General features: G+C 46.7%; 32 protein-coding genes and 1 pseudogene (1 of these 33 cut by a window edge). 3 read left to right on the top strand and 30 right to left on the bottom strand.

Annotation, left to right across the window (positions count from 1 at the left end; genetic code table 11):
- Window positions 1–643, bottom strand: the beginning of a protein-coding gene (locus tag HPY31_RS21630; protein ID WP_172142404.1) for a hypothetical protein. It extends 659 nt beyond the left edge of the window; only the first 643 of its 1,302 coding nucleotides appear in the window; its start codon is at window positions 641–643; its stop codon lies off the left edge, out of view.
- 165 nt (window positions 644–808) lie between these two features.
- Window positions 809–1,390 carry an LOG family protein gene (locus HPY31_RS21625; RefSeq protein ID WP_172142403.1) on the bottom strand — a complete coding sequence of 194 codons (582 nt, stop codon included), beginning with the start codon at window positions 1,388–1,390 and terminating at the stop codon, window positions 809–811.
- A 95-nt stretch (window positions 1,391–1,485) separates the two neighbouring features.
- Here HPY31_RS21625 and HPY31_RS21620 point away from each other — a divergent pair, with 95 nt between their 5' ends.
- Window positions 1,486–1,809 carry a MazG nucleotide pyrophosphohydrolase domain-containing protein gene (locus HPY31_RS21620; protein ID WP_172142402.1) on the top strand — a complete coding sequence of 108 codons (324 nt, stop codon included), beginning with the start codon at window positions 1,486–1,488 and terminating at the stop codon, window positions 1,807–1,809.
- A gap of 83 nt (window positions 1,810–1,892) precedes the next feature.
- On the opposite strand, the gene HPY31_RS21615 is transcribed toward HPY31_RS21620, so the two are convergent.
- Both HPY31_RS21615 and HPY31_RS21610 read right to left on the bottom strand, forming a co-directional pair.
- Window positions 1,893–3,257, bottom strand: coding sequence for an aspartate aminotransferase family protein (locus HPY31_RS21615; RefSeq protein WP_172142401.1), 1,365 nt, complete (start codon window positions 3,255–3,257; stop codon window positions 1,893–1,895).
- A 30-nt stretch (window positions 3,258–3,287) separates the two neighbouring features.
- Window positions 3,288–4,796: a CoA-acylating methylmalonate-semialdehyde dehydrogenase gene (locus tag HPY31_RS21610; protein WP_172142400.1), complete on the bottom strand. Its 1,509-nt coding sequence runs from the start codon at window positions 4,794–4,796 to the stop codon at window positions 3,288–3,290.
- A 131-nt stretch (window positions 4,797–4,927) separates the two neighbouring features.
- Between HPY31_RS21610 and HPY31_RS21605 the strand changes: the two genes are divergently transcribed.
- Window positions 4,928–6,562 (top strand): PucR family transcriptional regulator, encoded by a 1,635-nt coding sequence (locus tag HPY31_RS21605; RefSeq protein WP_172142399.1) that lies wholly within the window; start codon window positions 4,928–4,930, stop codon window positions 6,560–6,562.
- Window positions 6,563–6,611: 49 nt separating this feature from the next.
- Here HPY31_RS21605 and HPY31_RS21600 read toward each other — a convergent pair whose 3' ends face one another.
- The 15 genes from HPY31_RS21600 to HPY31_RS21530 all read right to left on the bottom strand — a co-directional run bounded on the left by HPY31_RS21600 (window position 6,612) and on the right by HPY31_RS21530 (window position 47,103).
- Window positions 6,612–8,882 (bottom strand): S8 family serine peptidase, encoded by a 2,271-nt coding sequence (locus HPY31_RS21600; RefSeq protein WP_172142398.1) that lies wholly within the window; start codon window positions 8,880–8,882, stop codon window positions 6,612–6,614.
- A gap of 94 nt (window positions 8,883–8,976) precedes the next feature.
- Complete coding sequence (locus HPY31_RS21595) at window positions 8,977–11,379, bottom strand: AAA family ATPase (protein ID WP_172142397.1); 2,403 nt, start codon at window positions 11,377–11,379, stop codon at window positions 8,977–8,979.
- A 79-nt stretch (window positions 11,380–11,458) separates the two neighbouring features.
- Window positions 11,459–12,643, bottom strand: coding sequence for an MFS transporter (locus tag HPY31_RS21590; protein ID WP_172142396.1), 1,185 nt, complete (start codon window positions 12,641–12,643; stop codon window positions 11,459–11,461).
- Between the two features lie 86 nt (window positions 12,644–12,729).
- A complete protein-coding gene (locus HPY31_RS21585) occupies window positions 12,730–13,197 on the bottom strand; it encodes a MarR family transcriptional regulator (RefSeq protein WP_172142395.1) in 468 nt (155 codons plus the stop codon).
- A gap of 128 nt (window positions 13,198–13,325) precedes the next feature.
- Entirely contained in the window at window positions 13,326–13,529 is a 204-nt protein-coding gene (locus HPY31_RS21580; RefSeq protein WP_253901894.1) for a hypothetical protein, read from the bottom strand.
- Between the two features lie 176 nt (window positions 13,530–13,705).
- Window positions 13,706–16,747, bottom strand: coding sequence for an efflux RND transporter permease subunit (locus tag HPY31_RS21575; protein WP_172142393.1), 3,042 nt, complete (start codon window positions 16,745–16,747; stop codon window positions 13,706–13,708).
- Window positions 16,748–16,750: 3 nt separating this feature from the next.
- Window positions 16,751–17,956 carry an efflux RND transporter periplasmic adaptor subunit gene (locus HPY31_RS21570; RefSeq protein ID WP_216675757.1) on the bottom strand — a complete coding sequence of 402 codons (1,206 nt, stop codon included), beginning with the start codon at window positions 17,954–17,956 and terminating at the stop codon, window positions 16,751–16,753.
- Window positions 17,957–18,044: 88 nt separating this feature from the next.
- Entirely contained in the window at window positions 18,045–19,322 is a 1,278-nt protein-coding gene (locus HPY31_RS21565; protein ID WP_172142391.1) for an MFS transporter, read from the bottom strand.
- A gap of 135 nt (window positions 19,323–19,457) precedes the next feature.
- Window positions 19,458–24,182, bottom strand: coding sequence for a non-ribosomal peptide synthetase (locus HPY31_RS21560; RefSeq protein WP_172142390.1), 4,725 nt, complete (start codon window positions 24,180–24,182; stop codon window positions 19,458–19,460).
- A 16-nt stretch (window positions 24,183–24,198) separates the two neighbouring features.
- Window positions 24,199–39,771 carry a non-ribosomal peptide synthetase/type I polyketide synthase gene (locus tag HPY31_RS21555; protein ID WP_172142389.1) on the bottom strand — a complete coding sequence of 5,191 codons (15,573 nt, stop codon included), beginning with the start codon at window positions 39,769–39,771 and terminating at the stop codon, window positions 24,199–24,201.
- A gap of 811 nt (window positions 39,772–40,582) precedes the next feature.
- Window positions 40,583–41,260: a metallophosphoesterase family protein gene (locus HPY31_RS21550; protein WP_172142388.1), complete on the bottom strand. Its 678-nt coding sequence runs from the start codon at window positions 41,258–41,260 to the stop codon at window positions 40,583–40,585.
- 149 nt (window positions 41,261–41,409) lie between these two features.
- Window positions 41,410–42,057, bottom strand: coding sequence for a nitroreductase family protein (locus HPY31_RS21545; protein ID WP_015891551.1), 648 nt, complete (start codon window positions 42,055–42,057; stop codon window positions 41,410–41,412).
- A gap of 192 nt (window positions 42,058–42,249) precedes the next feature.
- Entirely contained in the window at window positions 42,250–42,570 is a 321-nt protein-coding gene (locus HPY31_RS21540; RefSeq protein WP_016743487.1) for a hypothetical protein, read from the bottom strand.
- A gap of 16 nt (window positions 42,571–42,586) precedes the next feature.
- Window positions 42,587–45,130 carry a DNA topoisomerase IV subunit A gene (gene parC / locus HPY31_RS21535; RefSeq protein ID WP_172142387.1) on the bottom strand — a complete coding sequence of 848 codons (2,544 nt, stop codon included), beginning with the start codon at window positions 45,128–45,130 and terminating at the stop codon, window positions 42,587–42,589.
- A 2-nt stretch (window positions 45,131–45,132) separates the two neighbouring features.
- The gene (locus HPY31_RS21530) at window positions 45,133–47,103 is read right to left on the bottom strand and encodes a DNA gyrase/topoisomerase IV subunit B (protein ID WP_015891554.1); all 1,971 of its coding nucleotides are present in this window, start codon (window positions 47,101–47,103) and stop codon (window positions 45,133–45,135) included.
- A gap of 498 nt (window positions 47,104–47,601) precedes the next feature.
- On the opposite strand from HPY31_RS21530, the gene HPY31_RS21525 reads away from it, so the two are divergent.
- On the top strand, window positions 47,602–47,979 hold the full coding sequence (locus tag HPY31_RS21525; protein WP_016743484.1) for a YflT domain-containing protein: 378 nt from the start codon (window positions 47,602–47,604) through the stop codon (window positions 47,977–47,979).
- Window positions 47,980–48,047: 68 nt separating this feature from the next.
- Here the strand turns inward: HPY31_RS21525 and HPY31_RS21520 are convergent, their stop codons facing one another.
- The 11 genes and pseudogenes from HPY31_RS21520 to HPY31_RS21470 all read right to left on the bottom strand — a co-directional run bounded on the left by HPY31_RS21520 (window position 48,048) and on the right by HPY31_RS21470 (window position 57,540).
- Window positions 48,048–48,347: a DUF1292 domain-containing protein gene (locus tag HPY31_RS21520; RefSeq protein ID WP_007718819.1), complete on the bottom strand. Its 300-nt coding sequence runs from the start codon at window positions 48,345–48,347 to the stop codon at window positions 48,048–48,050.
- Window positions 48,348–48,486: 139 nt separating this feature from the next.
- Window positions 48,487–48,699, bottom strand: a complete 213-nt coding sequence (locus HPY31_RS21515; protein WP_016743483.1) for a hypothetical protein — start codon at window positions 48,697–48,699, stop codon at window positions 48,487–48,489.
- Entirely contained in the window at window positions 48,689–49,555 is an 867-nt protein-coding gene (locus HPY31_RS21510; RefSeq protein WP_172142386.1) for an ABC transporter permease, read from the bottom strand. Before HPY31_RS21510 ends, HPY31_RS21515 begins: the two co-directional genes overlap by 11 nt.
- Entirely contained in the window at window positions 49,552–50,484 is a 933-nt protein-coding gene (locus tag HPY31_RS21505; RefSeq protein WP_172142385.1) for an ABC transporter ATP-binding protein, read from the bottom strand. Before HPY31_RS21505 ends, HPY31_RS21510 begins: the two co-directional genes overlap by 4 nt.
- Entirely contained in the window at window positions 50,478–52,706 is a 2,229-nt protein-coding gene (locus HPY31_RS21500) for a hypothetical protein (RefSeq protein WP_172142384.1), read from the bottom strand. Before HPY31_RS21500 ends, HPY31_RS21505 begins: the two co-directional genes overlap by 7 nt.
- A 14-nt stretch (window positions 52,707–52,720) precedes the next feature.
- Window positions 52,721–53,797 carry a TolB family protein gene (locus tag HPY31_RS21495; protein ID WP_172142383.1) on the bottom strand — a complete coding sequence of 359 codons (1,077 nt, stop codon included), beginning with the start codon at window positions 53,795–53,797 and terminating at the stop codon, window positions 52,721–52,723.
- On the bottom strand, window positions 53,794–54,348 hold the full coding sequence (locus tag HPY31_RS21490) for an RNA polymerase sigma factor (protein WP_015891561.1): 555 nt from the start codon (window positions 54,346–54,348) through the stop codon (window positions 53,794–53,796). The genes HPY31_RS21495 and HPY31_RS21490 overlap by 4 nt, the downstream gene beginning before the upstream one ends.
- 137 nt (window positions 54,349–54,485) lie before the next feature.
- Window positions 54,486–55,642: pseudogene (locus tag HPY31_RS21485) on the bottom strand (trans-sulfuration enzyme family protein).
- A 153-nt stretch (window positions 55,643–55,795) separates the two neighbouring features.
- A complete protein-coding gene (locus HPY31_RS21480) occupies window positions 55,796–56,401 on the bottom strand; it encodes a hypothetical protein (RefSeq protein ID WP_172142382.1) in 606 nt (201 codons plus the stop codon).
- A 12-nt stretch (window positions 56,402–56,413) separates the two neighbouring features.
- On the bottom strand, window positions 56,414–56,998 hold the full coding sequence (locus HPY31_RS21475) for a hypothetical protein (RefSeq protein ID WP_172142381.1): 585 nt from the start codon (window positions 56,996–56,998) through the stop codon (window positions 56,414–56,416).
- A 92-nt stretch (window positions 56,999–57,090) separates the two neighbouring features.
- Entirely contained in the window at window positions 57,091–57,540 is a 450-nt protein-coding gene (locus HPY31_RS21470) for a hypothetical protein (RefSeq protein WP_172142380.1), read from the bottom strand.
- Between the last annotated feature and the right edge of the window lie 131 nt (window positions 57,541–57,671).

Raw genomic sequence — 57,671 nt, 5'->3', positions numbered from 1 at the left:
TTTGCGATTCATTCCATGCTTGAGCGAGCTTGCCAAAAATCTCTTCATCGGCGATTGTTCCCAAATAGTTTTTCGCTGAGCCATGGAATTCTGCTACTTTTGCTAGCAATTGACTCGCAAGCTCTGCGGATGCTGCCCCTTCTACCGAAGCTGACTTCAAGGCACTGGCGGACACAAGCCCCATGTCAACGGCCACAGCCAGCTCTTGTGCCGCCTGCAAGGTAAGCGTGCCGCCTTTTTTATACGAAATCCCTGCTTTTTTCAAGGCACTCGCTACTTTTTCCTCGCTATATGTATACCCGAGCTCCTTTAACTCTGCCGCTTTTGCAGCAGCACTGACCGCTTCCCATACAAGCAGCTTGGAGGAATCTTTGGATACAGGCAAGAAAGTTTTGGCTGACAAGTCTTTTTCCGATATACTTGTGGTAGCAGATACGATCTTGAGCAACGCTTTCTCAAATTGCTCGCGAGTCACTGTCTTGTCAAAAGTCACACCGTATTGTTGCTGCAAAAAGCTGTTCCACTCTGCGTGTGCTTCAACGGTTGTTTTCGTTGCAGCACCGACTGCCGTTGGAAAAACGAGCGCCGCTGAGAGTACGGCTGCTGAAGTGGAGAGTTGTAGCCATTTCGCTGATCTGTTCATGAAGAATCCTCCTGACGTATGAAGACGAATCATATTAATATTATTCCTATGCGTTTACTAGGGATATAATCAACTACATTAACACTCCTGCATTCATCCTGTCAATAACTAGCACAACCCGAAATCCTCCCACAATCGGAGGGCTTCGGGTTATTTTTTACGTTCTTATTTTTCCAATTCCGACCACTTGTTCACTTTCACTGGTGGTGTGTAATCTCTCATTCGATCTAGCAAAACAGCGGGATCACTCTCGCACAGAATCAATTCGCCCTGCATAGCAGGAATAAATCCGGCTTCAGTCGCATGCGCTACCATTTGCATCAACGGGGTATAGTATCCATCCACGTTCAGCAGTCCAATTGGCTTTTGGTGAATGCCAATTTGCCCCCAGCTCACCACTTCAAAAATTTCTTCAAAGGTACCCAATCCGCCTGGCAAAGCAATGAAGCCATCAGACAAATCGATCATTTTCGCTTTGCGCTCGTGCATCGTCAGGACCTCATGCAATTCTGTCAGCCCTTTATGTACGATTTCTCCGCGGAACAGTCCTGTAGGCATGACGCCGATCGCTTTTCCATCGCCTTCCAGCACTGCATTTGCAACGCGCCCCATCAGTCCCATGCTGGAACCACCATAGACCAATTCAAGACCACGAGCGACCAGTTCTTTTCCCAACTCCTGGGCGTACCGCTCAAAAAGTGGATTCACACCAGGATTGGAACCTGCATAAACACAAATACGTTTCATGTCATCCTCCCAAAACTTGTTGAAGTAGAATGGCTTTTCCTAAATTTCTTTGCGTGTCATATAATTATACTAAAATCAGGAAGGGACAGATATATATGAATATAACTGAGTTCCAAAAATGGGTTGGGGATTTTTATCAAGAACGAGGTTGGACAGGGTACGGGCCATTTATTCGTGTAGGTTTCCTGATGGAAGAGACTGGCGAGCTGGCAAGAGCTGTACGCGCCATTGAAATCGGTCGAGATCGTCCTGATGAAGGGGAAAGGCCCGCAGCGGAAGCACGGCAGGAGCTGGTGGAAGAGCTAGGCGATGTACTTGGGAATTTAATCTTGCTGGCAAACCAATACGAGGTTCCTTTTGAGGAAATTTTGGACGCACATCGAGCGAAGCTGCAAAAGCGCTATCAGCAACATCGTTAAATAAATACAGCGGTAGACTAGAATTTTCGCATCTCCTAGTCTCCCGCTGCTTTCATCTATTCATTTTTTCGTCCAAGCTATTCTTATTCCAATGTATCAAAGGCTTCCTTCATCACCTGCGAAATAAAATCGATATCATCGCTCGTCGTAGTAAACGGTGGCGAGAGTGTCAGCACATTGTTGAAGCCAGGAATCGTGTCGCCATTGCGCCCGATGATTAACCCCCGCTTCTTGCACTCGGTAATCACCTGCGTCAATTTCGCTGGCGCCGCGGGCTCCTTCGTATTACGATCCTCTACCATCTCGATCCCCATCAGGAAGCCGAAGCTGCGAATGTCTCCAACGTATGGATGATCTGCGAGAAAAGCCAGCTTGGCACGCAATTCTGCACCGAGTTCCTCGGCTCTCTCCACCAGTTTTTCCTCTTCTAAAATTTCGAGATTTTTCAGGGCAAGTGCACATGCTGCCGGATTACCGCCGAATGTATTGACATGACGGAAATGCAGATTATTCCCCTGCTCATTGAATTTGTCTGCGATTTCTGCCCGTACAGCCGTTGCAGAAAGTGGCAAGTAGGCGCTCGTAATACCTTTGGCCATGGTCACGATATCTGGCTTGATTCCGAAATTTTGGTGCCCGAATTTTTGACCGGAGCGACCAAATCCGCAGATGACCTCATCCACGATCATCAACACACCGTACTTATCGCAGATTTCCCGAACTTTTGGCATGTATTCCGGCGATGGAACGAGGACGCCTCCCCCGGTAATGGTCGGCTCCATGATGACGGCAGCCACTGTCTTCTCGCCTTCCCAATTGATCACTTGATCGTAATATTGGGCGCACTCCAGATTGCATTTGCCATACGATTTTCCAGCCGGACAGCGATAACAGTAAGGCGGCGGCACATGAAGGAAGCCAGGCGCTAATGGCTCGTATTTTTCCTTACGTATGGATTGACCAGTTGCAGCGAGAGCGCCCATCGTATTCCCGTGGTAAGCACGATGGCGCGAAATGAATTTGTAGCGGCCAGGCTCCCCGTTCTGGTGATGATATTGACGGGCAATCTTGAATGCGACCTCGTTCGCTTCCGAGCCGCTGTTGGAAAAAAATACGCGATACTCCTCCCCAAGCCATTCGCTGATCTTCTCGGATAGACGAATAGCAGGGACGTGGCTTTGTGTGAGTGGAAAATAGGCCAATTGCTTCAACTGCTCGTAAGCAGCGTCTGCGAGCTCCTGTCGGCCATAGCCAACGTTGACGCACCACAAGCCAGACATCCCATCCAGGTACCGATTCCCATCGATATCGGTGATCCACGATCCGTTCGCTTCGGTTACGATCATCGGATTAGGGTTGTAGGGGGACATATGGTGCCACATATGCGAACGGTCTGCATCCAGCAAGCTTTCTTTATCAAAATCTTTCGTCACCTGTCCTTGCTCCATCGCACAATCCTCCTTCTTTTTCGCAAGCAGTTATTTTACAAAAACTTTTTGCGAGCCTATGCTGGTATCACCATCTTCGAACCATCTGGATGTAACCGTTTTTTTCTTCGTGAAAAAGAGAACGCCATCTTTTCCATTTGCATGCAAATCACCGTAAAAGGACTGTTTCCAGCCCGAGAAAGCAAAGAAGCCCATCGGAGCAGGCACCCCTACATTGACACCGACCATCCCCGCTTCCACTTGTTGAACGAATTCTCTTCCCCATTTTCCGTTGTTTGTGTAAATGGTCGCCCCATTGCCAAAACGCGAGCGACTGATCGTCTCCAAGCCCTCTTCAAAGTCCTTCACACGCATGACACTCAGGACAGGCGCGAAAATCTCGTCGCGAACAATTACCATTTCGGCATCTGCCTTGTCAAAAATCGTTGGCCCGAGGAAGTAGCCATCCGGCAGCTTTTGCGCGTCCTCGCGACCATCACGAACCAGAGCGGCACCAGACGCAACACCTTTTTCGATATAGTCATGTACTTTGGACAGATGCGAATCACGGATGACAGGACCGAGGTCGATGCCCTCCTCCAAACCATTCCCCATCGCGAGAGCATTCGCTTCCTCGATCAGATGCGCGATCAGCTCATCGGCAATCTCCTCGACAGCTACTACAGCGCTGGCTGCCATACACCGCTCTCCTGCACAGCCGAATGCGGAGCTCGTAATTGTTTTTGCCGCGCGCTTCAAATCCGTGTCTGGCATGACCAAATGGTGATTTTTCGCTCCAGCCAATGCTTGCACGCGCTTCCCGTTCGTCGCTGCTGTTTTGTACACGTATTCTGCAACCGGTTGCGAGCCGACAAATGAGATCGCTTTTACGTCTGGATGCTCCAACAGACCATTGACGACATCATGCGCTCCGTTTACCACATTGAATACACCGTCTGGCAGCCCTGCTTCCTTTAGCAATTCAGCAATTCGAATCGAAGACAGCGGCGTTCGCTCCGACGGCTTCAGAATAAACGTATTTCCTGCGGTAATCGCAATCGGGTACATCCACATCGGGACCATCACAGGGAAGTTAAATGGTGTAATCCCGCCGACTACCCCCAATGGAAAGCGGATCACCTGACTGTCGATGCTGTTTGCGATATTGGGCAATGTTTCTCCCATCATCAGTGTCGGCATCCCACAAGCGAACTCTACCATTTCCAGCCCTCGCAATAGCTCTGCCTGTGCCTCAGGGAGATTTTTGCCGTTCTCCATGGTAATCATCCGGGCGAGTTCATCCTCGTGCTTGACGAGAAGACTATGAAAACGAAACATAATGCGCGCACGATCCACAACAGGGGTAGCACTCCAGCTCACAAACGCTTCCTTTGCAGCAGCAACAGCCTTGTCCACATCTTCTCTCGTCGACAGTGGTACGCGTGACAACAACTCTCCTGTTGCCGGATTAGGTACATCTTCAAAACGTGTCGTCAGTGAATCTACCCACTGGCCCCCAATGTAGTTTTTCAACGGATTTCCAACGATAGCTGTGTTCATCCCTTCAACTCCTCACAATCTATTAATTGACAATTCCATTTTATCCAAAAATAACGCCTGTCAGCACTAGACAAAACGCAACGCATTCCGTAGGGTTAATCATACAGAGTGTAAATGAAGAGGTGATCCTGATGAGCAACGATTTGCGCCTGACCATTGCAGAAATCATCAAGCGTCCGTTGTTTCAGCATGCCCAAGTGGTAGCGGGGCATCGTGGCTTGTCCCGTCCTGTTCGCTGGGTTCACGTCTTGGAGACTGCCGATACGGGTCAGTTTTTAAATGGCGGCGAGCTGATCCTATCAACCGGACTCGGATTTGGCGAAGAAAAGGAAAAGCGACTTGCCTATTTAACAGAGCTGATTCGGCGAAAAGCAGTCGGGCTATGCATCGAGCTGGGACGTTACATCCCCTCCATCCCTGAAGATATGCTCGAGCTGGCGAACCACCACCAGTTTCCATTGCTCGTCTTTCATCAGCCTGTCCGCTTTGTGGACATCACGCAAGATTTGCACGAGCATTTGATCCATGCACAGATGCAAGCACTCCGCAATCTCGAAGCCTACTCTCGCAGTTTGCAACAGCTCAGTCTGCAGGCAGCGGGCATACTCAAGCTATTGCAGCATTTTCAGGTGGCGGTTCAGACGCAGGTCTTCTATTACGCCCCAGATGGCTCCACACAATTTGCCCCAGTGGTACCGCATGATGTTGCAGTGGAAATGAGCGATTTAATGCGGTCCCATTTTTCCGAACTGGATAGTAGTGAAGCTGGTGTCCGCTTCCTTTCTCTATCGACGACCAGACAGCTTGCCTATCAACCCGTGATGGCAATGGGGTACGTGCTCGCTTATGTCGGCATTGTTTTGTATGAACGCAGTCCGGATGAGTATTTGCTCTTGACCTTAGACAATACGGTCAGCGCGATGGCCCAAATATTAATGCGGAAAATGTTTGTGGAGGAACAGGCACTTGCTACGGAAAACCGTCTGTTTGATGATTTGATTGCCAATCGCTCCATACCAGAGGAGCAAATGCGTTCCTTGCTCGGTATCACAGGCAGCAGTAAAGCAACTGGCTATCACATGATTATTTTATCGTTTGAGAAGCCGAAGAACTTGGCCGAGGATTCCCTTCCACCGCACGATCTGACGGCTATCTTCCGTTCACTATTGACTCGTCATCATTTTCGTCCTTTCATACGCTGCATGGGACATCGCTTTTATTTTTTGCTGATCGAACAACGACCGCTTGCAGATTCTCGTCGCACCCTTGAAAAAGCCTTTCGCGAGGTCAAAAGGATCATGTCGCAAATGCTGGGAGTCGATATTCCCATACGGATGGGCGTTAGTCGAGCCGGAAAACGGTTGTCAGACGCTGGGCGGCACCTCGCGGAGGCGGAACAGGCTCTAGCTTTTTGTCAGGAATCATCCAGTCCGTTTTTCGCTGATCTCGGATTGTTCCGACTCCTGTTCCACGTACCTAGTGAGCCTGTGCTAAAGTCCTTCATCAGCGATTACCTCGGCCCGCTGTTAGCCCACGACCAAGCACATGGCTCCTCGCTCGTTCATACGCTACGTGTCTATTTGGATAGTAACCTCTCCAAGCAGGAGGCGGCGGAAAAACTGTTCATTCATCGTCAAACGCTCTATCATCGCTTGGAAAAAATCGCAGAAATTCTCGGTGAGAATTACACGGCAACCCAAAACAGAATTTGCCTGGAAATCGCCATGCGTGCACGGGAGTGGTTAAGCAAAGAAGAGGAGCATTAAAATAGACACAACCTTTCATCTGTTCGGAGACGAAGGTTGTGTCTTTGATTTATTTTTCTGGCTTATTCATATACATGCGATAATTCGCTTCTTTGCCTTCCGTTAGCATGACCCGGATTTTATACAGACCAGTTTGTTCGATATTCACCGTTAGTTGCTCAGGACTGTTGGACGTTGTGGCAGAAGCAAGCTCTTTTGAACGACTGTTATACACGTACAAATCAACGTCTGCATCCTCTTTCCAGTCTACAGACAATTCCAAATCCCCAGGCTCATTGACGCGAATGGAATAATCCATGTATTTCTGCTTTTTCGTCAGCTTACCTGTTCGGAAAGGCTCCTGTTCAGCCGGTGGCTTTTCCTTTTCCTCGTCATCGGCCTTTTGCCATTTTCCCGTTGTCGCAAGCGCATACGGCTGAGGTCCTTTCGGGATGTTATAACCTTCGACTGTCACGGTGTAGGTTCCCTGTTCCGGCTCGGTAATCCATACTTGCTCGACGTTGTTGAGATTGTCCACTTCGTCGTTGTACGGTGCCTCAAAAAAGTCGTTGCCGTTCAGCTTTTCTCCACTCGGTGTCGTTACTTTCAGATTCAAATCATTGACGAGTGCACGCTTTGCGACAATGGCAGCAGGATAATCCGTCCACGCAAGCGTAATTGCCAACGGCTTGGAATCATCTGAGACCTTGACCTTATACGTAACTTTTTCACGCGTGCGAATGCCGTCCTTCTCGTCCTTGTAGTTCGTTTTAATCGCATTTGCCAAATTGGCTCGTCCGAAGCCTTGCTCTCGCATGTCTTCATCCAAGTTGTCTGCACTCGTCAACAGCATGGCTTTAACTAATGCACCACTCGGATTTTTTTCCCCTTCTTCCTGCAAAAATTCCCGGATTTGTGCCACACCGCCCGCTAAAATTGGCGTAGCCATGCTCGTGCCGTTCATATACGCGTACTGTTCGTTAAAACGCTTGTAGAAATTTTTGCTCGGTGCCAGTGAAGAACGCGTGGACAAGATCGCTGTACCAGGCGCGACAATATCCGGCTTCAAACGCCCGTCGCCTGTTAACCCACGACTACTCGATACCCACACGTCGTCCGCTTTATCGGAGTTCTTCCCCAAGTTGGGACGAACATTTTCCGTAGCGCCAACGGCAATGACGTTTTTAGCCGTGGCTGGGCTCCCAATCGTTTTATAGCCCTTATCGCCTTCGTTCCCAGCCGCAACAAGCACCGTCATATCTGGATGCTCCCATAAAAAGCGATCAAACAGTAGCGATGACAGGCTGTACTCTCCCTTATCATTCGCCCCCCATGAATTGGAGTGAATGCGGGCTCCCTCTTCATATGCCTCCTGCAAAATGGTCTCGACATCCGTGACGAGCTTTCCTTTCGCATTCTCTATGGAATGAAATACGAGCTTGGCACCCGGTGCCGTTCCTCTATACTGTCCATTTGATGCTGCTCCTGTGCCTACAATGGAGCCGGCTACATGCGTACCATGACCGTGGACATCACTCGCATCATTCGGTCGGCCAAGTGAAATGAGCTTTTCAATCTGGCCCTTAAAATCTGGATGCATCGCTTGGAGCTTCCCTGTATCAAGTCCGGTATCGGCGACTCCGACAATTTGTCCCTTGCCTGTGTACCCTGTCAAGGCCAGCTTGTCCGAATGAATGATGGTAGCTGCCACATCATTGTGCAGCTTGTTTTCTGGCACGGGGACAACCGCAATGACATCATCTGATTCGATCACTTGTTCAATCGTTTCCTGATCCATCTTAGCGATTGAAATATGTGGAGCATCCTCAGGTGTTTGAATATCTCGTATATCTTGATCCTCCGTCATTTTCGTCATCGTTCGATACATGTCCACCCGTTGGTTGAAACCGATGACAGCAACCTCGACCCGCTCTCTGTTGCCTCCTTCAAAGCGAAGCTCGGACGATACCTTTGACTTCGGTGTATAAGCCATAACCTCTTCGACAAAGGACAGCTCCTCGACTTCCTTTCTTACCTGTTCATTTTCCATTTTTGCGATGAATGCATAATCCGGTATGTAATCACCAAGCGTGACGCCGAGATTTTCCAGTTCTTCTTTCCACTCCTCACGAACAGGACCAGATAACTGAATAACGACGAGCTCAGACTCTCTCTTTTTCGACGAAAGCTTGTCCAATGCAAGACCCTTATCCGCTTCGATCTGAATATTGCCCCGACGCTCTCCCTCTTGCTTGGCATCCGCCGGAATGCCCTCCAGTGAAAGTGTCAGAACAAGTGTCGTGCATAAAGCTGCCTGCCATTTTTTTCGCAAATCAAACACCCTTCCCCCATGGCATAAGAAAACCATTTCTATCCATTATAAGAGAAAGGGTGAATTGTCAAAAGAGTAAGAAGGCATAGACATGGGACAAAAACTAATTTTTTGCCCCATTTTCTTCTACTGTCCACTGTAATAGCGGTTGAAAATCGGCCCATGCCAACTGCATCAGCATTTCCTGATTCCATTCCTGCTTCGGAATATCCATCAGTCGCACAGCCTGGTTTTGGATCGCCTCTTGCAACAGGTTATGGCTAAAACGACCGTTGCCATTCAATCGATGATCACTGACTGCTTTTTCCAAAGACTGTGAGATCTTTTCCAGCACGTTCTTCTCAATCGCATACCCCACCTCATATGCAGCCTGTTCAAGAATGTGCACGAGTTCCTTCACGGTGTAGTCGGGGAACGCAATGTATTTTTTAAAACGCGACAAAAGTCCAGGGTTGCTCATCATTAAAGTATTCATTTCGAGAGGGTAGCCTGCAAGTACCACGACCAGATTCTCTTCGTGTTTGGTCATCTCCTCTACGAGCGTATCAACCGCTTCCTGCCCAAAATCTCGCTCTCCTCCGCCCAGCAGCGAATACGCTTCATCGATAAACAAGACGCCACCCAACGCTTCGCGAACTTTTCGTCGTGTAAGCGCTGCGGTCTGTCCGACATACCCCGCTACCAAGTCGGCTCTACTCGCCGTAACAAGATGACCCCGTTTCAAATAACCGATTTCTTGCAAAATCTGCGCGTACAGCTGTGCCACTGTCGTCTTCCCTGTTCCTGGATTTCCAGTAAAGACGGCATGCAGTTCAATCGGACTTTTCGGCAAGCCTCTAGCTTCGCGTTCTTGCTGGACGGACACATACGCAGCGATTTTTTTGAGCTCCGTCTTCACTTGTGCAAGACCAATCAACGCTTGCAGTCGAGCTTCCGCATTTCTTTCTTTTTGCGGCGGATCGAAGCCACGTACATCCTCGGGTTTCAGAATCGTAAAGTCATCCCATTTCAGTTCCTTACCGTCTGTCTCGCGTCCCTTGGCAAAGATTGCATCGAGCACGATATTGGTGACTGCCCGTGCATTGCCAAACGTCTCGTCTACTTGCGCTTTTTCAATGCGCTGGCGCAGCGTAATTTTTGCCGCTTCTGTCAGAGTAAAATCGTTCCGTGCGGCTACTTCTTCTGCGATTTGCACCAGTTCGTCCGCCTGATAGTTCGGCAGCAAAAAGTGACCCGTCTCTGGAAAACGGCTATTCAGCCCAGGGTTGGCGTACAAAAAATGACGCATTTCTTCCGGATAGCCCGCCAGCATCACGACGAAGCGTCCTGCATACTCGCCACTTGTCATAGCGGATACAAGCGTGTCAATCGCCACCTGTCCGTAATCACTGCCAGAGCTATCTGGGCGCTTCAAGCTATATGCCTCATCGATAAACAGGACGCCGCCGTCTGCCTGCTTGATCGCATCCATGACGCGCTGCTCTGTCTGTCCCACGTAAGCCCCGACCAACTGAGAACGATCCACCTCGATAAGCTGTCCTTTTGCCAACAACCCGAGCTCTTGATACAGCTTGGCGATCAAGCGAGCCAAAGTCGTCTTCCCCGTTCCTGGGTTGCCCATCAGTACGAGATGTAGGGGGAGCTGGTCTTTCATATGCCAGCCCTTTTCTTCGCGCAGCTGGCGATATTGCAGAAATTGCGCCAACTGCCGAACCCGATGTTTGATCTCGTCCAAGCCGATCAACTGCTCCAATTGCTCTAACGCACTCAAATCTTGCTGAGGCGTTTTTTCGCGATCTTCCAACCTTTCGTTCCTTTGCGGCAGAAGCTTTTCTTTCTGGTCTTGCTGATTCGTTAAAGCACGAATCGTCTCTTGCAATTGGACAAGCATTTCACTGGAGTAAAAAACCCCGGATAAAGACGCTCCATAAGCTTGAATGCGTTCTTGCAATTGTACTAATAAATTTTGTCGTTCCGTGTATAACAGCACGAGGCCAGCAGCCGTCGCTTCCGCCTCCGAATCGTTCCACTGTTGCGCTGCCAGTAGCGTCTCCTCCGCAAGAGAGCGCCACTTCGTGATTTCCGCCAGCTCATTGGTTGCCTGCTCCTCCAGCACCTCAACTGTTCTCCTGCGCATGACGACGTTATCCGTTTCACGCACAGATTTGAATTCAGTGAGAAAGGCATGCGATCGTAACAAAGAAAAATACAACTCGAGCTTAATCTCTCTCGCGTAGCGATAATCAGGGGCTAGTTGAAGCGCACGATCGACCCATTCAGCTGCAAGTGTATGGCCTCCTGTTTTGTGCATTCGCAAAGCAGACATCCGTGTCAACACCATCGCCTCAGCCAAATCAAGCTCTTCGTCTGGATGTTCCAGGCGTTGCTGTTCGAGCATTTGCAGGAATGTAAGGCATTCGCCTTCGGTTAGTGACTGGATGCTAGACGGATTTTCGCTAATACCTGCAATCAGTACCCTCGGGTCCCGTTCTTCTTGATGCTGCATCTTTTGATTGCTCCTCCCGCTCCATTGTTTCATCCCTGTTGTAGCATATTTAGCCGAACATGAAAAGTCTGTCCGAACATTAGAGCTTTGCTTGCATGTTCACTGTGGTTCTTTTCACCTTTTGCCCTGCGAATAAGGTCGCCAAAGCAATGAGGATACCAGCTATTCCAAAATCAAGCCAGACTCCTCCCCATTCTAACAGCATCGCACCTACAACCGGACCAGCAGCCATCCCTGAATAGCGGATGAAATTGTACACACCAATGGACGTTGCACGCTCTGCTTCAAATTCTTCGGATAGCAAAATCGTATGTGCAGGCATACCTACACCTAAGGTTAAGGCAAACAGCGTACTTGTTATCACAAGCAGGAGAAAAGAAACATCCGCCGCAGTCATAAAAAGAAACATCGCCAAAGCATTTGAACCGGTCGTCACCAGTAATGTTTTACGCGCTCCCCATCGATTTTGCAAGACAGCAGACAGCTTGCTACTGATAATAAAGACGACTGACACGAGCAAGAAAACCAATCCGATTATTTCAACGGAGACTGCGTAATGGTTCGTCAATTGGACAGGGAGAAAAAGCAGGAAGCAATAATAGGCGTACATTTGGCTAAAACCGATCAAAATGACAGAGGCACCGACTGGGTGGAGCAAAATATTTCGGAAAGATCCTAATGTAAAGCCGCCTGATGATGTAGCTTGGGCCTTTTTCGTTTCGGGTAACCATATCGCATTGATGCCGACGAGAAAAACTGCACAGATTGCCAAAAACAAAAAGACCGCAGAATGTCCGCCGATACCGCCAATCCAGCCTCCTAACAGTGGACCAAGTGCCGGACTGAGCGCAAGCAGCATCTGATAAGTACCCATCGCAGATGCACGTTGGACCCCTGTAAATATGTCTCCAATAATCGTTGCGGCTACGATCGGAATGGCAGCAAACCCCGCCCCTTGTAAAGCACGGAAAAATAGTAGCCCATAAATAGAATCGACCAGATAGCATCCGATTGAAGCGGTCGTAAATAGGAGCAGGGCAGGAATCATGACACGTTTTCGGCCGAACCGATCGATAAATGGTCCGTAGATGATTTGCATAATCGCAAGCATGACGGTAAAGATTGAAACGGTCCAGTTAATCATGGTTGCACTCGTCTGAAACTCTTTTTGCATGACTGGTAAAATAGGCATGAACAAATTTTGCGCGAACATACCTAGCATAAGTGTTATCCCAAGCAGGTACAGTACTTTTTTTGGATTCATAGTTACTCTCCTCTTCTATATTTAAAATTGTGTCCTTGGAAACAATTTTCGTAAAAAAAATAATGAACAACCGTTTTATGTTTCCCCTAATCTTCTGTTGCTTCTCTTATGACCTCATCCAAAAATGCCAATTCATCGGGAGTATACCTATCCAAGAATCGGTACACGTCATTCTCCAGGCGTTGATGGTAGTGTTCGTGAATCTCGTTTACCATCTCTCCTACTGATGTCAGCCTGAAAAAAACTTCCTTCTGATTGTCTTCAAGCTGATAGCGCTCGAGCAATCCTTTCTTCAAAAGCTTGACTGTTATTTTGGAAATCGCACTCTTTGTTACCCCAATATGTTGTGCAATTGTCGTAACATTGACTCGATCTTTCCGCCCTACCTCTTGAAGGACGTGGAGCTCTGTTACGGATAACCTTCCAACTCTATCATAATCAGGTACGCTGTTTTTGATCTGGCGCAGTAGCATTTCTTCACGTAGCTTGCTGCGCTCCTCCTGCTTATGTAGGAAGGTGATCCATCGATTCCAAAGCTTCTTTTTAGGGTCCAATGCAGCATCAGCTCCTTATCTATCGATCTTTGTTTCCACGGAAACAAAATAACCTTATCATGAGACCTCCTTTTACGCAAGAAAAAACCGCAGCCCTGCATTCGCAAGCTGCGTTCCGAGACCAATCTCTATCCATTTAGATTGCCCAATTCCTTACCCGCACTGAAATGAGCACGGGCTGCCTCAAACACTTCACTTTCCGATCCGGCCGAGATTTTGAAACTCGATACCACTTTTTTGCCACATCGTACTTGTACGTTGTACTGTGAATCCCCATCATATGTTGACTCGAAATGATAATCCTCACCATTGACCTGAATGGTTCGTTCCATGGTTACACCTCCCACCTTAGTGTGACCAAGCAACATGGCAATCATCCAATATTTTGTTGCAAAAAATCGTTGGCTTCACCCTTGGTCGGGGCTCACCTGTCGTCATGCTATTCGGCTCTATGAGGTGGTTACAGGGCACAATGCTGGTTCGCCAGCGCCGTGCCCCGGTTCCCTTTTTACATATCAGCAGTACGAGTTGCTTTTTTTCGCGCTACTCTCTTTTCACGAATCCCCTCAAAGATCGAATAAAGAACAGGAACCAATACAAGCGTTACGAGCGTGTGAAAAATCAATCCCGCAATTACCCCGGTAGCAAGCGGCGCCTCTAGCTCCGCTCCTTCCGCAACAGCGAGTCCCATCGGCAGCATACCGAGGATCGCTGTCAGTTTGGTCATGATTACCGGACGAACACGATCTCGCGTGCCCTGTACAATCGCTTCTTCCAATCCCATCCCCCGTGAGCGGAGCAGATTGATTCTGTCAATTAACAGAATCGCATTGGAAACAACAATTCCTACCAGCATGATGAGCCCAATCATCGCCATCTCACCAAAAATTCGCTGCGTGACCACGAATCCGAGAATGACTCCCACCAAGGCCATTGGCAACGACAGCATGATAATAAACGGCTGTGATAACCTCCCAAACTGTGCCACCATAATCACATAAATAAGGGAGATGACCGCGATCAGAACGAGAATTCCTTGCGTAAAGGTGTTATTCTGTTCCTTCAAATCACCAGCGATCTCGATCTTGTATCCAGCAGGCATTTCCACTGTACCCAGCTTCTCATTTATTTGTCTGCCCGCCGTACCAATATCCGTGCCCAACAGCTCTGCGGATACCGTGATGATTTGCTCTCCTTTTTCATGTTTGATCGTAATCGGAGATTTGCTGAAATGAAAATCAACCAGCTCGTGTAGCGGCACCTGCGTGCCTGTTTCTGTTCGTATCATGATCTGCTGGAGCTGGTCAGGATGTGTCACCCATGTCTCTGGAAATCTGGCAACAATCGAGGTTTCGATACCATTTTGACTGATTGCGGATAGGGGCTGCTCCCCAAGCAGCATGCTGATTTGGCTGTCCAATGAATCGGAGTCAACCTGTAATTGAGACATTGCCTCTTGCTTTGGTGTGAGCGTTACTTTTTCCTTCCCTCTTTCGAAGTCATTCCGAATATTGACTACACCAGGGATGCTCGCCAGCATTTCTTCTACATTTGCGGAAATCGCCCGCGAAACCTCCAAATCTTCTCCCGCAACCTGCAACTCAATAGGTGCCGATTTACCTGAGAATCCAAATGTCATACTCGTTTGTTCCACACCGTCAATCGCATTCAAGCGACCGTTTACTTCTTGCATAAATTCTTCTTTCTCTTGCGTTCGTTGCGACTTGGTCACTAATGTAATATTTAACTCCACTGTCTCTTTCTTTGCCGTAAAAAAGACTTGATTCACATCAGACAGCTCTCTTAACGCTTTTTCCGCTTCAACTGCTGCTGTTCGCGCCTGTTCCAAGCTAGTGCCATCCGGCATTGTTAACGTGGCAAAAATTTGATTCTCATTGGCATTCAAGCCGTTTCCTATCTTAATCAAAGGGAAGAGACTCAACGCCCCTACAAACACCCCAAGAGCCACCAGCAATGTGAGAACTCGATGACGAAGGGTTAACAGCAGTAATCGCTGAAAGAGAGAAACAATCCGATTTTTCCCTTCTTTGCTAGGGGACTGCAACTGTTTATCATGTTGGAGAAAACGCTCTGAAAAAATCGGAACAAACAGAAAAGCTGCAATCGTTGACGCAAGAATGGTAGAGGTGACGGTAAACGCAATGGTATGAAGAATAGGCTTCAGCCACTGTTCAAAATCGGCGACCACTAGCGGTAAAAACACAACAATCAAGGTTAATTGGGAAGCAAATACAGGTGCTATCACCTCTTTTGAGCCCTGAACGATGGCCTGTCTCAGCTGCATTCCCTTTTCTCTCAAGTGATAAATACTCTCCAGAACAACGATCGCGGCGTCAACAATCAATCCGATCGACAAGCTCAGTGATATCAATACCACCATGTCAATGTTATATCCGGCAGCTTTCAGAGCGATGAACGTCATCAGGATAGAGAGAGGCAACGTCGTTGCGATGACCATTGTCACACGCCAATTTCTCAGGAATACCCAGAGCACGAGGATTGCCAATATTCCCCCAATGACAACATCTCGACTCAAATTGGTGATCGCTTTTTTAATAAAGGAGACGGATTCAAACATGACTCTTAGCTCATAGCTTCCGCCCGCTTCCTCATTGATTTGCCTCACAACTTCTTCGACTTTCTTCTGTGTGGTGATCAGGTCACTCCCCGCAGCGCGCTTTACACTCATTTGCACAAAGAGGTTTCCTTCTGTCATGGAAATAGCGTCCTTCACGCTTCCACGCAAGTCACTCACCGATGCCAGTTGTTCGAGTGCAACCTTGCCCTTGGGTGTCTTGATCAAAATGCTTTTGAACTCTTCTACATTCTTTAAGCTGTTGTCAATCATCACAACCGTGTCGAACCCGGGATTTTCCAATATCCCCACGGCTTTTTTCCAATTCGTACCCTGTAGCTGACCAACAACATCTGCTGGTGTCGTTCGATAGGTAGTAAGCCGTTCAGGTCGAAATGTTATCGCAACCTTATTTTCAAAACCGTCCTCGGATACGACCACTTCCTTCACACCCGGGACGGATTCTATTCGATCCTTAATGGTCGTTTTCAGCAAGGTGAGCATGGTCTGTGTATCGGCACCCACTATGGCGTAATCGATTAAGTCCTCGTCACCTAGATTCGTTTGCGTGACGGTTACGGTATCCACTACTTTGGGAAATTCGTTGCGTAGCCGATTCACAATATTTTGGGTCTCTTGCTTGACCTTTTCACCTTCCCCATCCTTAGCAAGGATCGAAATTCCAGAAAACCCCGTCCCTGTTTTTGATGAGAAGTTTTTAATCCCAGCTACAGATTTCAATTCCTGCTCTATTTTTTTTGTGACCTTTTCCACCATCTCTTCAGGCGGCAGCGCTCCTCCTGAAATATTCACTTCAATCCAAGGCAAATTCGTTTTCGGTACGAGCTCCACATGGAAAGAAAAGAGAGCACCGATTCCCGTAAGTACGATGAGGAATGTACACAAATAGAGGATCACTTTTCGTTTCAGCAAAAAGAGAATGACCTTGTCCATCGGTTACTCCCCTTTCACCGTAACGACTTCTCCTTCGGCGTAGTACGTTATGCCGGAGATTAGGATTTGATTGCCGGACTGTAAACCCGATAAAATCTCAACGTTATTTCCAATAATTTGCCCAACTTCCACGTCGCGTCTCTTGAGTACACCATTCTCGACAACCATGACGAAGCGCTGTGTTTCTTTAATGCCCACGCTTTGGACGGGTACGAGCATCCCGTTTACTTTGCGTGACATCTCTACAGTCGCGACCATCCCCTCGATCAACACGTTGTCTTTATTGGAAACAGCTATCTCTACCAGATACTTCCCCGTTTCCTCGTTGAGAACGGGTGAGATAAATGTTATGGTTCCTTTACTTTTGGTCTTTCCCTCCACTGCCACAGGCACCGTGTCCCCTTGCTTGTAGTTTTCCATCACATCCAATGGGACATCGACCTTTAGCTTCACTTCTGAGCCGTCGACAAGGTGAATGATACTTTGACCAGGCTGAGCAAGACTGCCTGCCTTTTGGGTCACATCGATGACCGTACCGCTAAACGGCGCGACGAGTTGCGTTTCTTGAAGGGTTTTCTTTGCGAGCTCTACTTCACTGGCTGCTTGTTTGAAATTGGCATCCGCACTAGCAATCTCATTGACTTCCGCACCTTTTAGAAGCTTATCCAGCGTAATTCGCGCCTCTTGTAGCGAAATCTCGATTTGCTCTTTTTCCGACTGCGCACTGTCCAGCTCACTCTGCGAAATAGCGCCGCCCTTAAACAGCTCCTGGGCTGTCTCCCATTTCCGCTGCGCATCCTTCAAACGCTTTTCCTGGCTGTCCACTGCCAAGCGTTGCTTGCTGATGAGATCCGCGCTTGCTCCTTGCAACGTTTTTGAACGTAACGCAGATGCACTTTGAACCTGGCTTTGTGCCGCTTCCAGCCCTTTTTGATAATAGTTCGTATTTAATGAACTTAATACCTGGCCCTGTGTCACCTTTGCCCCTTTTGTTACGTTCATTCGTTCAATCGTACCAGAAGCCCCAAAGGCTAAGTGGCTCTCCTGTTTGTACTCAACGATTGCAGTAAGAGGGATTGGCAAGGAATCCGTCTGTTTTACGGTGTGCACCTGTACGATCTTTTGTTTCGTTTGCTCTGTCTCCTGTTTCGTTTCGACTCCACATCCCGTGATGAACATCAGTACAACGGTCAAAACGACATAGTGCATACTCTTCACGTAGAGTCCTCCAGTAGTTTTGTCATTGTCTTTTTGAAGGAAACTGACATCCTATTCTCTCTCGTTATCGTGACCTTGCTCAAGCAGACTTGTCTGTAGCAACAACCTGTTCTTCTTTTTTCTTAAAGTATTGACTCACTTGCTTGTTCAGATGAGCGATCAAGGCGATCACAAAAATGAGGGCACCTGAGACCAACAGGAGATACGGCCAGTAAACGGCCTCCAGTAAAATACCGTACAACCAGATCCCAAACGGTACAGCCACTCCGGTAAAAGTACCCACCACACCAAACATGCTGGCACGCAAATGCTCAGGCGTGGTCAATTGAACAAAGGTAAAGATCGGGATGTTCCCCATGGAGTTGAAGATGGCGGAGACCAATAATATCCCGACAAACACGCCCGTAATGATCCACGAGCTGTTACTCGTTTCCGGAACAAAAATCGGAAAGATCCACGACATCAAGAGAATCCCTTGCACTTGAATCAAAAGGAAGATTTTATTCTCAACGTATTTGCTTACCTTTTTCATAGAGACAATAGCCGCCCCGATAATGATCCCGATAAACCAGGAGGACTGAATAAAGGAGAATTGCTCCATCGATACTTTTTCGACTCGATAGGCAATATGCAGCAGCCCCACATACATGAGCGGAGGGAAAATAAAGTTGAGCAAAAGGAAAATCAGGAACAAGTACTTGATAACAACCTGTTCTCGGATATATTGGAAGACTTCCTTGATTGTTTCTGTATAGCTTTGTGTTGTCTCCTGTACAACCTCGGCCTTGCGGAAACGGAGGAACATTTGCAAAATACCTGCTCCGATAAAAGAAAGACCATCGATCAGCAAAATCATTTCCATCCCCATTAAACGATAGGCAATCGCCCCTACCAAAGGACCCGCTACATTGAGAATGGCGCTGATTGCTTGGTAAATAGAGTTCATGCTTCCTACTCTGTCCTCATCTACCAGCTCAGGAATGGATGCTTGCAAAGCGAGATACGTAACAGCCTGAATGGTACTGATCACGAAGGCGTATCCGACAAACAGCCATAGATTCGTGGGAAACTGGAGGAAAAACAGTAAAAACAAGAGAACGAGCGCACCGCTTAACAGCTCGGTGACAACCATAATCTTTTTCTTGTTGTGTCTATCAATATAGGCGCCTGCAAAAATATTAATCAGCACCCCTGGCAAATACGAAAAGCCCAGAACAGTTGCAAATGCAGCAGAAGAACCCGTCACATCCGCAATGTAAAGAGCAAGAGCAAATTTGTATACACCACTACCTAATTCCGTGATGAAACGAGTAAAAGAAAAGAGAAAAATATTTAATCCGTATGTTTGGTTGCCCATCTTAACCTCCCTGAATAGTAATTCCTCTAGGTGACGATTTATTTCGGCAAGATGATCCCGCTACACATCACGGACATAAACCCGGAATAGAGCGGAATCCATCTGCCGATTTTCAATGCGATGCCTAGGCCACTCTTAGCGTATGACTAGAGGCATTCCTATCAATTTTTTCGCTTCCTCCTCCAAGATCGCTCGCAGCTTCCGTTCATCCTCTCGATATGGCAAAGCCATAAAAATAGTCATTTTACCCGTGGATGTATAAGAAGCCTCAAAGAGAATTCGCTTTTTCCCTTTTATAAACAGGTGATCGTATTCACTTGGTTGACTCTTGTTCTGCTCACCCAGGAAGTTGCAAATCATAGGTGTCATCTGTAAGGATTGGATGAGTGAGTGATGGGAAAGAGGATAGTTCTCCGTTACGTCTGGATTTTGCACGAGATTGGTGAAATGAATGTTGCTCTCCTTTGCGAGATCCAACCGAACTTTCACATACGTTTCCATCTCATCGAGGCTCCACGACGGATCAATATGAAGCGGAATATGATCGATGCACTCGCCAAGCACATCGAAGAAATGGTTCCCCATAAAAGATCTGCCAAAGTTCATTAGAAAGATGGGAGCCTTTTGGACTCCATAACTTCTTTCACAAAATCTGGCTAAAAGAGCGATCGGAATCCGCGCATTTTCTATCTCCTGTGTGTTATCCATATCCATTTCGCAGGTAACAATCGTGTATCCGTCCAAAGCGGATGAAGATGGAAGCTGTCTTTCGATGGACAAGAGACTATTTTCAAATCCATGAAGATCAAATTCGTCCATAATCTGCTGATCTTCGATTCCGACTGGACCCTTCGTGATTTGCCGGACAAAGTCCCAATACGTATTCCGACCATTTTCCGGGAGTTCTGTGCCATTCTCCAAAGCTTCGTAATACAGGTTCAAGTCGTTTTGCAGAACCTCGCTGCTAATAAAATCAAAAATGAGATGCGACGCCGGGAATATGAACGAGTACTCCTTCTCGCTCTCTTTCAGCAAGATCACTTTGTATGACAAAGAGCCGATCGAATCATCCTGCTTGTAAAAATATTCGCTCTGTAAAAGCTGGCTCACCGCTTCTTTTCTTTCTTCCGAATCGTTCGATACATCAACAACAGGGAGCGCAATTTCACTAGGGCAAGGATATTCTTTCCAATATGGCTCTTCTCCCTCAAAAGCCAGCGTGCATCGCAGCAAATGATGCCGCTCTAAGACGTTAAGAAAGGCCTTTTCCAGCGTCCTAGAATCGATCATCCGCTCAAAGCGAATCACTGTTCCAGAAATGTCCTTTTCCTGTACATGATAGCGCTGTGAAGGTGACAGCGGCTGTCTGATAAAGGTCTGCTGATTGATGATTGCCTCCGAATAACGAAGGAGCTGCTGATCAAGATCGTTGACGAAGCGCTCCTGCCAGGACAACGATTCCGCTTCATCAACCATAGCCTCTTGGGAAAGATTCTTATCTTTTTCCCATGCTTTTTGCCCGAGATCCAGATATTGAATGACGTGCGGCTGAATCGAAGGATCACAAGATCTACGCAATAAGGACAGGATTTCTTGGTGTTTGTCCCGCGCATTTTCCTCTACGTACAGAACAGCTCGGTGCTTGCTGCCGAACGGCACCTCTACATAGTTGCCTCGTACTTGGAAATGGGCGTAGATCAAGGTTTCCAGCTCATTTTTATCGTGCGCTTTTGTGGTGCGAATCCGGTTTACGGTATCTACATATCCTGCTAGCGCTCTGACCGTATCGTATTGGAAGATCGTTTGAATCTTCACTTCTATGCCTTCCTTATGCAGTCGCGCTACCAGTTGGATCGCTTTGATAGAATGCCCGCCCAGATCATAAAAATGGTCATCCACACTGATTTCCTGGAGGTCGAGCACTTCTTTCCAGATTTCCGCCAGCTTCATCTCCTGCTCTGTAACAGGTGGATTCAGTTGCTTACTCGCCTCCCGAATCATGACAGGCTCAGGTAATGCTTTCCGATCTATTTTTCCATTCGGTGTTACAGGCATTCTCTCAAGGACGTGGATATACGTTGGTACCATATAGGCCGGAAGGGTAGCCAAAAGCTCCTGACGCAAATCTCTGTTCCACTCAGGCTGCTCCCAGACCAGATAAGCGATCAGGTTGGCTTCTCCTCCCTGCTCTTTTTTGGCCAACACGACTACTTCCTTCACTCCTGTCTGGGATTGGATCACGTTTTCAACCTCATCAAGCTCGATACGGAAACCGCGTATCTTGACCTGGTTGTCCATTCGCCCCAAATATTCCAGACTTCCATCCGCAAGCCATTTCACCATATCTCCCGTCTTGTAGAGCCTTGAGCCGGAAGTAAACGGATCTGCCAAAAATTTCTCGTTCGTCAATTCCTCGCGATTGATGTAGCCATCGGCGACGCTAATGCCCGCAATCGCTAACTCACCAGGAATTCCCTCAGGCTGCAAATGACCATGCGGATCTAGTACGTATACTTTTGTGTTGGCAATGGCCTTTCCGATTGGAACTTGCTGCGGCAGCTCCTCTTGCCCTTCATACGTCCAAGTCGTTGCACAAATGGTTGTTTCGGTTGGACCGTATGCATTGATGTATCGGCAATGCGCGCTCCATTTATGCACGAGCTCCCAGTTTGTTGCGGAACCTGCGGTGATTAACGTTTGCAATTTCGGGAAATTTTCCGGCTCCAAATACGTCACGAATGTAGGTGGGAGCGTCGCGACCGTTACTTCATGCCGCAGTAGGTACTCACTGAAAGCCTGCGAATCGAGTGCGACTTCCTTTGAAACAATAACCAATCTCGCCCCTGTCAATACCCCCATCGTAAACTCCCAGACAGAGGCATCAAAGGAGATGCTGGCAAATTGCAACACTCTGTCATTTTTGGTGATGCCGAGATCGTTGATGAAAAACTGCTGGAGGTTGGCGATTCCGACGTGGTGCAGCCTTACCCCTTTTGGCTTCCCCGTTGACCCGGAGGTATATATGACGTAGGCCAGGTCACTGGAACGATGAAGGGTCTGTACATCAGATGTAACGTCTGTGTATACGCTCCTATCATCAAGATTGATCAACATTGTTGCAGAGAGAATACGCTCTGCGTACGCTACCGTCGAATCATGGACCAAAACAATGCTGGCCCCGCTATCCTCGATCATATAGCTGATCCGTTCGCTCGGATGGTCGGTGCTAATTGGGAGAAAGGCTCCGCCCGCTTTTAAAACGGCCAAGATGGCGAGGCTGTAAGCGGTAGAGCGCTCCACCATCACACCAACAATGCTGCCTGGTTTTACCCCTTTCTCACGCAGCACATGAGCCAGCGCATCGGACTTGTCATCTAATTCTTGATACGTGTAGCTGCCATCCTGATCGACCACGGCAATATGATGCGGTCCTTTTTTGACCTGTTCCTTAAATAGCTGGTCAATCGTTCGCGTTTGATCAACCAGCATTTCCGTGTCATTCCATTGCTGCAGAATGAGAGCCTGCTCCTCGTCCGTGACCATTTGCATGTTTGCAATCGGCTGGTCAGGATTGCGGACGACACTTTGAATCAGCTGATTGAAATGCGCTCGTACTTTTTGCAGGTAGGCATCACTGTAGGCAAGTGCGTTATAAATAAAGTGAACTTCTAATTCCTTCCCGGGAATCATGCACAAGTTGAAGTCGTAGCTGGTTTGCTCATATCCTTGGACATCCGTGATTCCGAATAAACCGCCTTTTCCATCTTCGTCGGATGCCTCCTCCGTCAATGGATAGTTCTCAAAGACCATCAGATGCTGAATCAGGTTTTGTTTTAATGTGGTTTCGGACTGAATATCCGCCAAAGACATGTATTGGTAGCTGCTTGTGGCTGTGAAGAATTGTTGCACCTGCCCGAGCAACTCCGAAAACGTCTGTTTGCCTTCACTGCGAATCCGCATGGGAATCGTATTGACAAACAGCCCAACCATTTCTTCTACGCCAACGAGCTCAGAGGGACGGCCTGAAACGACTGATCCGAAGACAACATCATTGGCATAGTTGTATCGTTGCAGCAACAATCCCCAAAGGGAATGAAAGACGATGCTCAGTGTCACATCATTTGATCTCGCTATTTGCTCCAAACGGGCAGTCGTTTCCTGATCAATGCGGAACACGATCGCTTCTCGTTGGTACCCTTTACCGGTTGAAATAAATTCAACCGGTAAAGGAGATTGCTGATCAAATCCATCCAGACTATCTCGCCAGAACGAGAGTCCTTCTTGTTTATTTTGCTTGCCAAGCCAAGTGACATAGCTACTGAAGGAATACGGTGGTGCCAGCTCCGCCTTCTTATTTTGAAGATACGAGCGATAGATATGGAAAAAGTCTTTTGCGACAATCCCCAAGCACCAGCCATCCATAATAATATGGTGGAAGCTCCACACCATCTTGTATTTCGATTCACTCAATTTCATAACGGTCATCCGAAACAACAGATCTTTCTCCAGATCAAATCTCTTGCTCCGATCCCGTACAAGAAATTGCTCCACAAATGCTTCTTGTTCATTCTGGGTCAGGTCAGAGATGTCTTCGATCTGAATAGCTGCTTCTCTTTGCTTCAACACGATTTGCAGCGGCTTTTTACTATCTTTATAGTGAAAGACTGTTCGCAGGATATCGAATCTTTCGACGAGGTCGCGAAAGCTCTGATCAAGGAGATCAAGCCGCAACGACTCCTCCATCGTAATTACCGTTTGTTCGAAGTGAACCTCTGATTCAGGATGAAGGATAAAGTGATATAGCATGCCTTCTTGCATAGGTGTCAAGCGGTATATATTTTTAATTTGAACACCATTCAAACCTCATCACCATCTATCATTGAATTTTTTCACCCAGCAGTTGGGAAAGATGATCTAATTCCTCAATGGACATCTCATCGTATGTGAAATCTGTTGGGCTTTGCTCGACTGTCTCTTTCGATAAGCAGTGCGTTATGATTTCTACGATCTTTTCTCGATAGGCATCCACGAGGCGCTGAATGGTTCCTTCTTCAAACTCTTCACGATGATACGTAAAAGTAAGTGTCAGCTTGCGGTTCATGACCATTCCATTCACATCAAGCGCAAAGGAACGAATGGCGGTCGGACTGATTTCTCGGCCCGGTGACAGGGAGGAAGTCGTCATGCCCCCTGATTCCAAGTCTGTATCAAACTGTCCCAAGTAGTTAAAACTGATCTCGGGCTTTACCTGGAACGTTAACGGAACATCGGCTTGTCCCGCAGACAGATATTGTAAAATACTGTATCCAATACCTTTGTTCGGCACACGTCTCAGGCTATCTTTCACCATTTTGATTTGATAGCCAAGGGATTCCGATCGGCTCATATCCAGTACGAATGGATACTGGGCTGTAAACCATCCGACAGTGCGTGAAATATCAATGCCCTTCACGATCTCTTCCCTGCCATGTCCCTCCAGATTCACGAGCACATGCTCTATCCCCGCCCACTCTTTTACCGCCGAACCCAACGCCGTAAGCAATAAATCATTCACTTCCGTGTTATAGGCCTGGTGGCTCTGTTTCAGCAGCTTTTCTGTGAAGGCTTCATCAAGCTCGATGGTGACATCTGTTGTATCTTGCATAAACAGTGCCCCATTCGTTTCCGCCTTTGCCAGTGGAGAGAATGGCATTTCCTCTACCTGCTTCCAATATCCGATTTCCTGTTGAATTTCGCTTCCCTGTGCATATTTTTGCAATTCTTCTGACCAGGTTTGATAGGAATCGGTTTTCATAGGCAAAGCAGGCTCTTCTTTCTGCAACAATGCGTCATACACTGTATGGAAATCTTCTAGAAGAATCCGCCATGAGACTCCATCGACAACGAGATGATGAATCACGATTAACAAGTGATCTCCAGCTTCTGTTCGGAAAAGACCGAGATTTACCAACGCGGTATCCGTCAAATCGATCCCTTCCTGTATAAGCTGAGCAGCTTGCTCCATCTCCTCTACGTTTTGCGCCGAGAACTCCTTGACCATAATCGGAACCAGGCACTCGTCCAGTTTCCGATGCTCCTGGACAATGTCTGACTCATTCATTTGGAATTTCATTCGCAAAGCATCATGATGCTCAATCAGCTTCGTAAATGCTTGTTGAACCAGTTCTGGATCGAAGCCAGCTTCTCTGAATAGCATGACAGATTGATTGTAATGATGAGGGTTCTGATGGTTTTGTTCAAAGAAGTTCATCTGGATCGGTGTCAACGCGACTGCTCCCATTACAGGCCCTTGATCAATTTGTCTGGTCAGCGTCTGAAGATATCTAGCTGCACTGCGAATACGCGGATTTTGGAACAAGTCTTTCAATCGGAGCTCATATCCATGACTCCTCAATCTCGCAATCATCTGAAGAGCTTTAATGGAGTCTCCCCCAAGCTCAAAGAAGTTGTGGGTCACACTTACTTGCGCAATCCCCAGCACATCTTGCCAGATAGTGACCATAATTTGTTCCTGTTCATCGGACGGCTCGACGATGTGTTCCTCCACCAAGAGAGAGCGATCAGGAAGAGGGAGTTTTTTCCGATCTACTTTTCCAACAGCGGTGATCGGCATAGCGTCTAGTCGAACGAAGAAAGACGGGATCATGTATTCCGGCAAATCTTTCGCGAGCAGGTCTCTCCACTCGTCTGCCGCAAGCTCATGCTCTGTCACAATATAGGCGCATAAGTACTTGCTTCCATTTTCTTCTTCTCTGGCGATAACGATTGCTTCCTTTACCTGTTCCAGCGAAAGCAGCTTGCTTTCAATTTCCCCTGGCTCGATTCGATATCCCCTGATTTTGATCTGGAAATCCTTCCTGCCCAGGAAGTGGATATTCCCATCCGGTAAATAGACAGCCAGATCTCCTGTCTTATACATTTTTTCGTAGCCCGGTTCCGCATATGGATTATCGACAAAGCTCTGTCTCGTTAGCTCCTCGTTATGCAAATAACCTAATCCAAGCGGCATGCCTGAGATGTAGATTTCTCCTGGAACACCAATCGGCACTCGTTTTCCGTACGAATCGAGTAGAAGGATTTTCGTGTTGAAGATCGGTTTTCCAATCGGGATGCGCTCTTCCTCTCCCGTAATTTGATAGGCAATGCATCCGATACTTGCTTCTGTCGGACCATACAAATTCGTCGGAGATACATACTGGTATATTTTCAGGAATTTGGAAACAGCAGACGGAACAATTTCCTCGCCACCGATAATGATCTTTTTGAGCGATTGTAATTTGCCCTGCAGCTCGAGATTTTCGGCTAACTGATTAACGATCACATTAAAAACAGATGGGACGAAATCAGTTAAGGTAATCTGTTCGTCTTCAATGATTCCAGCCATGTAATCAGCCGAGACAGTCATCCCTGTTGTAGGCAAGACTGTTTTTCCGCCATTGGTCAGCGGCCAGAAGAATTGCCAAATGGCACTGTCATATACATGGTTGGTGGTCTGAAGGACAGATTGCGCTGCCTCTTCTCCAAAATAATCATTCATCCAGTTAAAGCGGTTGACGATCCCTCTATGCGGTACGACGACTCCTTTTGGTTTGCCTGTTGAGCCAGAAGTAAAAATGACATAGATCGGGTCTTCCGGCGATACGGACAGATTAGGATTTTCCACTTCCGTTGTCAGCTGCCCCAGATCAATCGGGACCAATTTCGCTCCCAAATCCGTTTCCGTAAAGGCATGTCCAGATTCTACGAATACGAACTCGCTACCCAGCTCAGCAATAACAGACTGGAGTCGATCGACAGGCCACTGAATGTCCAATGGTGAAAACGCTGCTCCCGTCTTCATTACACCCAATAACGATACGACCAATTCCAGACTTCTTTCCATAAGCACTGGTACATACTTGCCTTTTCCTATCCCGTGCTTCAGCAGATCCGATGCGACTGCGTTGGCTTTCTCGTTCAATTGTTGGTAAGTGATTGTCGAGCCTTGATAGGAAACGGCAATTCGATTTGGATAAAGTCTGGCTGATTCTTCGATGGCAACATGGATTGGATGTACCACAGGATACTCTCGCTTCGTATCATTACTGAGCTTCTCCAAAAACTGCACTTCTTCCAAAGACATGAGATCAATCTCGCCCACAAGAATATCCATGTTCGCAGCTATCTGCCGCAGTACGTTTGTAAAATGGCTAATAAAGCGCTCCATCGTTTCAGGCTTAAATAGGCTTGTGCTATATTCGCACTCCACGAAAAAGCCTTCATTTCTCATCTCGACATTCATGACGATGTCTAACTTGGATATTTTCGTTGGGAATGGATAAAGCCTGACCTCTACCCTGTTCCAGTCAAAGGCCGTATCTGCCACATTGTCATAGGAGAACATGGTGTCAAACAACGGATTCCTGCTTGGGTCACGTCGAACCTGAAGCTTTTCTACCAGGTCTTCCAGTGGATAATCCTGATGTTCAATTGCCAAGAGTGACTTCTCACTTAGCTCTTGAACAAACTCGCGGAACGTCTTGTTGCCTGCTGGATAGTTTCGCAGTGCAAGCGTATTTACAAACATTCCTACTACATTTTGAATATCGGTGTGGTTTCGTCCTGCCACCGGGGTCCCAACGACAATATCCTCTTGCCCGGTATATTTGGACAGCAAAACGTTGTACGCCGCCAATAGAATCGAAAAGACCGTTACGTTTGCTTCCTTCGCCAAGGACTGCAATCTGCGGGATATATCCGCATCAATCTCGCTTTCGACCGTACCCCCTTCAAAACTTTGAAACTGCGGTCGCGGATAGTCCGTAGGCAGATTCATAACAGGTAATTCCCCGCTGAATTCATCTATCCAGAACTTCTCCTGCTTATGCGACTGCCCCGTCGTCTTGATCTGTTTCAACCAAGCCGAATAATCCTTGTACTGAACGGTGAGTGGTTCTGGAATTTGCCCGTTATACAGTTGATTTAACTCATCAATCACAATGCTCACGGATGTTCCATCTGCAATGATGTGGTGCATGTCAATCAGGAGTAAATGCTTGTCCTCCGCCAATTTGACCAGCTTAACGCGCAATAATGGTGCCTGGCTCAGTTCGAATGGCTGAATGAACGTCCGAATGAGATCTTCTATACGTTCAGGACTGTCCTCTTCGCTAGCATGATCGATGGCAAAATGGACAGAGTCATGGACAAATTGTTTCGGCTCACCATTTACGTAGTCGAAGGATGTACGGAACGCCTCATGCCTTTGGATAAGAGATTGGAATGCGTTTTCCAGTGCTATAGAATCCAGCTGCCCGGAAAGAACCAAAGCGCCTGCCATGTTATAGGCCACACTCGTTTCATCGAGTGATTGAACGGTGAAAATCCTTTTTTGTGAAGGAGAGAGCTCATAATGCTCTTGTTCTCCAACTGCCTGAATCAACGGCATTTCTGCTTGGGTCGCTTCGGAAATGACGTGGGCAAAGCTCCTGACGGTAGGATTTTGGAAAACAGCTCGCAGCGGAATCTCTACCTGCCACTCCTTGTTCACTTTGGCAAGAAGAATGGCAGCATGCAGCGAATGTCCACCGATTTCAAAGAATCGATCCAGGACGCCAACTCTCTCGATCCCCAAGACCTCTTGCCATATTTCTGCAAGTTTTCTTTCATTTTCTGTCGCTGGCGCTACGTATTCCTCGGATACCAGCTTAGACAGATCGGGTTCTGGCAAAGCATTTCGATCGATTTTGCCGTTTGGCGTCACAGGCAGCTCTGCCAATTGGATGATAAAGGTCGGTACCATGAACTCAGGCAGGGACTCGGCTAAGAACCCCTTGATTTCGGATGGACTTACTCCCTCATCCGTCGTGTAATACGCGCACAACACAACGGATTCATCTCCCTTTGTCTTTGGGAGCACAATGGCATTGCGAACCTTTTCATGACGTAACAGCTGATTTTCGACTTCACCTAGCTCCACACGGTAACCACGTATCTTCAATTGGTAGTCCGAACGACCAACAAACTCCATATTTCCATCTGCCATCCAGCGGACAATATCGCCGGTCTTATACATGTTCTCACCAGGACGGAAAGGATTTTGGATGAAGCGCTCACGGGTTAATTCTTCTCGGTTCAGATAACCCCGCGCAACACCTGCTCCCCCGATATATAGTTCACCGTACACACCTACCGGCTGTGGCCGCAATTGGGAATCCAACACATAAAATTCTGTGTTTTGCAGCGGTTTTCCGATCGGAACATTTCCGGTTGTCATTTCAGTATCGCCAGCGATTTCGAAGTAACTAGAATCAATAGCAGCCTCGGTGACCCCGTAGCTATTAATGATTTTGATCTGCCCGAAACGCTCGACCAAACGGACAAACGCTTCGCTTTGGCATGTATCTGAACCAAGAATCAGCAGTTTCAGATGATCGAGCGGCAATCCATTTTGATAAATGTACTCCATAAAAGGAAGAACAAGAGCAGGTGTCGATTCAAACAAGGAAATTTCATACCGGGTCAACCATTGATAAAGAACCGGAAGATCAATCCTTACCTCACTTGGACAAATCACCAAATGTCCACCATGCAGCAGAGCCCTGCACAAATCCCCTGCGAACACGTCAAAAGAGAAACTCGCCATCTGCAAGAGATTCACATTCATCTGTTCTAATTCGTATTCGTACCGCCATGTATTGGCGACACTCACCAGATTGCGATGCTCGATCATGACCCCTTTAGGTTTGCCAGTAGTACCCGAGGTATAAATGATATAGGCGAGATCGTTTGGCCCGGCGATGGCCTCGAGATTGGACGAATCCTCCCTGTAGCTGGTCTCTGCGTCCAGATCGATAATGGCGCCGCTGAAGTCTACTACGCTCTGTCCATTTTGGTTGACCAGCATGACCTTTGCGTGACTGTCTTCCAGCATGAACGAAATGCGGTCCTTTGGATACTGCGGATCAATCGGAACATAGGCTCCACCCGCCTTCATGACTGCCAGAACAGCGACGACCATGTTAATCGAGCGTTCTGCCAAAATCGCAACGGAGCTATTTGGTGTTACACCCTGATCACGCAGAGTCCGTGCCAAGCGGTTTGCTTTCGCATTCAGTTCCTGATAGCTGATCTGCTCTTCCCCGTAAGAAACAGCGACTTTCTCTGCATGGCGGATTGCTTCTGCTTCAAACCACTCATAAAACGTTGGATGGAGAGGAGCAGGTATTTGCCTTCTCGCTTGATTAAAGTCGGCAACCACCTGATTGATATCTTCACTGGACAAGTACTCCAAATCAGCTAAGCAGCTCTCATTAGACTGCAGAATGGAGTGAAGAATCTTGGCAAAGTGTTTAGCCATTCGCTCAACCGTATCGCGTTTAAACAGATGCGTGCTGTAATCAAATTGGCAAGTGAGCGTTGTCCCATCGTCATGGACATCAAGACTGAGATCAAAAAGGGATACGCCTTTCGGATATTCATACGTCGTCACTTTGAAATCATCTGAGGCCACGTCGTCAAAGGATTCATAATGGTAATCAAACATGGTATCAAATAGCGGATTCCGGCTCAAATCTTTGTTTAGTTGAAGAGCATCAACCAGTTTTTCAAATGGGTACTCCTGATTTTCAAATGCAAGGAGGGCTTGATTTTTCACTTCTTTCAGGAAGTCCTTAAAGGTCTTGCTTCCTGTTGGATAGTTTCGGATAGCCAACGTATTTACAAACATGCCGATCATTCGTTCCAAATCAGGGTGTTGTCTTCCCGCTACAGCAGAACCGACAATCAGCTCCTCCTGTCCGGTGTATCGGTAAAGCATGACATTGTAAGCAGCCAGCAGTACCATATACAAGGTCGTGTCCGTTTCCCTAGCCAATTGGAGCAACTGTTTTCTGACTTCCTCACCGATTCCCATCGTCAAGCGGTCGCCTTCAAAGGATTGAACCGGCGGTCTTTGGTAATCGACGGGGAGCTTCAGCACGGGGAGTTCTCCTTGGCTAAATTGCTCAAGCCAGTACTCCTTTTGGGCCAAGAGCTGTTCTGACTGTTCCCTCTCTTGCTCCCATGCCACGAAATCTTTATACGTCACGCTAAGCTCAGGTAGTGATTCTCCTCTATACGTATGGAGTAGCTCACGAATAAACAGGGAAACGGAATAGCCGTCCGAAATAATGTGGTGCATATCCACAGCCACAATGAAGCGTTGGGCAGATACCTTGAAAATTTTTGTTCGGATAAGTGGTGCTTTGCTCAGATCAAATGGCTGGATAAAGGTCCGAATGGCCTCATTTACATCCTCTTCGGCCAATTGTTCGACCTCAATATCCAATGGCAGATCGTCATGTAAAACTTGCACGACTTCATTATCCTTGATGACAAAGTTGGTCCGGAAAGAATCATGTCTTTGTACAACCTGTTGCAAAGCGTGGATCAGACGATCAAGCTCCAGCTCCCCATCCAATTGTAAGTAGCCGGATAGGTTGTAGGCAGTTCCTCCATCCAGACCTTGGAGGATGTACATTCTTTTCTGTGCGGAAGAAGACTGATAGTAAGGCTGCAACTCGCATGAACGAATGGGTGTAAAAGCCTGATGCTTTGACGAGTCTACATATTTGGCTAATTCACGTATCGTCTGCGATTGGAAAATTTGATGCAAAGGAATTTGCACGTGGCATTCCTTGTAGATTCTACTGAGCATAACAGTCGCTTGTAAGGAGTTCCCGCCTTGTTCAAAAAAATTATCATCCAGATACATCGGGGAGCTTCCCAAGATTTCCTGCCATATGACTCTGATAGTCTCTTCGGTCGCCGTTCCAGCCGGCTCTACTTCTCTGCCGCTCATGCTTCTTTGCCCAGCAAGCTGATCGGATGAATGAATAATTTGGATTTCTCCATTTCCTAGCGGAACAGCAGATTTCATTGTTCGCTGCCAATGAGACGGGTCAGCATGCTCGAATTCCCCATCTGCCAAATACACCTGTCCGACCGCACCCACAGGGGCCAATTGCTGATACTGATCCAGGACATAGAGAGAAGCTCGTCCCACCTGGTCATCTGACATATCCTGCAAAAGTTCTTTCCATTCCGCTGTATATTTGGCCAGATTGCCATTGGATTCGCGTTTCATTTTTTCCATCTCGTCTGGCTGTAAAAGTGATAGTGAACAAATTCTTTCCTGATCGTCTTCTGCGATACGATGCAAAAGATTGGCAAAGTAGACGCCCCACTGGCGAAGAATCTCCGTGGTTACTACCCCACTTCGTGCATCCACATCAACAACAAGCTCTCCGCCCACTTCTGTCACGTTTACAAAAAGATCGTACTTGCTGTAAATGATCCGATTGGCCAGCAGTGTAGCTTTCATTTGAGCGAAAGTCAGGTTGTGAAGCGGTCGATCCATATTGAACAACACTGAAAGTTCCGGCAAGTTCTGATGCGACAAATTTTCGGCTAATGCTGCAAATGAGTAAGCTTGATGCTTTTCCATCTCCGCAACCGCCTGTTTTACTCGGGACAAATAATCCGCAGCCGTATCATCGCCATCCATTTCCGTGCAAATCGGCAAAAGATTAACGCAGTTTCCGATCAAGGACATTTTGCCGATATGGGATTGACCCGCAGTAGGAATCGCAACCACCATTTTCCTATTGCCAAGAATACGATGAAGGAAGAGGTTAAAAGAAGCGAGCAAGGTAATAAACAGACTGTTCTTGTTTTGAATGCTTCTTTTTCTTGCCTTCCTTGTGATGCTGCTGTCGATCTTGAACGTAATTCTCTCGCCTGTAAAAGATGGTTTTCCCGTACCTCGTTGCTCCAAAGGAAAAACGAGCTTGGGGATTGGATCAGCGAATTTTTCGTTCCAGTACGCAAGTGCTTCCTGAAACGCCGGTTTCTGCATCTGATCTTCTTGCCAGGTTCGGTAAGCAGAAAACGGTGTAGAAGGCTCGAGTGATATTGGGCGTTTCTGTGTAAGAGCCGAGTAGATATCATCCAGCTCTTTGATAAATACAGCCATGGACCACCCATCCGCAATCATGTGATGGAAGGTGTAGGAAGTCAGGAATTTGGCGGGAGCCAGCTTGATGACACTTACCCGATACAGGGGGTCCTCAGAAGACAGCTCAAATGGCGTGCCTGTTTGTTCCTCCAGCAGCTGATTCTTTTTTTCTTCCTGTTCCTCAGACGAAAGGTGGCTCAAATCCACGAATCGAACACGTACATCCCTCTTGGGCAGAATCACCTGATACTCTCCGTTGGAATCAATGATGGTTCGCAATGCTTCATGACGATCCACCATGGCTTGGACTGCCTGCTCAAACACAGGGATATCAAGCACTCCCTCGACCTGTAGAGAGGCTGTCTCGTTAAAAGCCGCGGATGCTTCCACGCGATATTTGACTGCAAACCACATTTGCTTCTGTTCTGGGCTAAGGGGAAGCCTAAGTTCTTCCCCCACCCTTTCCATAAGCGTTGCCTCAGGCTTTTGCCCATCGCGTTTCGTAAAGTTTGTCATTTCGACGACTTGATTTTGTTTGCGTCCTCCATTTGGAGAAGTTGGGGGTGGCTCCGGCAAAAAGCCTCCTCGACGCAGATCATCAATACTTTCCTTCACTGCTTGGATCAGTCTCTCGATATCCTCATCAGAATGAGCAGTGGACAGGAAGCAATTTCTGCCCTCCCATATATAAATGCCCTTGCTGATCAGATGATAGAAGAACAACTCGATATCGGTAAACGATACGAAGCGGAACAAGGAACCACAATTAATCATCTGGATTGGAATCTGCTCGTTTTTAAAATACGCGTTAAGCGTTTCTACCAAGTAGAGGGTCTTTTGCGTGATCGCTTCCTGAAGCTGCGGCCCCTGCTCCTTCAAATATTCCAGCGTTGCGATCGCAGCATGCATCGTCAGTGGATGCGTGCAAAACGTTCCGCCCACAAACGTCTTTTTCTCAGCGTTTACCGGGTAAGATTGGTCTCCAAAACTCCAGATTCCCCCATCCACTGCATCCATGAACGCAGCTTTCCCGGCTACAACACCGATCGGCATGCCACCACCCGGAACTTTTCCATAGGTAACGAGGTCTGCTTCTATTCCATACCATGCCTGTGCACCACCAAGATGTATGCGGAATCCCGTAATGATCTCGTCAAAAATAAGGGCAGTGCCTGATTGGCTTGTAATCTCTCTGACTTCCTTCAAGAATTCCACCGGCTGCAAATCTGGACGACGGCTTTGAACAGGCTCGACTAATACTGCGGCCAGTTCATGAGCATGTTTTTTGATCAGCTCAATTGATTTTGGATGGTTGTAGTTTAAGACCAGGACGTCATCCACCGTATGCTGGGTAATACCCGGTGCCATCGGTATGGCCTTCCCATCTTGGGACTCAGGATCAGCTACAGTCAGAATGCCGTCAAATGTACCGTGATAGGAGCCGGAGAATAAGGCGATTTTCGAGCGGCCTGTAACAGCCCTAGCCAAGCGTAGTGCCACCATTACTGCCTCTGTCCCGGAATTGTAAAAGGCGACACGCTGCACTCCAGTTAGCTCGCTGATTAATTCCGCTACCCTTCCAGCTACATCCGACATTGGACCCAGCGGAGGCAAATCAGATTGAATCTGCTCCTCCAGCTTTTTCATGATAAATGCGGGATTATGACCAAGCAGGTTTACACCGAAACCCATCGTCAGATCGAGATATTCATTTCCATCCAGATCCCACATTTTGGAACCAGCCGATGCTTGCGTAATGATTGGGTAAACCATTTCTTTCCAATAGGAACGGAATCCAGACACATTGCGATTGTTGGCATGCACAAATCGGTGCTCTTGTGTATACTGCTTGGATTTCTTTGTCTTTTCCGTATAGCTTTGAATAAATGCGTTCAGATACTCTCTTTGTGTTGGTGTAAAATTGCCTCGTTCACCGATCATCAGTGGCTGATACGGTATAAATGGCTTCTGACGTTCCTCTTCATTCCCCTTGACCTTGACCGGTGCTTTTGCCTCAGGTTTCTTGATCTCGGGAGCAACAGTCACAGATTCAGCGCTTTGTTTTGGTACAAAGCTTTGTTCCTGATTCAACAGCTCCAATTGCTTTTGTAACAGCGTAGCCATTTGGTTTTGGTGTTCAGATAAGAGCGAAATCTGCTTTTCGATAATGGTTTCAACCGCCCCTGTGCTGATCGGGACTGCCATTTTCGTGGATTGCTCTCTCGGCTCTGAATGTTGAATAGTCTGAACGTCATTCTGTTCCTGTTCCACAACTACAGTTGCTTTCGGTTGCTCGAATGCCATCCATTCCATTTGTTTGGCTGAAGCCACAGCCGGGCTACTGGATAGCTCCAGTGCGATATGCGCTGCTAGCTTATCAACGCTGGTGATGGTTTCAAACAACTCTTGAGCCGGAATGACTACTCCAAACTTTTCCTGTATTTCACGATTGATTTGTACGAGCATAATAGAATCTAAGCCCAGCTCAAGAAAATGAAGGGATGGATCAATTTCTTCTACAGCAAAACCTGAAGCTTGATGAACCAACTCTTTCAGAACTTTTGCGATTGGCGCAGTTCCTATCTCTGACACAGTAGCACCTCTATTTCCGCTAATAGTAGTCGGCTGTTCTGGAATGATACTGCTCATATCATCTGTAATCCAAGAGCGATGCTGATCGAAAGGATACACCGGCAATGGCATTTTTCTTCTCTTTTTGCCATCCATGTAGAACGCATCCCAGTCAACCGTAGCGCCCTGTACATACAAATCGCATAATGTCGTTGCATAGGAATACTTCATCTCGGTACTCGCCGTGTGGTACTTTTCCTGCACATCCCGCGCAGATTGACTCAACAGATGAACAGTCTCTTCTGGAATGTGCTTTTTCCCAGGTGAGTAGACAAAAACGTCTCGATCATTTTCAAGCCGGACCGCCAATCGGTCGAGCTTTTGTTCGAAATCGCTGCGGCTATGCAAAATGAGCGCAATCCGATAAGGAAGCGTTTCTCTCCCAGTATTTGCCGTATAGCACAAATCAGACAGAGAAAGCGGTCCGCAAGAAGATAGAAGCTCCCGATAATTTTGAATCAGATGTTGAAGGGCTGAATCGGATTTGGCCGACAAGGTAAACACTTGCACCTCGTCTGAGACTGTCAGCTCCGTTTCATTTACCGGCACATACTCTTCCAAAATAACGTGGCTATTCGTCCCGCTAAACCCAAACGAGCTAACCCCGCATCTCCGTGGATGTCCATCTGTTTCCCATTTTTCCAGCCTGTTTTGCACATAGACTGGCGACTTTTCAAATGAGAAATTCCGATTGGGCTTCTGGAAATGAACGAGGGCTGGCAGCTCTTTGTGTTTCAATTGCAAAGCAGCCTTAATCAAGCCAGCGATTCCCGCTGCTTCATATAGATGTCCAATATTCGCTTTGACAGTGCCGATTCCACAAAACTGTTTCTTCTGTGTATATTGTCGGAATGCTCGCTGAATTCCATCCAGCTCAACGGGGTCCCCCAGCTTTGTACCCGTTCCATGCGCTTCTATATAGCTAATCGTTTCAGGGTCGACTTGCGCATCCTTCCAAGCGTCTACGATTAATTCTGCCTGGGCCTGTGAGTTCGGAGCGGTAATCCCGACTGTAACACCGTCTTGATTAACAGCGCTTCCCTTAATCACAGCATAGATGTGATCCCCATCCTCGATGGCTTTTTCCAAAGGTTTCAACAGAACAGAAGCTACGCCTTCACCCCAACCCGTTCCATCCGATTGATCGTCAAACGCCCTTGAACGATTATCGGAGGATTCCATTCCAATGCCAGCCTTCAGCGCCAGCAGGATCGTTTTGACTCCCCCTGCCAAAGCCATCTCACAATCACCGTTTTGGATAGCCTTGCACGCCATATGAACCGCAACCAAGGAAGAAGAGCAGGCTGTATCCACGGTGACAGCAGGGCCGCGCAAATCAAGCAAGTGTGAAATACGGCTTGCAATGATCGAAGGAAGGTTGCCTACTGCATAAGAGGGCAAATCTTTGGGACTTACCACTGACAAAAGTCGTTCGTAATCGTATCCCAGCTTGGAGAAACCGACATACACCCCTACTTTTTCCCCTGAAAGCTTGTGGCCTCCATAGCCCGCATCCTCTAATGTATTCCAAGCATTTTGAAGGAACAGCCTTTGGTTGGGGTCCATTAGCTTCGCTTCTTTCGGGGTGATCGAGAAGAACGAATGGTCAAACTTGTCAATCTCCTCTAAATAACCGCCCTCCACAAGGGTAGGATCGCCCAGCTCGCCTCTTATCAGCGATACATATTGTTCTGCGTCCTTTCGTCTCTGACCATGAAGCTCATGGATACAATCTCTTCCTTCCCGGATGTTTTGCCAAAATTGATCCACATCCTGAGCCTGCGGGAACTTACAAGAAATCCCGATAATCGCGATATCCTTTTGTTTCTGTTGGCTCGTTTCTGTCTCTTTTATGTGATCAGTTGCTTGATCGTCGGGGAAGAGACTGCGAGAAAGCCTGGAGATTGTCGGATACGCAAACAAATCTGTTACCGCCAACGTGATCCCCATCTCCTCTTCAATCCGCCCTGCTAACTGGGTCAACTGCATAGAGGAAGCGCCCACGTCAAAATAACTGTCGTTTGGTCCCAATTTATCGGATTGAAGCACCTCGCGGCAAATGGCTAGCAGTTGTTTTTCCAATTCTTCGCGCAAGAGAGGTGATTTATCGGTTTTTTCCTCTTTTACCTGTTCGGTGGTTCGGCTTTGCATTTCCTCGGAAACTTCGCGAAATGCTCCGGACTGATACTCCCTAGCCACTCTATATCGTTCAACTTTTCCACTCGTTGTTTTGGGGATGCGCTGAATCGGCAAGACCTCGCTTATTCTCCACCCTGTTCGCTCGTTCAAATGCTTTTTCACTTTCTTAGAAAGCTCAATGAAGTCTTCAACACTTTTCCGGTGAAGGATAAACACTAGAATGTCTTCCTCTTTAGTCTCCTCGTTAAATACCCCGCAGGCAACGACCTTCCCAAGCTCGACTCCTTCGACTTCCTCAGCAATCCGCTCAATATCATGCGGATAAACGTTTTGACCATTCACGAAGATGATGTCTTTTTCACGCCCCGTAATGACAAGACGTTCGTTTCGCATAAAACCCAGATCCCCTGTTCTGAGCCATCCATCAGCCGTCATTACATTTGCGGTGGCAGTAGGGTTGTTGTAGTATCCAGCGGTTACATTCTTCCCTCTAATGTGGATATGGCCAACCGTATCGCTTGGCAGCTCGTGATCCTCGTCATCACATATTCTTACCTCACAAAAATCAATGGGGTAACCGACTTCTACTAGGGTGAGCGCTTCTGGATTTGTTTGATCCGTCATCTTGATTGGCTTTCCTATCTGGATAAACCTACGATCCAGAGAAATCGTTGTAAAATGCAAGTTTTGATCAGGTATGGATACTCCCACAGAGGCTTCAGCCAATCCATAGCATGGGACCATGCTTGTTTTCTTCAATCCATAAGGGCTCATCTGATCCAAAAAGTGATGGATCAATTCTGAAGCAATGGGTTCTGCACCATTTAGAATCGAGCGAAGCGTAGACAAATCCCACTCTTCTGCCACTTCTGGTTTAAACCTAGACAACACATATTTATACCCAAAGTTCGGAGAAGAAGTAATTGTTGCCTTGTGCTCGCTTGCTTTCTTCAGCCATAGCGTAGGTCGCCTAATAAACAGTGAGGTATGAATAAAATAATGCTGAACTCCTGCGTACAACGGGGCTAAATGGAACGCGATCATCCCCATGTCATGAGTTAAGGGCATCCAGCTCAGAAATGAGTCAGACTCAGTCGTTTCAAGTCTGTTATTAATCGCAAGCACATTATGGACAAGGTTTTCATGCGTCAGGGTAACCCCTTTTGGATCCCCCGTAGACCCCGATGAAAATTGAATAAAGGCCACATGATCAGCAGTAGGATAATAGATTGTGCCCTTCTCCTCTGTTTTCACGGTCTCATCAAGCAGAAAGGACTTCGACTTCAACGATTCCATTTCCGTCAGGTAGTTGTGTTTCCTAAAGAAATCCTCCAGTCGTTTCCAGACACTATCCGTTGTAATGAGATACGGATTGATTAATGTCCGCCAAACCTTTAACAGCTTAAGACGATGCTCTTCGTTATCCCCTACAGAAATAGGAACAGCAATCATTCCACCGAGTAAGCATCCCCAAAAAAGGCAGACAAAAGTTCGAAGATTACTATCTTCAATTTGAAAAACGACCTCATCACCAGGCTTGATTCCACTTTTTTGGAGGATAAATAAATAGCCGAGGGCTTCTTCATACAATTCTTTATAGGAAACAAACACCTCATTCTGGTCTCCCAAAATGAAGGTAACGCCTTTATGGTCCTCGTTCTTCCACAATTCCAGCGCCTCTACTAATGTCTGAACAAAATGCAAAGCGTTGTTCCTCCCTTGTCCCATGTTTGATAGTTTCTAGCTTGCCTGGTGAGCATAACCACTCAAAATGCTCCCTCTAGCATTTGTAAAACCCAATACATCGAGCTCTACTTTGATCTCCCCACGTGATACAAGAGATGTGAATTTCCCCATTCTGTGACTCGTTGTACGAATCGCCTGTTTCCCGCTTTCTTTTCCGGGCAGCTCGCAAGCTGGTACTCGAAATAAAAAAATAGTTTTTCATTCTGAATATTAGGAACCTTTGTCCGGAAACGATAGCGCCACTTACCCGGAAGAAAAAGCTCAGCCGCTTCTTTTTCTTTCAGCACTTTGAAATAAAACGACCAGATACACGGGTTTTACTTATATTCCCTTTAATTGATTTTACTTGAGGTGTTAAACTGTAAGAAACCATCGCCATAATGAGATGGGTGATTCTTACCTTTTCCAGGAATGAATGTATCGATCAATGATTTTTTTGAAATGGCTGGTACTTTTGTCTTCTCTAGTAGCGGAATAAGGGCGACGATTAGTTTAACGGTCACGTTTTAGTGAGTATAGCAGGGGAAATTGGTCATTAATTTGCAAATATTCACGTGGGCTAATATGATAGTAAACAATAAGAATATGAGTGAGTTGGGAATATTTTACTATCCCAAATATTAGAAGACAAGCCTTTAATTATTAATTTTTGCAATTTATTTAAATAAAATTCATTACAATATTACTCTTAACTTATCTTGACGCCTATCAAAAAAGGCTTTCACCCGCTCTTTCTAAAGAGAAGTGAAAGCCTTTTGTTTTTGTTCTATTACTCTACCGAGTAAACCTTTCGGCTGGGAAGCTCCAAGCAATGCAGACGGCCGCCATATACGGCACCTCCGTCAATGCCGATGATTTTATTTTCTCCGTAAAACACATCATGTTTACCGTGCAAATAATTGGTTGGCGTGTGACCAAAAACTACGGTCTTCTCACCCTGGTAGCCTTTATGGAACTCATCACGTATCCACATCAGGAGATACGGGTCTGTCTCTGCAACTGGAGTCTCGGGATGGACACCCCCGTGAACAAAAATATAATCATCGGTTTCATAATAGCAGTCCAAGCCAGCCAAAAATTCCAGATGCTCATTGATTGAAGAAATAATTTCCAAGGTCTCTGGTGCACCAGATTCGTCTGCTGCAGCATGACCATAGCTCGCCAACGTCTTTTGTGCGCCGTTTCGGAACCATCGTTCGATAAAGACTGGGTCTTGCTCGAATGATTTAACCATCATATGATCATGGTTGCCCATCAACACAATTGCCCCTTGTGCATGGAGCTGTTTTACCTTTTCAACGACCCCCTTCGACTCTGGTCCACGGTCTATATAATCACCTAGCAGGATCAATTGATCGTTTTGTGGATCGTACTGAACTTGCTCTATCAACGATTCCAGTTTCTCCAATTCCCCATGAATATCGCTGATTGCCAACAATCTTTTCATCCTGCACCCTTCTTTCGCTGTCATGTCTTTCTATTGTACGCCCCATTTGACCTGATTGCCAGCATGTCTGCCCCTCAAAAGCTTGCAAACGTGAAAAAAGCCCAGGCCCAAAAATCAGAGTAGGCCAAGGCTATTCCATTTCTCCATGCTTATTTATTCGGCATCTCATTCCAGAACGTAATCTCTTCTACATCCAGACGAGTAGTCGGATGACCAGGCTCTGCCGCTTTACCAACTGCAATCAGCATGACCGTTTCATATTGATCCGGGATTTGGAAAGCTTCCTTGAATTTCTCGCTGTTATAGCCTCCCATTGGCACTGTGTCATACCCTCTTGCCTTGGCGACGAGCATCAATTGCATCGAGACGAGACCTCCGTCTACCAAAGCAATTTCCTTGATGATTGCACGATCCCGATTTTCATAACGCTTGTTGATGTTGTCGATGAGTGTAGCTTTTACTTCCTCTGTCATGTAGCCTGCTTCTACCGCTTTTTTGTAAATGCTCCCAGCTTGCTTGTAGCCCTCATAATCGGCTAGAACTGCAATGATTGCCGCAGCCTCTACCACCTGCTTTTGGTTAAATGCGATGGGGAGTAGCTTCTCTTTCAAGGGCTGTTCATCGATAATCAAAAACCGCCATGGCTGGAGGTTAGAGCTGGATGGTGCCAAGGTTGCTTCCTTCAGCATTTCTTTTAGTTCATCCCGCGAGATTTTTGCTGTTGGATCGTAATGACGTACGGAACGACGCTCCCGAATGACGTCCTTAAAAGCCTTTTGATCGATGACTTTTTCCATGATTCCATCCTCCAGTTGTAAGGTTTCCGTTTAGTAAGTTACTAACTTTATTGCGCAATAACTCGTGTTCAAACTGTACCACATATTCCAATTCACTGGCAATCTTTTTGTATGCAAAAAAACGCTTTGGCGAATCACTCACATCCTGTCATGGATGCAAGCGCGTCACCAAAGCGTTTATTCGTTTGTTTGTTAAACCGGAGAAAAGGCGGATAGAACGGCTGGCTGTCTCACGGTGTCTCCATTCGGGAGCTCGACAACGAGAAAGCCACTCGCTTCGTCCCCAGCTGTTTCCCATCTTAATGAAAAAGCTTTGCGGCTAAACGCTTCCTCTTCGTCCAGACAACCAAGCATCGACTTTAATGTGTCTGACGTAATCGGGACAGGCACAGCTGCGCCTTGCTCTTGTGGAAGAGAGAGCAGTTTTGGCGCGTCTTCGAAATATTGCACAGTATCGAGGAGCAGAGAAACCTGCTGCCAGCTAAGCGGTGAAACAAAGGCTTCAAACGCCATCTATTCATCATTCCTTTTATTTACGATGATCTCCATCGAACAAGTTAGCCTGGCCATTCGACGTTTTCTGTTGTCCTGCTGTGCCAGATCCGTCTCCTGAGCCTTTTGCCGTCGCTTCGTCCTTCGGTTCATCCGTCGGCAAAATGGTTTCAAAAGCAACTGCTTTTACCCCACCCTCGATCAGTTGTCGGCCAATGCCACCTTGCTCGTTGACGATCACTTGCTCTGTCTCAACAAGGGTCCATTCGTTCTGCGACGTCCAGGCATAAACCGTTTCCTCGAGGAACATCGCAACAAGCTCATGCGGGTTATTTTTTCGTTTACGAATCAACTGTACCCCTTTGCCTGCGCGAGCTTGGAGTGGGATTGCTGCAATGGCTGTGCGTTTTACAACCCCTTCAGCCGTCAACAAGCTAAAGGCACGAGAATCGACTTCCTCAATCGGAAGCATCGTGATGACATCATCGCCAGGAGCAAGTGCGATTGCTTTTACCCCGCTCGACGCTCTACCCGTTGCGCTGACTTCGCTGCGCTGGAATCGGATGCCCATGCCATCTTTTGTCGCACCGAGTATCGCCCCAGCTTCATCAGCCACGAATACATTCATAAACTCGTCATCGTCGCCTTTTAGCTTTGCAGCTACCAACGCACTCGAACGATTGGTTTCGTATTCGGACAACGCCGTCTTTTTCATCAAACCATTTTTACTTACATGATATACATACAGCGGTTGTTTGAAGTTTTCTACGATCGTAAAGCCAACGATACGCTGATTCTTCTCCAACGGGATGATATTGACGAGAGCCGAACCGATATCCTTCCACTTATCGTCCGGGAAGGCATTAACCAGTGTGGCGAAGTATTTACCGTCCTGAGTAAAGAAAAGAGCAGTGTGAGACGTATTCGTCTCCATGAAATAACGGACACGGTCTCCTTCTTTTACCCCACATGTCTCCAGCGTTCCCCCCACTGATTTGAAGGAGCGCGGGCTCGTACGCTTGATATATCCTTCGTTTGTCAGGGTTACGATGCAATCCTCTGCATTGATTTGCATGGCAATATCGATTTTGATTTCCTCGATCTCGCCCTGGATTTCTGTCAGACGCTCTTCTGCGTATTTTTTCTTGATCTCGTTCAGCTCGCCTGTAATGACTTGAATCAGCTTTTTCTCGCTTGCCAAAATCGATTTCAGTTCCTCGATTTCTTTTGCTAATGTAGCCAATTCTTTTTCCAGCTTGACGATATCCAAACGTGTCAAAGAAGCGAGCTGAATGCTCAAGATCGCATCGGCTTGGTTGTCGGTGAAGCCGTATTTCTCCATGATGTTTTTCTTGGCATCTGCACGATCTTCCGAATCCATAATCGTATCGACGATCTGACGCAAAATGGACTTGGCGCGAATCAAGCCTTCTACAATATGCTCGCGGCTTTGCTTTCGATCCAGATCATATTGGCAGCGATTCGTGACGACTTCTTTTTGGTGGTCGATGTACGCCCCCAACAAAGCCTTGAGTCCCATCTGACGGATGGTCCCCTCATGAATCACGTTCATGTTGTAATTGTAATAGATTTGCAGATCGGTATTTTTGTACAAGTAGTTGAGAATCGCCTGCTCATCTGCTTCTTTGCGAATATCCACAACGATGCGGACTTTTTTCTGCTCGGCCTCTTTGCGACCCGTTTCATCGCGAACCGCCAGTGCCCCCTCGATTTTGCGCTCCATTACGAGCTCATCGATTTGGCCGACGAGCTTCGACTTGACCACTTCGTAAGGGATTTCGGAAACGACGATTTTTTTGATCTTGCCGCCTTTTGGCTCCTCTACATGGGTCTTCCCGCGAATGATGAATTGTCCACGGCCTGTCTCAAACGCCTTGCGAATTCCGGACAGCCCTTGAACAATCCCGCCTGTCGGAAAATCTGGACCTTTGACGTGCTGCATCAGCTCATCCAGCGAGATATTCGGGTTCTTCATCTGGGCCACAGCCGCATCGATGACTTCACCCAAATTGTGAGTAGGAATGTCCGTTGCAAAACCAACCGCGATCCCGGCAGCGCCATTCACGAGAAGATTGGGAAACCGTGAAGGCAATACTGCCGGTTGTTGAGCGGAGTTATCGTAGTTCGGGATGAATGTAACCGTATCCTTTTCAATATCGCGCAGTAGCTCATTGGCCAATGCTGACAGTCTGGATTCGGTATAACGCATAGCGGCTGGCGGGTCTGCATCCAAGCTACCAAAGTTTCCGTGGCCTTGAATGAGCACCTGGCGCATTTTCCACCATTGCGCCATCCGCACCATCGTTTCGTAAATCGCCGAGTCACCGTGCGGGTGATAGGTACCCATCACGTACCCGACTGTTTTCGCTGATTTCCGGTATGGTTTATCGTTCGTGTTGCCTTCTTGGTACATGGCATACAAAATACGGCGCTGTACCGGTTTTAATCCATCGCGAGCATCTGGGATCGCGCGTGAGAGAATAACCAGATTGGCATAGTCCCCAAAACGCTTTCCCATAATCTCCGCGAAGCTCTGATTAATAATTTGATTGGACAGCATGCTTATTCATCCTCCCCCACTTCAAAGGTGACGTGGTTCTCAATCCACTCACGCCGTGGTGGGACTTTGTCACCCATCAAAACGGTTACCAGCTTCTCACAGTGAGCGAGGTCTTCCAGTTCAACCTTAATGAGCTTGCGCGTCTCAGGGTCCATGGTTGTTTCCCAGAGCTGATCGGCGTTCATCTCACCCAATCCTTTGTAGCGCTGCACCTCAGCACCACGTCCAACCTTTTTCAACGCCTGTTCCAGCTCGTAATCACTCCAACAGTAGATCGCCTCTGTCTGCTTGCCCTTGCTTTGCTTTTTCACCTGATACAAAGGCGGTTGCGCAATATACAAGTGACCAGCTGCAATCATCGGGCGCATGTAGCGGAAGAAGAAGGTCAAGAGCAGCGTTTGAATGTGCGAACCGTCAACGTCCGCGTCAGACATGATGATGACTTTGTCAAATGCACAGTTTTCGATGGAAAACTCTTCGCCAATATCGGTTTCAAGCACCTCGAGGATCGTGCGGAACTCTTCATTCGCCAATACCTCGGATAGCTTTGCTTTTTCTGTGTTCAACGGCTTCCCACGCAGGCTGAACAAAGCTTGGAACTCTGAATTACGCGCCTGCTTTGCAGAGCCACCTGCGGAATCCCCCTCGACGAGGAAGAGCTCATTACGTTTGGAATCTCTGTATTGCGGCGGAGTGAACTTTTCCGAAATCGATTTGCGCTTTTTCGCGGTTTTGCCTTTTTTGTCGCCGCGCAGGGCTTCGCGTTGTTTGCGTAGCTCTTCACGAATTTCAGCAGAACGTACTGCCTTGTCAATCAGCAGCTTGCCTATTTCCGGATTTTCCTCGAGGAAGAAGCCTAGCTTTTCGGAAACAATCTGTTCTACGATTGCCCGTGCTTCTTCGTTCCCCAGCTTGTCTTTTGTTTGGGACTCAAACTGGACGTCAGCCATTTGCAATGACAATACACCGAGGAAACCTTCCCGCAAATCGTTTCCAGTCAAGTTCGGGTCCTTTTCTTTCAAGTACCCTTTTTTCCGGGCAAATTCGTTAAAAATCCGGGTCGTACCGTTACGGAAGCCCGTGACATGTGTTCCGCCATCCGTTGTTACAATCGAGTTGACATAGGACACCAATGTCTCTGCATAGCCGTCATTGTACTGAAAAGCCAGCTCGACATAGATATTGTCCTTTTCTCCTTCGAAGTAAACGATCGGGTGGAGCGAATTTTTTCCTTCGTTCAAGTAAGATACGTATGACTTCAAGCCATCTTCAAAGTAAAACTCTTCCCGTTTCTTTTCAGGTCCACGTTCGTCAATCAAAACCATGCGCAGCTTTTTCAGAAGGAATGCCGTCTCACGAAAACGATCACGAATCGTCTCATAGTCAAAGCGAGCATTGCCAAACACCGCATCATCCGGCAGAAAACGTACCGTTGTTCCTGTGCGTTTGGTGTTCCCCGTGATTTCAAGACCGGTAACCGGTTTACCGACATGCTCCGTTCCATTTGCATCCACAACATATTCAAAGCGCTGCTTATGAATTTTGCCTTCGCGGTGGATTTCAACCTCAAGCCATTTGGACAAAGCCACAACGACACTGGAGCCTACTCCGTGCAAGCCACCGCTTTTTTTATATCCGCCACCGCCGAATTTACCACCGGCATGGAGCGTCGTAAAAATAACTTCTGGTACAGGTCGGCCAGTCTTGTGCATACCCGTTGGAATTCCACGTCCATGGTCCTCTACGCTGACACTGCCATCCTTGTACAAAGTGACGATGATGCTATCATTAACGCCTGCAAGCGCCTCGTCTTTGGCGTTATCTACAATTTCCCACAGCAGATGATGCAGGCCACGCGAGCCCGTGGAGCCTATGTACATTCCAGGCCGCTTTCGAACAGCAATCAAGCCTTCTAAGACCTGAATATCTTCTTCCGTATACGTTAATGTTTGCTGTGTTTCTGTTTCCTTCAATCGCGCTCTCCCCTCTACTCTTCGGACACGTAGAAAAAACGATCATGCCTTTTTTACTGATGGCTAGCGTCGTATTCACCTTTTTTGAAAAACGCCGAGATGATTCAATCCCCATGAGAGGAACGTTTTCCTAATAAAAGCGAACACTTAATCGCTATTGTACCGTATGGTTCCCATAGTATTCAACGCTAGTAGCAAAATGGGGCAAAAAAGCCACCTCGCCCCTAGCGAGATGGCCGATTCTTCTCAGTATTCCTCGTTTCTCATTCGTTCTGTACATGACAAGCATATTCCATTAATTAGTGTAGCACTAATGGTGAAGATTGGTCAAAATGAAAAACCAAAACATTTGTTTCCCTTTCTCTATTTCTTCCCCCACAGCGTAAATCCTGCTACGATCAAGGAAAATATGCCTCAGGTATTTCCATTCATTCGCTCATAAGCTTTGGACATCCTAGTAAGGCATCGATTCCTGAGGCGAAAAAGGGGGGAATACTTTTGATCAGTGCTACCAAGCCGTTTGTCAAATTCCATAAGTATGATGCTGAGCTAGCTTCTGACGTTCATGCGCTAAATTCTGCCGGATACAACAGTGATGATATCTGGGTTTTGAAATGGAATCCTGATAAAAATCACTCCAATCAACGAAACAATTTTTATAAATACAGCACCCATTTTGAAAGTGCCGTCGGTCACATTGACAGCATGGCGCATTTCTTTGACAATGGCGGTAAAGAACTCCGTACCCGTCTCGAAAAGCTAGGTCTTACGAAAGACGAGTGCTCCGCATTGGTTCGGGAACTGCAAGATACCGACTATACATGCCTTCTCGTTGTACGAGACCTTAAGGATAACATTATTAAAATGAATGACTGATCGACCGCAAGAAAAAGCCACTGCTTGGGTTCTAACGCCAGCAGTGGCTTGTTTCATTCCTATCGAGATTACTTGTCTTCTTTGATCAGTTCGATGCCTTCCAGCACTTCGTTCAGCTTCGCGTAAACAGTGCTCTCCTCGTCCTCTTCCAATGGTACCATTTCGCCGCCGTCTACTTGGAATACGAAGATATCCACTTCTTCATCTTCTTCGCTTTCTTCATCTTCCACAGCTTCAGCCAAGGCAATATATTCTTTACCGTTCAGGTCGAACATAGCCAATACTTCGAAATCCCCCAACGGTTCACCATTTTCATCGTCCAATGTAATGATATCGCCCAACTCGAGGTCTTTGTTCTCTTCTGTCAATGTGTTCACGTCCTTATGCAGATATTCGTACTCTATTCCATCATACCGTTTTTTTCCGGGAGAAGCAAACAGGCGAATAACTCTGCGCCTTCCCTGTCCATGAAAAACAACCTACCACTTGAGGCAGGTTGTTAGCTGATTACTCACTATACTCTTCAAGAACACCTTTTTCAAGCAAAAATGCTTCTTCTGCCTGAAGAATCGTCACGATCGCTTCGCGTTTGACATACATGCCAGCAGATGCCAGACGGCTCTCAATCGCACGAAGCAGTTCTTCAAAATCAATGATCTGCACTTGTTGATCGCTCACAAAAAAACCTCCCTTTTCCCACGCACCTTTTTCATTGTACACGAACAGGTCGTTTCTTCCAACTCCACCATTTTCGGCGAATTGGTTTTAACAAATATGCGCTCCAGATGACGAGCACAAAAGAAAGAACCACGTACACACATGAGAAAAACAACCACGGTGCAAAAGTGATGTCATCGGATTGATCAAACGACTCGCCTAAAATATCGAACAACACAATGATAGGGTTCATCCCTGCCAACATCTGTAGTTCATACATGCTCCAAACATTCGAATTGACATACCGTTCCGGATGCGCCTGTTGCAAGGACTCACCGATAAAAAAGAACAGCAAGCCAGTACCTATCACAAAAAAGAAGGCAATGCCGTAAGTGGTGACCGTCGAGATCGACGTTCGTTTAATCCAAGTAGAACAGAACAATCCCAACGACCCGAGAAAAAACATATTCACCGCGAGAAAAAGGACGAGTTGGGCCATTTGTTCCGGGGAGACGCTTCCGTACAGCATCACGATACTGTACAAAGGCATCGAGGCAACCAACAGTAGCGTAGAGAACGCCAAAGACGTAATGAGCTTGCTCAAAATAATCGTGCGCGTCGACAATTGGGTCGTCAGCAAAATATGCAAGGTCTGGCGTTCTCTCTCCCCACTGATCGCTCCAGCAGTCAGGGCAGGTGCCACAAAGCAAACCATCGCGTAGTGAATCCCCGCAGATATCAGAAACAGATCCCGGTTATCCCCTAACGCTTCGGCCTTTAAGGGGTCCATGAGCAAAAAGCCCATCGGTATTCCCCCCATGACAAATAAGTAAATCGCTAAAATAAGCATGGTCTTTCTCGAGCGGAATCTTTCCCGCATTTCTTTTACCAAAAGAGGATTGAACAAGAAGTCGCTCATTCCATACCGACTCCTTCCGTAATCGCTAAGAAGACGTCTTCTAAATCTTTCTTGGAATCACCATAGTAGACGACTGCGACCTGCTCATCCAGCAGTTCTTGAAGCAATTCAGCTTTTTGTTGCTCCGTCCCTTGAAAGTAGAAGCGAAAGCCTCCCATATAATCCGTCAATTGATGCACATACGGAGAGCTCGCTAACAGAAGTCCCGCTTTGTCCAAGTTCCGCAGGGCTCTTAGTTGCATACGACTTTGGCCTGTGTCCCGATTACTGACCTCGTGCACGGAGCCATACGCAATTAATCTGCCTTTTTCAATGACACCAATATCATCACACAGCTCGGCTAGCTCCGGCAAAACATGGGAGCTGATAATAATCGTTTTACCCATTTCGCGTAGTTGCTTCATAATTTCGCGCAATTCGATACGAGCGCGCGGATCCAGCCCTGACGCCGGTTCATCCAAAATCAGCACGGCCGGATTATGTACGAGACAACGTGCTAACCCCAGACGCTGTTGCATGCCTCGAGATAAAGAGTCGACAAAAGCGTCTGCTTTGTGAGTCAAATTCACTAGTTCTAAAAGATCACTAACGAGTGCCCGCCTTTTGGAAGCAGGAATTTTGTACGCTCCGGCATAAAACTCCAAATACTCCACCGCTGTCAAATTGTCATATACACCAAAAAAATCGGGCATGTATCCCACAGACTGTCGCACACTGGCAGGGTCTTTTCGTACATTGTAGCCACAGACAAACGCTTCCCCTTCACTCTGTTCCAGAAGGGTAGACAAGATGAGCATCGTGGTAGATTTTCCAGCGCCATTTGGACCAATAAAGCCAAACACCTTGCCTGGTTCGATGGAAAGATTCAAATCCGTCAACGCTTGCAAATTGCCGTATCTCTTTCCTAAATGAACGGTTTCGATTACCATTTCCGCACCCCCTCTACCTGGAAAATAGGCTCTGGTAGAGCTAATCGTGACGTTCCATTATGGGAAAAACGAAGCAATAACGATTGATTTGGCGTCAACACTTGTTGGAGTTCTTTGTCGAGGACAAGTCTCGTCCCACGCTCAACAGGTATCCACCTACCACTCTTTTGGTGGAAGTAATCTATCCGGAAAGGCTTAAATGAACTGTGATTCAGTGGTACCGTAATTCGCTTCATATTGATCGCGGCTTTGTCTGCACGCAGCTCAAACGTAATGCTGCCCTTTCCAATCTGCCAAATGTATCCGGTACTATCGAAGTCCCCTGTCGTTTCATACACCTCTGCATCAAGCAAGCCATACGGAAAAGTCACGATGCCTTGTTCATTTGGCTGGAATTGAATTGGCTGCTGAATGACATTCCAGTAATGTGCTTGGTGAGGCACCTGCATGGTCATCAGAGGGAGAGGCTCTGTCGTTGTACCGATGATACTTACCTGATTTCCCTCTTCATACTCAACAACTCTTTCCCTCATTTCTTTGATTCGCTCTTCCAACGTTTGCAATTCGTTTGATGCTTGTGGTTTTCTTGGCATAAACAGGGGCTCAAGCACACTGTCAATCTGCTTTTCTTCTCCCTTTTTCAAAGGCCCAAGAGGAATTCGCTGAAAACCAATTTCAATATAAGTTTGATCGTAGGCAAACTCCGTATTGTTTTTCACGTGCCCTTGCACACGATTCTCATTGATTCGCAAGGAAGCATCAAAAGCCCCCATATCGTGCTTTACCCCGATACCGATTGCCTGTTTCGGTGTCAGATAGGGTAGATTACGGAAAGAGAGAAGCTCCTCGCCATTCATTAGTCCTTCTGGTCGATAATCATTTCGCCCTACTGTCAAGGGCAGTGCAACGATCGAAGGTTCAAGCTGAACATCATAGTCGTTCTGATCCACCCCTAAAAACGTTGCGGCTGAGCGAACATGAGCCAAAGACTCATCTAATATATCGATCTTGGTTACGGCGTAGCTAGTACTCGTTTTCACAACAGCAGGCTTTCCAATCGCGAATATAGCGACGGTCAAGAAAATTCCTCCCAACGGGATGACTCCCCACGCCCATTCAGGTTTTCTCATTCTTCTTAGAATGAAGTATGTCAATGGTGCGAGTACAATTACGTATCCGCCCCATAAAGCAACCATCCAGGTCGGCGGAGGAGTTTGCACTTCAGGAATCTTCTTGCTCAAGTCTAGAAAAGGCCGGGTCATTTGATCCATATAAAGCTTCTCTTCAAAAATCTTCTTAGCGCCATGCTGGGTCATTGCATTCTGCCACAGTTGTGGATTGAATTGCCACGATGCCAACGGCTCTGCTGTCACATCATAGTTGACAAATAGGAGCAACCCTCTGCCGTATGGTTTTGACACAAATAAGGGCAAGTTACGGTTGTATACACCAATACTGCCATTTGGCGCGACTTTTGCAATGTCATACTCACTAAGTGCTTGTTGCAGATCAATAGTACCAGCTTTTCCGGCTTCCACAGGCAGAATATCAGCAAACCGCTGGATCATCCCATCTTGATTGGGACCTGCGGAAACAACTACGATCCCTCCCAGCTGGATCCACTCCTTGATCGCATCCATCTGCTGATCATTTATTGTGGAGCCACTATTGCCTGCCAGCGCTAACATGTCTATGTTTTCGTAAATCCAGGATTGGTCAGGTAACATTTGCTCCGTGAGATTTTGTACGGACAAAGGACGATTCATTTTGGATTGAGACTGATTGACGGCAAGGAAATGAAACGCATTGCCCTCCTCGCTAATCACCCCAATTGTGCGTCCGTCTGTTGGATATGAGATACGCAGCTTTTCACTTTTGACAACTTGACCGTTTTGGGTAACCTGAACGTACCAATCATCGAGCAATATTTGGGTAGGCATATCAAAGTATACGGTTGTACTCTTTCCTTGCTCGAGCTTTATCGGACGCCGAAGTTTCAATTCATTATTTTTTTTGACTTGTCGCTGCGATAACTCTACAGATCCTGTGAAATCCTTTTCCTGGCTGGTTACCTTTACGTTTAGTCTCATCCATGATTCATATTTGACGATACCACTTAAGGGTATTTCGAATTGTATGTCTACGTTGCTCTCTGCCATAGCTGGGCGTATCGAAAAGCTAAGCCATGTGATGACAAAGATTAACACCCATTTCCATCTCATGCTTGTTCCTCCGCTCATTTTCGTGACGCCAAAGAGATAACCAGTTGTTGCAGTTGATCATGGCGTGAGATAAGCAGTAAGTGCTTACCTTTGTTTGCCCAGTTTCCTTTGATCAGCTCTTCCGATGACTGGTTTCGCAATGGTAGCTCGCGTGTCACAAAAGGCTCTACACCCACGTTTACTTCCATCAGCGATCCATTGGGGTGTGTATAGGTCAATCTCGTATCGGAGCTCCACGATGCCCACTGTCCCACTGCGAGCGAGGTAACTTTCCCTGTTCGCATTTCCATCAGCTGTACTTCACCCGCTTTATTGAAGGCAAGCAAGCTTCCATCTGGTGACCATTCAGGCTGAGAGCCTTCTACAAGCTTCCACTCTTGGAACGAAACTGTGCTGCTCACCCAAATTTCATCGACGCCATTTTTCGAGCGGGTAAAGGCAAGCGAATCATCGTGTTCAGACCAGCTTGGTGAAGAATACACGACCCCTTCTTCTTCCTTCAGCAATCGGCTGCTTCCCATGCTGTAGCTTGTCGGCATCTCCACAATCCATATCCGCGATAATTTTTTATCTTGCTCGACGACAGCGATTTTCTTCCCGGAATTAGACCACGCAACTCCCGTGTATTTGCCTTCGGTTGGCGGCAATTTGATTGTAACTGGCTTTAGTTCCGCGTCGATTGGAATGGTTTTCAGCTCTGTATTGTTTTGGATATAAGCGAGCTGAGTGGCTTTGCTATCAATATCAACAAGCTCCACGGCCGCTTGTGCTGGCAGCGTAAGTACTTCATGCTCTCGAACGGCAAGAGAGGTATTGTTCCACCACACAAATCCGCCTAAGGCAAGGATGAGAGCAGCAGCAACGATTCCGGTCCAAACAAACTTCCCAAGCTTTTTAGGAGCGGCATTTGGAGCCTTTGTCTGTTTGGCTTCGAGATCTCTCATTTTCTGGAGCAATTGTTTTTTCAGGTCTGATTTCAGCTGATAATTGACTGGAACCGATCCGCGCATCTGCTTCAAATGGGCTAAGAGCTGGGTTACGGTCTGATCATCCGATTGATGATCCTGGGGGTGCTTCTCCTCTTCTCTCATTCGGAGTCCCCCCTCTCATACATCTTCTGAAGTTTTTGTAATCCGCGATAAGAAATCATTTTGATACTCGATTCTGTTTTGCCGAGCACCTCAGCTACCTGACTGATTTTGAGGTCAGCAAAGTACCGGAGCATCAACACGTCTCGTTGATCCTGAGACAACAAGTCCAGACGATCACGAAGCAGACGAATCTCTTCATTCGTCAGCGCCTGTCGTTCCGGCTGCCATGTGTCGTCCGGCTCTGCTCCTAGAAAATCCTCCTGGTCAACCGGAAACTCCCTGTTTTTCCGCATAAAATCGACATATGTATTGTGAGCAATACGAAAAATCCACGATGCGAAAGGACTTGTTCTGCTATATTGCTCGAATTTTTCTAGCGCTTTTAAAAAGACCACGGTGGTCAAATCATCGGCATCCCACGTACTTTGAACCCGGCATCGTAAATACCGGTTGACGCGATCAAAATATTCGTCATATAGTTCCGTAAATGGACGAGATTCATAATAATCTCCGGATGATGGCCCCGATGGTTGCTTCATAGCCATTCCCATTTGCGTTTTCCTCGGTTTCTTCCAGACTGAAGCATGTTCTCAGAATGGACTTTCTCCACTGCATTCTGAGACTACTCTAACTAAGTAATACGTATTTCTTAGGAAGAAAGTTTCATAATGTGGCAAAGTTTTTTGAATTATTTCCCTAATGCGGCATCTAATGCTATCTGAATGTCTTGAACAGCCTCGATTCCGACCGATAACCGTACCAGTCCCATCGTGATTCCCGTTTCCTTGCGCTGCTCTTCAGAAAAAGCACGGTGAGACGTCGTAACTGGATGAGATACACTCGTCTCCACACCTGCAAGAGACGGTGCCAGCTTGATCCAGTCAAGTGCCCGGTAAAAATCGTAAATCTTCGTCTCGTCTGCCAGAGCAAAGGATATCATTGCCCCCTGTTTTTGCCTTAAAAAAAAGAAGGTATCCGTAGGACTTGGGTAATACACCCGTGCAACTGCAGGATGATCACGAAGAAACGCAGCAATCTGACTGGCATTATCGCATTGACGCTCCATTCTCACTGCCAGTGTTTCAAACCCCGCGATGTCAACCAAGCTTCAAAAGGACTGAGGGACGCACCGTAGTTGACTACGATCTCGGTAGCACGCTTGATTATCACCTGTGATCCAACCAAAACACCTGACGTCACATCGCTATGTCCACCTATGTATTTGGTTCCACTGTGCACGACAAGATCTGCTCCGAATAAAACGGGTTGTACCAAATACGGGGTCGCAAACGTATTATCCACCATGACGGTTAAGCCAAGTCTTTTTGCTTCCTTGATCCAGTATGGCAGATCTACAACCGTCAATAGCGGATTGGTGATGGTCTCCACGAAAAACAGCCGCGTCGTCGGGCGAACATGGTCAGCAAGCTTTGTCGTTTCCCCAAGCTGGATGCACCCAAGCTCGATTCCAAACCGCGACAGCTCCTTATGCAATAGAGCATAGGTACCGCCATAAATTTCATGGGATGCCAGAACGTGATCGCCAGGGGAAAGAACGGCAAGTAAACCCGCCATGATCGCTCCCATACCGGAGGCTGCACTGACACCTGCCTCGGCGCCTTCTAAAGCTGCGATTGCATGAGCTAGCTCAGCCTGGTTGGGATTTCCATTTCGGGTGTACAAGTATTCACCTTCGCCGACGTAGTATTGTTCTACTTCTTCTAAGCCTTCGAAGGCAAAAACAGAGGTTTGATAAATCGGTGTCGTTTTGCTTTTTACTCCCCGCAAAGGGTCATGTCCGATATGTACCGTTTTGGTCTCAAATCGCTCTGCCACATTGATCACCCTTTTCTCCCAATCATACCATGTGAGATTGGAAAGGAAACTAGCGGATTGGCAAAAGCTCGGCTATTTGTGTTATAAAAAATATATGGATAGGGCTGTTCTCACCCTATCCATTCTTCTTGAACTCTACAACGTATTTCTAGATTCAAATTCTTACTCTTCTTGATTATATTTTTCAACCACTTGCTCTTTCAATTTATTGAACCTTTTTATATTTTCCTCATCCCCTAAATATTCTGATTCCAATTCCAACAGATAATTGCTATTTGTTTTCTGTGTTGTTACCTTTTCTCTATTATCTAAATCATATTTTCCTTGATACATTCCAATTATTGAATAGTTTGAGTCTTTGAATTCCTTAGCAAAAATAATGTACCTGATATTCTCGCTCATTAAATTGTAGCCTTCAACAGTATGAAGAGTATCATCTTCGAAGTATGCAGGTTCATACACCCCGATTAAATCTCCTTCTTTTAATTCTCCTTTGTAGACTTTGTTAATCTTCACTTCAGAAAGTGAGTTTTGATACTCCCCCTCACCCCATGAAATTGTATCTCGTTCACCTGTAAATTCAACTTCTATAATAGAATCTGCTATATCTTCTATTGATTCCAGATCATTAAAGATTGGGTGGGTTGCTGACAATGAAATAACGCGTGTCGCATTATTTGCCTTAGTTGTGTTTAAATGTTCAAAAGTGAAATAACCACCTGTGGCTATTAAAGTGAATACAGCAAGCGAAGTTATTGCTTTTTTCATATTACTTCCCCCTTAATATCTCCAAGATAAATTTGTAAGATCGATTTCGTTCCAGGTGGTTTGTGTTAAATTAATTATCTTGCCATCGGACATAACAGGCTCTGCCATGACTGATGGGTCATAATTGTGCATCAATCCTACTGCATGGCCATGTTCATGTAATGTTACATGCTGCTTTGCAGTCTCATTAAGCTTATATGTTTTCATAGCCTCCGTATTTAAATCAATTTTAACAACATCCCATTCATCGTAAACCCCAACAGCTACTACTCTCCCATTCGGTTCCCATTGAAAAGGTCTAGCTAAACCGAAATACTGATCAGCAATATCTAATGAATAGACGCGAATATTAGCCAAATTTTGCTCAGACTTGGTAAACCCGATATTCGCATTTGGTACATTCCAGTCCAATTGATGTCTTGCATTTATTACGGCATTAGTCAATCCATCCTTCGACAATGCAGAACCGTCATAAAATTTTAAATTGGCAACTTCATTATTTGAGAAATTAGCTTTGACATTAAAAAAAGCTTTATCATAATAATTTGCTTTCCCCGCGAATGCAGATGTAGTAATTGCTAGTACAGTTAATATCAAGAAGCCTCCTAATATCTTTTTCACCATAATACCCCCATATATTTACATAATTTACTTTTAATTATAATTTTTTGTAATATTTTGTCAATGTTTTATATTATACCTTTCTTCGCGGCAAATGATTTGACTTCCTGAATTTTTTGCACATCTCCTTTTAACTCGTATATTTCATCGTCAGAGATTTTTAGGTAAAGCTTTTCTTGCTTCGATTCATTTAAGGGGAAATAAAAGTACACATTATCGAAACTAATAATGATACTTGTCTGCTCTTGAGCTTTTTCGAGCTTTACTTTTTCAACAGGCTCAAGTGTTGGAAGTAATTCATCCATCTTTTTATCTAATTCATCCAATGCGTCAGGTGTCCAATCAACAATCATCTTGTTACCTTGTATGCCGAGTGGTTTCTCTGCTTGAATATCATTCAAGAATGTTTTTACTTCTGAAATTTCTACAGGGATCTTCATTGGCTGTTTATCATTATTCTGTGTGCAAGCAACGAGTGTGAAACAAAGTAGAATGGTGATTGTTAATCTTGATTTCAATGAACTCACCTTCCATTTATTAAATTTATTTACACTTACTACTTCTGACCCATACTAAATTAAAATTCCAAAAATTTCAAGTTCACAGAAATACTCCTCGAAGGAGATTCCTACCAAATTACTAAAATGAT

Source organism: Brevibacillus sp. HB1.3, from assembly GCF_013186635.1.
Taxonomy (GTDB): Bacteria; Bacillota; Bacilli; order Brevibacillales; family Brevibacillaceae; genus Brevibacillus; species Brevibacillus brevis_D.
The sequence above is the reverse complement of the archived record's forward strand: the minus strand, read 5'-3'. Positions and strand labels throughout refer to the sequence as shown.

Excerpts from the sequence above, each read along its gene's own strand:
- HPY31_RS21625 (WP_172142403.1), bottom strand. The coding sequence starts at position 1,390 with ATGAAACGTATTTGTGTTTATGCAGGTTCCAATCCTGGTGTGAATCCA.
- HPY31_RS21620 (WP_172142402.1), top strand. The coding sequence starts at position 1,486 with ATGAATATAACTGAGTTCCAAAAATGGGTTGGGGATTTTTATCAAGAA.
- HPY31_RS21615 (WP_172142401.1), bottom strand. The coding sequence starts at position 3,257 with ATGGAGCAAGGACAGGTGACGAAAGATTTTGATAAAGAAAGCTTGCTG.
- HPY31_RS21610 (WP_172142400.1), bottom strand. The coding sequence starts at position 4,796 with ATGAACACAGCTATCGTTGGAAATCCGTTGAAAAACTACATTGGGGGC.
- HPY31_RS21605 (WP_172142399.1), top strand. The coding sequence starts at position 4,928 with ATGAGCAACGATTTGCGCCTGACCATTGCAGAAATCATCAAGCGTCCG.
- HPY31_RS21595 (WP_172142397.1), bottom strand. The coding sequence starts at position 11,379 with ATGCAGCATCAAGAAGAACGGGACCCGAGGGTACTGATTGCAGGTATT.
- HPY31_RS21590 (WP_172142396.1), bottom strand. The coding sequence starts at position 12,643 with ATGAATCCAAAAAAAGTACTGTACCTGCTTGGGATAACACTTATGCTA.
- HPY31_RS21580 (WP_253901894.1), bottom strand. The coding sequence starts at position 13,529 with ATGGAACGAACCATTCAGGTCAATGGTGAGGATTATCATTTCGAGTCA.
- HPY31_RS21575 (WP_172142393.1), bottom strand. The coding sequence starts at position 16,747 with ATGGACAAGGTCATTCTCTTTTTGCTGAAACGAAAAGTGATCCTCTAT.
- HPY31_RS21570 (WP_216675757.1), bottom strand. The coding sequence starts at position 17,956 with ATGCACTATGTCGTTTTGACCGTTGTACTGATGTTCATCACGGGATGT.
- HPY31_RS21565 (WP_172142391.1), bottom strand. The coding sequence starts at position 19,322 with ATGGGCAACCAAACATACGGATTAAATATTTTTCTCTTTTCTTTTACT.
- HPY31_RS21550 (WP_172142388.1), bottom strand. The coding sequence starts at position 41,260 with ATGAAAAGATTGTTGGCAATCAGCGATATTCATGGGGAATTGGAGAAA.
- HPY31_RS21545 (WP_015891551.1), bottom strand. The coding sequence starts at position 42,057 with ATGGAAAAAGTCATCGATCAAAAGGCTTTTAAGGACGTCATTCGGGAG.
- HPY31_RS21540 (WP_016743487.1), bottom strand. The coding sequence starts at position 42,570 with ATGGCGTTTGAAGCCTTTGTTTCACCGCTTAGCTGGCAGCAGGTTTCT.
- parC (WP_172142387.1), bottom strand. The coding sequence starts at position 45,130 with ATGCTGTCCAATCAAATTATTAATCAGAGCTTCGCGGAGATTATGGGA.
- HPY31_RS21510 (WP_172142386.1), bottom strand. The coding sequence starts at position 49,555 with ATGAGCGACTTCTTGTTCAATCCTCTTTTGGTAAAAGAAATGCGGGAA.
- HPY31_RS21505 (WP_172142385.1), bottom strand. The coding sequence starts at position 50,484 with ATGGTAATCGAAACCGTTCATTTAGGAAAGAGATACGGCAATTTGCAA.
- HPY31_RS21500 (WP_172142384.1), bottom strand. The coding sequence starts at position 52,706 with ATGAGATGGAAATGGGTGTTAATCTTTGTCATCACATGGCTTAGCTTT.
- HPY31_RS21495 (WP_172142383.1), bottom strand. The coding sequence starts at position 53,797 with ATGAGAGAAGAGGAGAAGCACCCCCAGGATCATCAATCGGATGATCAG.
- HPY31_RS21490 (WP_015891561.1), bottom strand. The coding sequence starts at position 54,348 with ATGGGAATGGCTATGAAGCAACCATCGGGGCCATCATCCGGAGATTAT.
- HPY31_RS21480 (WP_172142382.1), bottom strand. The coding sequence starts at position 56,401 with ATGAAAAAAGCAATAACTTCGCTTGCTGTATTCACTTTAATAGCCACA.